The sequence below is a fragment of the Staphylococcus sp. 2S1 genome (assembly GCF_046721335.1).
GTDB classification, from domain to species: Bacteria; Bacillota; Bacilli; order Staphylococcales; family Staphylococcaceae; genus Staphylococcus; species Staphylococcus equorum_A.
In genome coordinates, this window is the sequence record NZ_JBEUUJ010000003.1 from 1787816 (window position 1) to 1843537 (window position 55722).

The 55722-nt window shown below is 33.4% G+C and carries 74 protein-coding genes, 1 tRNA gene and 8 pseudogenes (1 of these 83 running past the window's edge); 71 read left to right on the forward strand and 12 right to left on the reverse strand.

Annotated elements, in window-relative coordinates; all coding sequences use genetic code 11:
• The 10 genes and pseudogenes from uvrC to ABLV90_RS09495 form a co-directional block, all read left to right on the forward strand.
• Positions 1 to 1075: pseudogene (uvrC, locus tag ABLV90_RS09450) on the forward strand (excinuclease ABC subunit UvrC) (it extends 714 nt beyond the left edge of the window).
• 338 nt (positions 1076 to 1413) lie between these two features.
• Positions 1414 to 2025, forward strand: a complete 612-nt coding sequence (locus ABLV90_RS09455) for a succinate dehydrogenase cytochrome b558 subunit (protein ID WP_065337764.1) — start codon at positions 1414 to 1416, stop codon at positions 2023 to 2025.
• 46 nt (positions 2026 to 2071) lie between these two features.
• Positions 2072 to 2395, forward strand: a complete 324-nt coding sequence (locus ABLV90_RS09460; RefSeq protein WP_460872540.1) for an FAD-binding protein — start codon at positions 2072 to 2074, stop codon at positions 2393 to 2395.
• 26 nt (positions 2396 to 2421) lie between these two features.
• Complete coding sequence (locus ABLV90_RS09465; protein WP_460872541.1) at positions 2422 to 2766, forward strand: FAD-binding protein; 345 nt, start codon at positions 2422 to 2424, stop codon at positions 2764 to 2766.
• A complete protein-coding gene (gene sdhA, locus ABLV90_RS09470) occupies positions 2750 to 3838 on the forward strand; it encodes a succinate dehydrogenase (quinone) flavoprotein subunit (protein ID WP_460872542.1) in 1089 nt (362 codons plus the stop codon). Before ABLV90_RS09465 ends, sdhA begins: the two co-directional genes overlap by 17 nt.
• 2 nt (positions 3839 to 3840) lie before the next feature.
• On the forward strand, positions 3841 to 4662 hold the full coding sequence (gene sdhB, locus ABLV90_RS09475) for a succinate dehydrogenase iron-sulfur subunit (RefSeq protein WP_460872543.1): 822 nt from the start codon (positions 3841 to 3843) through the stop codon (positions 4660 to 4662).
• Positions 4663 to 4938: 276 nt separating this feature from the next.
• Complete coding sequence (gene racE / locus ABLV90_RS09480) at positions 4939 to 5733, forward strand: glutamate racemase (protein WP_460872544.1); 795 nt, start codon at positions 4939 to 4941, stop codon at positions 5731 to 5733.
• A 17-nt stretch (positions 5734 to 5750) separates the two neighbouring features.
• Positions 5751 to 6333, forward strand: a pseudogene (locus ABLV90_RS09485) (XTP/dITP diphosphatase).
• A complete protein-coding gene (locus ABLV90_RS09490) occupies positions 6333 to 6842 on the forward strand; it encodes a YfcE family phosphodiesterase (protein WP_069816314.1) in 510 nt (169 codons plus the stop codon). The pseudogene ABLV90_RS09485 and the gene ABLV90_RS09490 overlap by 1 nt, the downstream one beginning before the upstream one ends.
• Positions 6843 to 7074: 232 nt before the next feature.
• Positions 7075 to 7148 (forward strand) — tRNA-Arg (locus ABLV90_RS09495).
• Between the two features lie 52 nt (positions 7149 to 7200).
• Here ABLV90_RS09495 and ABLV90_RS09500 read toward each other — a convergent pair.
• The 6 genes from ABLV90_RS09500 to ABLV90_RS09525 form a co-directional block, all read right to left on the reverse strand.
• Positions 7201 to 8247 carry a tyrosine-type recombinase/integrase gene (locus ABLV90_RS09500; protein ID WP_460872545.1) on the reverse strand — a complete coding sequence of 349 codons (1047 nt, stop codon included), beginning with the start codon at positions 8245 to 8247 and terminating at the stop codon, positions 7201 to 7203.
• Between the two features lie 454 nt (positions 8248 to 8701).
• Positions 8702 to 8911: a hypothetical protein gene (locus ABLV90_RS09505; protein ID WP_460872546.1), complete on the reverse strand. Its 210-nt coding sequence runs from the start codon at positions 8909 to 8911 to the stop codon at positions 8702 to 8704.
• A 39-nt stretch (positions 8912 to 8950) separates the two neighbouring features.
• Complete coding sequence (locus ABLV90_RS09510) at positions 8951 to 9109, reverse strand: hypothetical protein (RefSeq protein WP_427707668.1); 159 nt, start codon at positions 9107 to 9109, stop codon at positions 8951 to 8953.
• A gap of 145 nt (positions 9110 to 9254) precedes the next feature.
• Entirely contained in the window at positions 9255 to 9665 is a 411-nt protein-coding gene (locus ABLV90_RS09515) for a hypothetical protein (RefSeq protein ID WP_460872547.1), read from the reverse strand.
• A gap of 29 nt (positions 9666 to 9694) precedes the next feature.
• Positions 9695 to 10159, reverse strand: a complete 465-nt coding sequence (locus tag ABLV90_RS09520; RefSeq protein ID WP_427707672.1) for an ImmA/IrrE family metallo-endopeptidase — start codon at positions 10157 to 10159, stop codon at positions 9695 to 9697.
• 82 nt (positions 10160 to 10241) lie between these two features.
• Positions 10242 to 10508: a helix-turn-helix transcriptional regulator gene (locus tag ABLV90_RS09525; protein WP_460872548.1), complete on the reverse strand. Its 267-nt coding sequence runs from the start codon at positions 10506 to 10508 to the stop codon at positions 10242 to 10244.
• Positions 10509 to 10672: 164 nt separating this feature from the next.
• On the opposite strand from ABLV90_RS09525, the gene ABLV90_RS09530 reads away from it, so the two are divergent.
• Genes ABLV90_RS09530 through ABLV90_RS09540 form a run of 3 tightly spaced genes read left to right on the forward strand, consistent with a single transcriptional unit; the run spans position 10673 to position 11915 of the window.
• Complete coding sequence (locus ABLV90_RS09530; RefSeq protein ID WP_427707676.1) at positions 10673 to 10903, forward strand: helix-turn-helix transcriptional regulator; 231 nt, start codon at positions 10673 to 10675, stop codon at positions 10901 to 10903.
• A gap of 17 nt (positions 10904 to 10920) precedes the next feature.
• Complete coding sequence (locus ABLV90_RS09535; protein WP_427707678.1) at positions 10921 to 11676, forward strand: phage antirepressor KilAC domain-containing protein; 756 nt, start codon at positions 10921 to 10923, stop codon at positions 11674 to 11676.
• A gap of 11 nt (positions 11677 to 11687) precedes the next feature.
• Positions 11688 to 11915 carry a transcriptional regulator gene (locus tag ABLV90_RS09540; protein WP_427707680.1) on the forward strand — a complete coding sequence of 76 codons (228 nt, stop codon included), beginning with the start codon at positions 11688 to 11690 and terminating at the stop codon, positions 11913 to 11915.
• 10 nt (positions 11916 to 11925) lie between these two features.
• Here the strand turns inward: ABLV90_RS09540 and ABLV90_RS09545 are convergent, their stop codons facing one another.
• Positions 11926 to 12216, reverse strand: coding sequence for a hypothetical protein (locus tag ABLV90_RS09545; RefSeq protein WP_427707682.1), 291 nt, complete (start codon positions 12214 to 12216; stop codon positions 11926 to 11928).
• 58 nt (positions 12217 to 12274) lie between these two features.
• On the opposite strand from ABLV90_RS09545, the gene ABLV90_RS09550 reads away from it, so the two are divergent.
• From ABLV90_RS09550 to ABLV90_RS09625, 16 genes are all read left to right on the forward strand, one after another.
• Entirely contained in the window at positions 12275 to 12484 is a 210-nt protein-coding gene (locus ABLV90_RS09550) for a hypothetical protein (protein WP_460872549.1), read from the forward strand.
• Positions 12485 to 12749: 265 nt separating this feature from the next.
• The gene (locus tag ABLV90_RS09555) at positions 12750 to 13034 is read left to right on the forward strand and encodes a hypothetical protein (protein WP_427707684.1); all 285 of its coding nucleotides are present in this window, start codon (positions 12750 to 12752) and stop codon (positions 13032 to 13034) included.
• On the forward strand, positions 13000 to 13224 hold the full coding sequence (locus ABLV90_RS09560; RefSeq protein ID WP_460872550.1) for a DUF2483 family protein: 225 nt from the start codon (positions 13000 to 13002) through the stop codon (positions 13222 to 13224). Before ABLV90_RS09555 ends, ABLV90_RS09560 begins: the two co-directional genes overlap by 35 nt.
• Positions 13217 to 13879 carry an ERF family protein gene (locus ABLV90_RS09565; protein WP_427707689.1) on the forward strand — a complete coding sequence of 221 codons (663 nt, stop codon included), beginning with the start codon at positions 13217 to 13219 and terminating at the stop codon, positions 13877 to 13879. Before ABLV90_RS09560 ends, ABLV90_RS09565 begins: the two co-directional genes overlap by 8 nt.
• The gene (locus tag ABLV90_RS09570) at positions 13876 to 14289 is read left to right on the forward strand and encodes a single-stranded DNA-binding protein (RefSeq protein WP_427708349.1); all 414 of its coding nucleotides are present in this window, start codon (positions 13876 to 13878) and stop codon (positions 14287 to 14289) included. Before ABLV90_RS09565 ends, ABLV90_RS09570 begins: the two co-directional genes overlap by 4 nt.
• A 10-nt stretch (positions 14290 to 14299) precedes the next feature.
• The gene (locus tag ABLV90_RS09575; RefSeq protein WP_460872551.1) at positions 14300 to 14968 is read left to right on the forward strand and encodes a putative HNHc nuclease; all 669 of its coding nucleotides are present in this window, start codon (positions 14300 to 14302) and stop codon (positions 14966 to 14968) included.
• Positions 14965 to 15234, forward strand: coding sequence for a helix-turn-helix domain-containing protein (locus ABLV90_RS09580; RefSeq protein WP_427707693.1), 270 nt, complete (start codon positions 14965 to 14967; stop codon positions 15232 to 15234). The genes ABLV90_RS09575 and ABLV90_RS09580 overlap by 4 nt, the downstream gene beginning before the upstream one ends.
• Positions 15206 to 15991 (forward strand): phage replisome organizer N-terminal domain-containing protein, encoded by a 786-nt coding sequence (locus tag ABLV90_RS09585; RefSeq protein WP_427707696.1) that lies wholly within the window; start codon positions 15206 to 15208, stop codon positions 15989 to 15991. The genes ABLV90_RS09580 and ABLV90_RS09585 overlap by 29 nt, the downstream gene beginning before the upstream one ends.
• A gap of 11 nt (positions 15992 to 16002) precedes the next feature.
• A complete protein-coding gene (locus ABLV90_RS09590; protein WP_460872552.1) occupies positions 16003 to 16794 on the forward strand; it encodes an ATP-binding protein in 792 nt (263 codons plus the stop codon).
• Positions 16784 to 16945, forward strand: coding sequence for a hypothetical protein (locus ABLV90_RS09595; RefSeq protein ID WP_427707700.1), 162 nt, complete (start codon positions 16784 to 16786; stop codon positions 16943 to 16945). Before ABLV90_RS09590 ends, ABLV90_RS09595 begins: the two co-directional genes overlap by 11 nt.
• Positions 16946 to 17164 carry a hypothetical protein gene (locus tag ABLV90_RS09600; RefSeq protein WP_251469797.1) on the forward strand — a complete coding sequence of 73 codons (219 nt, stop codon included), beginning with the start codon at positions 16946 to 16948 and terminating at the stop codon, positions 17162 to 17164.
• 4 nt (positions 17165 to 17168) lie between these two features.
• Complete coding sequence (locus tag ABLV90_RS09605; protein WP_460872553.1) at positions 17169 to 17600, forward strand: RusA family crossover junction endodeoxyribonuclease; 432 nt, start codon at positions 17169 to 17171, stop codon at positions 17598 to 17600.
• The gene (locus ABLV90_RS09610) at positions 17572 to 17775 is read left to right on the forward strand and encodes a hypothetical protein (RefSeq protein WP_427707704.1); all 204 of its coding nucleotides are present in this window, start codon (positions 17572 to 17574) and stop codon (positions 17773 to 17775) included. Before ABLV90_RS09605 ends, ABLV90_RS09610 begins: the two co-directional genes overlap by 29 nt.
• 11 nt (positions 17776 to 17786) lie before the next feature.
• Positions 17787 to 18137, forward strand: coding sequence for an SA1788 family PVL leukocidin-associated protein (locus ABLV90_RS09615; protein ID WP_427707706.1), 351 nt, complete (start codon positions 17787 to 17789; stop codon positions 18135 to 18137).
• Complete coding sequence (locus ABLV90_RS09620; protein WP_427707708.1) at positions 18138 to 18347, forward strand: hypothetical protein; 210 nt, start codon at positions 18138 to 18140, stop codon at positions 18345 to 18347.
• Positions 18348 to 18364: 17 nt separating this feature from the next.
• The gene (locus ABLV90_RS09625; protein WP_460872554.1) at positions 18365 to 18556 is read left to right on the forward strand and encodes a hypothetical protein; all 192 of its coding nucleotides are present in this window, start codon (positions 18365 to 18367) and stop codon (positions 18554 to 18556) included.
• A gap of 211 nt (positions 18557 to 18767) precedes the next feature.
• On the opposite strand, the gene ABLV90_RS09630 is transcribed toward ABLV90_RS09625, so the two are convergent.
• Positions 18768 to 19241: a hypothetical protein gene (locus tag ABLV90_RS09630; protein WP_427707712.1), complete on the reverse strand. Its 474-nt coding sequence runs from the start codon at positions 19239 to 19241 to the stop codon at positions 18768 to 18770.
• Positions 19242 to 19510: 269 nt separating this feature from the next.
• On the opposite strand from ABLV90_RS09630, the gene ABLV90_RS09635 reads away from it, so the two are divergent.
• From ABLV90_RS09635 to rinB, 5 genes are all read left to right on the forward strand, one after another.
• Entirely contained in the window at positions 19511 to 19801 is a 291-nt protein-coding gene (locus ABLV90_RS09635) for a hypothetical protein (RefSeq protein ID WP_460872555.1), read from the forward strand.
• A gap of 50 nt (positions 19802 to 19851) precedes the next feature.
• The gene (locus ABLV90_RS09640) at positions 19852 to 20049 is read left to right on the forward strand and encodes a hypothetical protein (protein ID WP_427707716.1); all 198 of its coding nucleotides are present in this window, start codon (positions 19852 to 19854) and stop codon (positions 20047 to 20049) included.
• 240 nt (positions 20050 to 20289) lie between these two features.
• Entirely contained in the window at positions 20290 to 20763 is a 474-nt protein-coding gene (locus tag ABLV90_RS09645; RefSeq protein WP_460872556.1) for a dUTP diphosphatase, read from the forward strand.
• Positions 20764 to 20891: 128 nt separating this feature from the next.
• Positions 20892 to 21020: a hypothetical protein gene (locus tag ABLV90_RS09650; protein WP_460872557.1), complete on the forward strand. Its 129-nt coding sequence runs from the start codon at positions 20892 to 20894 to the stop codon at positions 21018 to 21020.
• Between the two features lie 366 nt (positions 21021 to 21386).
• Positions 21387 to 21728, forward strand: a complete 342-nt coding sequence (rinB, locus tag ABLV90_RS09655; RefSeq protein ID WP_460872558.1) for a transcriptional activator RinB — start codon at positions 21387 to 21389, stop codon at positions 21726 to 21728.
• A 31-nt stretch (positions 21729 to 21759) separates the two neighbouring features.
• On the opposite strand, the gene ABLV90_RS09660 is transcribed toward rinB, so the two are convergent.
• Positions 21760 to 21984, reverse strand: a complete 225-nt coding sequence (locus ABLV90_RS09660; RefSeq protein WP_427707722.1) for a hypothetical protein — start codon at positions 21982 to 21984, stop codon at positions 21760 to 21762.
• 232 nt (positions 21985 to 22216) lie between these two features.
• Here ABLV90_RS09660 and ABLV90_RS09665 point away from each other — a divergent pair, with 232 nt between their 5' ends.
• The 34 genes and pseudogenes from ABLV90_RS09665 (at position 22217) to ABLV90_RS09830 (ending at position 50626) form a co-directional block, all read left to right on the forward strand.
• The gene (locus ABLV90_RS09665; RefSeq protein WP_427707724.1) at positions 22217 to 22630 is read left to right on the forward strand and encodes a transcriptional regulator; all 414 of its coding nucleotides are present in this window, start codon (positions 22217 to 22219) and stop codon (positions 22628 to 22630) included.
• 324 nt (positions 22631 to 22954) lie between these two features.
• Positions 22955 to 23293, forward strand: a complete 339-nt coding sequence (locus tag ABLV90_RS09670) for an HNH endonuclease (RefSeq protein ID WP_427707726.1) — start codon at positions 22955 to 22957, stop codon at positions 23291 to 23293.
• Positions 23294 to 23444: 151 nt separating this feature from the next.
• A complete protein-coding gene (locus tag ABLV90_RS09675) occupies positions 23445 to 23567 on the forward strand; it encodes a hypothetical protein (RefSeq protein WP_460872559.1) in 123 nt (40 codons plus the stop codon).
• A 10-nt stretch (positions 23568 to 23577) separates the two neighbouring features.
• Positions 23578 to 23748 carry a hypothetical protein gene (locus ABLV90_RS09680; protein WP_460872560.1) on the forward strand — a complete coding sequence of 57 codons (171 nt, stop codon included), beginning with the start codon at positions 23578 to 23580 and terminating at the stop codon, positions 23746 to 23748.
• Positions 23745 to 25430: pseudogene (locus tag ABLV90_RS09685) on the forward strand (terminase TerL endonuclease subunit). Before ABLV90_RS09680 ends, ABLV90_RS09685 begins: the two are co-directional and overlap by 4 nt.
• Positions 25431 to 25447: 17 nt before the next feature.
• Positions 25448 to 26614, forward strand: a complete 1167-nt coding sequence (locus tag ABLV90_RS09690) for a phage portal protein (RefSeq protein ID WP_427707731.1) — start codon at positions 25448 to 25450, stop codon at positions 26612 to 26614.
• A pseudogene (locus tag ABLV90_RS09695) lies at positions 26614 to 27352 on the forward strand (head maturation protease, ClpP-related). Before ABLV90_RS09690 ends, ABLV90_RS09695 begins: the two are co-directional and overlap by 1 nt.
• Positions 27353 to 27378: 26 nt before the next feature.
• A complete protein-coding gene (locus ABLV90_RS09700; RefSeq protein WP_460872561.1) occupies positions 27379 to 28503 on the forward strand; it encodes a phage major capsid protein in 1125 nt (374 codons plus the stop codon).
• Between the two features lie 73 nt (positions 28504 to 28576).
• Positions 28577 to 28873, forward strand: a complete 297-nt coding sequence (locus ABLV90_RS09705; RefSeq protein WP_427707735.1) for a head-tail connector protein — start codon at positions 28577 to 28579, stop codon at positions 28871 to 28873.
• Positions 28857 to 29210 carry a hypothetical protein gene (locus tag ABLV90_RS09710; RefSeq protein ID WP_427707737.1) on the forward strand — a complete coding sequence of 118 codons (354 nt, stop codon included), beginning with the start codon at positions 28857 to 28859 and terminating at the stop codon, positions 29208 to 29210. Before ABLV90_RS09705 ends, ABLV90_RS09710 begins: the two co-directional genes overlap by 17 nt.
• Positions 29210 to 29617 carry a hypothetical protein gene (locus ABLV90_RS09715; RefSeq protein ID WP_427707740.1) on the forward strand — a complete coding sequence of 136 codons (408 nt, stop codon included), beginning with the start codon at positions 29210 to 29212 and terminating at the stop codon, positions 29615 to 29617. Before ABLV90_RS09710 ends, ABLV90_RS09715 begins: the two co-directional genes overlap by 1 nt.
• The gene (locus ABLV90_RS09720; RefSeq protein ID WP_427707742.1) at positions 29614 to 30009 is read left to right on the forward strand and encodes a hypothetical protein; all 396 of its coding nucleotides are present in this window, start codon (positions 29614 to 29616) and stop codon (positions 30007 to 30009) included. The genes ABLV90_RS09715 and ABLV90_RS09720 overlap by 4 nt, the downstream gene beginning before the upstream one ends.
• A gap of 106 nt (positions 30010 to 30115) precedes the next feature.
• Positions 30116 to 30637, forward strand: a complete 522-nt coding sequence (locus ABLV90_RS09725; RefSeq protein ID WP_460872874.1) for a major tail protein — start codon at positions 30116 to 30118, stop codon at positions 30635 to 30637.
• A 94-nt stretch (positions 30638 to 30731) separates the two neighbouring features.
• Positions 30732 to 30935 (forward strand): fibronectin type III domain-containing protein, encoded by a 204-nt coding sequence (locus ABLV90_RS09730; protein ID WP_460872562.1) that lies wholly within the window; start codon positions 30732 to 30734, stop codon positions 30933 to 30935.
• A 56-nt stretch (positions 30936 to 30991) separates the two neighbouring features.
• Positions 30992 to 31093: pseudogene (locus ABLV90_RS09735) on the forward strand (Ig-like domain-containing protein); the annotation flags it as partial.
• 177 nt (positions 31094 to 31270) lie between these two features.
• Positions 31271 to 31600 carry a phage tail assembly chaperone G gene (gene gpG / locus ABLV90_RS09740; protein ID WP_427707750.1) on the forward strand — a complete coding sequence of 110 codons (330 nt, stop codon included), beginning with the start codon at positions 31271 to 31273 and terminating at the stop codon, positions 31598 to 31600.
• A gap of 38 nt (positions 31601 to 31638) precedes the next feature.
• Complete coding sequence (locus ABLV90_RS09745; RefSeq protein WP_176721750.1) at positions 31639 to 31803, forward strand: hypothetical protein; 165 nt, start codon at positions 31639 to 31641, stop codon at positions 31801 to 31803.
• A 14-nt stretch (positions 31804 to 31817) separates the two neighbouring features.
• Positions 31818 to 32990 (forward strand): hypothetical protein, encoded by a 1173-nt coding sequence (locus ABLV90_RS09750; protein WP_460872563.1) that lies wholly within the window; start codon positions 31818 to 31820, stop codon positions 32988 to 32990.
• On the forward strand, positions 32935 to 33114 hold the full coding sequence (locus ABLV90_RS09755) for a phage tail tape measure protein (protein WP_460872564.1): 180 nt from the start codon (positions 32935 to 32937) through the stop codon (positions 33112 to 33114). Before ABLV90_RS09750 ends, ABLV90_RS09755 begins: the two co-directional genes overlap by 56 nt.
• Positions 33092 to 37849 (forward strand): phage tail tape measure protein, encoded by a 4758-nt coding sequence (locus ABLV90_RS09760; protein ID WP_460872565.1) that lies wholly within the window; start codon positions 33092 to 33094, stop codon positions 37847 to 37849. Before ABLV90_RS09755 ends, ABLV90_RS09760 begins: the two co-directional genes overlap by 23 nt.
• A gap of 2 nt (positions 37850 to 37851) precedes the next feature.
• Positions 37852 to 38688, forward strand: a complete 837-nt coding sequence (locus ABLV90_RS09765) for a phage tail domain-containing protein (protein WP_427707756.1) — start codon at positions 37852 to 37854, stop codon at positions 38686 to 38688.
• 9 nt (positions 38689 to 38697) lie between these two features.
• Positions 38698 to 40284: a prophage endopeptidase tail family protein gene (locus tag ABLV90_RS09770; RefSeq protein ID WP_427707758.1), complete on the forward strand. Its 1587-nt coding sequence runs from the start codon at positions 38698 to 38700 to the stop codon at positions 40282 to 40284.
• A complete protein-coding gene (locus ABLV90_RS09775) occupies positions 40277 to 40879 on the forward strand; it encodes a hypothetical protein (RefSeq protein ID WP_427707761.1) in 603 nt (200 codons plus the stop codon). Before ABLV90_RS09770 ends, ABLV90_RS09775 begins: the two co-directional genes overlap by 8 nt.
• Positions 40880 to 40898: 19 nt before the next feature.
• Positions 40899 to 41405, forward strand: coding sequence for a hypothetical protein (locus ABLV90_RS09780; RefSeq protein ID WP_460872566.1), 507 nt, complete (start codon positions 40899 to 40901; stop codon positions 41403 to 41405).
• Positions 41386 to 43515 (forward strand): peptidase G2 autoproteolytic cleavage domain-containing protein, encoded by a 2130-nt coding sequence (locus ABLV90_RS09785; RefSeq protein ID WP_460872567.1) that lies wholly within the window; start codon positions 41386 to 41388, stop codon positions 43513 to 43515. The genes ABLV90_RS09780 and ABLV90_RS09785 overlap by 20 nt, the downstream gene beginning before the upstream one ends.
• A gap of 11 nt (positions 43516 to 43526) precedes the next feature.
• Positions 43527 to 44126 carry a BppU family phage baseplate upper protein gene (locus tag ABLV90_RS09790; RefSeq protein WP_460872568.1) on the forward strand — a complete coding sequence of 200 codons (600 nt, stop codon included), beginning with the start codon at positions 43527 to 43529 and terminating at the stop codon, positions 44124 to 44126.
• Positions 44113 to 45054 carry a hypothetical protein gene (locus tag ABLV90_RS09795; protein ID WP_460872569.1) on the forward strand — a complete coding sequence of 314 codons (942 nt, stop codon included), beginning with the start codon at positions 44113 to 44115 and terminating at the stop codon, positions 45052 to 45054. The genes ABLV90_RS09790 and ABLV90_RS09795 overlap by 14 nt, the downstream gene beginning before the upstream one ends.
• Before the next feature lie 10 nt (positions 45055 to 45064).
• The gene (locus ABLV90_RS09800; protein WP_460872570.1) at positions 45065 to 45622 is read left to right on the forward strand and encodes an XkdX family protein; all 558 of its coding nucleotides are present in this window, start codon (positions 45065 to 45067) and stop codon (positions 45620 to 45622) included.
• Between the two features lie 36 nt (positions 45623 to 45658).
• A complete protein-coding gene (locus ABLV90_RS09805) occupies positions 45659 to 46114 on the forward strand; it encodes a phage holin family protein (RefSeq protein ID WP_427707773.1) in 456 nt (151 codons plus the stop codon).
• A gap of 137 nt (positions 46115 to 46251) precedes the next feature.
• Positions 46252 to 46656, forward strand: a pseudogene (locus ABLV90_RS09810) (N-acetylmuramoyl-L-alanine amidase family protein); the annotation flags it as partial.
• Positions 46657 to 46758: 102 nt separating this feature from the next.
• A pseudogene (locus tag ABLV90_RS09815) lies at positions 46759 to 47061 on the forward strand (SH3 domain-containing protein); the annotation flags it as partial.
• Positions 47062 to 47136: 75 nt separating this feature from the next.
• Positions 47137 to 47880, forward strand: a pseudogene (locus ABLV90_RS09820) (CHAP domain-containing protein); the annotation flags it as partial.
• Between the two features lie 516 nt (positions 47881 to 48396).
• The gene (locus ABLV90_RS09825) at positions 48397 to 48645 is read left to right on the forward strand and encodes a GlsB/YeaQ/YmgE family stress response membrane protein (RefSeq protein ID WP_427707776.1); all 249 of its coding nucleotides are present in this window, start codon (positions 48397 to 48399) and stop codon (positions 48643 to 48645) included.
• Between the two features lie 1420 nt (positions 48646 to 50065).
• Complete coding sequence (locus ABLV90_RS09830) at positions 50066 to 50626, forward strand: PepSY domain-containing protein (RefSeq protein ID WP_427707779.1); 561 nt, start codon at positions 50066 to 50068, stop codon at positions 50624 to 50626.
• Between the two features lie 110 nt (positions 50627 to 50736).
• Here ABLV90_RS09830 and ABLV90_RS09835 read toward each other — a convergent pair whose 3' ends face one another.
• The 3 genes from ABLV90_RS09835 to ABLV90_RS09845 all read right to left on the reverse strand — a co-directional run bounded on the left by ABLV90_RS09835 (position 50737) and on the right by ABLV90_RS09845 (position 53418).
• Entirely contained in the window at positions 50737 to 51171 is a 435-nt protein-coding gene (locus ABLV90_RS09835; protein ID WP_460872571.1) for a hypothetical protein, read from the reverse strand.
• 145 nt (positions 51172 to 51316) lie between these two features.
• Positions 51317 to 51805, reverse strand: a complete 489-nt coding sequence (locus ABLV90_RS09840) for an AAA family ATPase (RefSeq protein ID WP_460872572.1) — start codon at positions 51803 to 51805, stop codon at positions 51317 to 51319.
• A 575-nt stretch (positions 51806 to 52380) separates the two neighbouring features.
• Positions 52381 to 53418 (reverse strand): DUF4352 domain-containing protein, encoded by a 1038-nt coding sequence (locus ABLV90_RS09845; RefSeq protein WP_427704862.1) that lies wholly within the window; start codon positions 53416 to 53418, stop codon positions 52381 to 52383.
• A 578-nt stretch (positions 53419 to 53996) separates the two neighbouring features.
• Between ABLV90_RS09845 and ABLV90_RS09850 the strand changes: the two genes are divergently transcribed.
• From ABLV90_RS09850 to ABLV90_RS09860, 3 genes are all read left to right on the forward strand, one after another.
• Positions 53997 to 54104: a putative holin-like toxin gene (locus ABLV90_RS09850; RefSeq protein ID WP_460872573.1), complete on the forward strand. Its 108-nt coding sequence runs from the start codon at positions 53997 to 53999 to the stop codon at positions 54102 to 54104.
• A gap of 303 nt (positions 54105 to 54407) precedes the next feature.
• Positions 54408 to 54596: a hypothetical protein gene (locus tag ABLV90_RS09855; protein ID WP_427704860.1), complete on the forward strand. Its 189-nt coding sequence runs from the start codon at positions 54408 to 54410 to the stop codon at positions 54594 to 54596.
• A 379-nt stretch (positions 54597 to 54975) separates the two neighbouring features.
• Complete coding sequence (locus ABLV90_RS09860) at positions 54976 to 55716, forward strand: SDR family NAD(P)-dependent oxidoreductase (RefSeq protein WP_427704858.1); 741 nt, start codon at positions 54976 to 54978, stop codon at positions 55714 to 55716.
• Positions 55717 to 55722: the final 6 nt, after the last annotated feature.

The window sequence follows — 55722 nt, forward strand, 5'->3', positions numbered from 1 at the left end:
AAAATCACAACATCAGATTATACAATTAGAGATGTATTTGGCTATAGCGTATCTAAAGGTTGGATGTGTATACAAGTGTTTTTCGTACGCCAAGGTAATATGATTAAACGTGATGCGACGATGATACCAATACAACAAACAGAAGAAGAAGAATTCTATACTTTTATCGGGCAATTTTATGATTTGAATCAACATTTGTTACCTAAAGAAGTGCACATTCCCCAACATCTAGATAAAGCTATGGTTGGTTCGGTGGTAGATACAAAAATTGTGCAACCTATAAAAGGTAAAAAGAAAGAATTGGTAGATTTAGCAAATCATAATGCTCGAAGTGACGCTTGAAAATAAATTCGAGTTAATCGCAAAAGACGAGTCCCGAACAGTTAAAGCAATTGAAGAGCTTGGTGACCGTATGGGTATTCAAACACCAATTAGAATTGAAGCGTTCGATAATTCTAATATACAGGGTGTGAATCCAGTTTCTGCTATGGTCTCGTTTATTGATGGTAAACCAAATAAAAAAGGCTATCGGAAATATAAAATTCAAACAGTAGATGGGCCAGATGATTATAAATCGATGCGTGAAGTGGTACGTAGACGTTATACGCGTGTCCTAAATGAAGGCACACCATTGCCAGATTTAATTATTGTAGATGGTGGTAAAGGCCATATGAGTGGTGTAATAGATGTACTCGAGAATGAATTAGGATTAGATATCCCTGTTTCAGGTCTTCGTAAAAATGATAAGCACCAAACGTCAGAAATATTATATGGAGAAAGTGCTGAAATCGTTCCGCTCAAAAAAAATAGCCAAGCATTTTATCTGTTACAAAGGATACAAGATGAAGTGCATAGATTTGCTATTACATTCCATAGACAAACACGCCAAAAAACAGGTTTGCAATCAGTATTAGATACAGTAGATGGTATTGGTGCCAAGCGTAAAACGAAATTGTTGCGAACGTTTGGTTCAATAAAGAAAATGAAAGAAGCAAGTATTGATGATTTGAAAGCATCAGGCTTACCACAAAATGTAGCCCAAAATTTACATCAAGCCTTACACAATAAAAAATAAAATGTTTATGGCATGAGAATCATTCTCATGCCCAAATTGTTTTTAATTAGTGTTACAATAGCAAATAAGAGGAATTCTTTTTTTAAAATTATGTGGAAGCGTTTTCTAATTGAGAAAAATTATCATTTGAAATCAAACCTTTTAAACAATGAGTAATATTCAATTAAGGATTCACTTAAATGTTTAGAATTATACGGCATAATATTATATTGCAACAAACATATAATATTATAATTTAGTGTTGTACGTTTGTTTTCGAAAGAAATTATGTAATCGCTTTATATATTTCTAAGAAAGAATTTCAAAAAAATCAACTGTTTCACAGGGGGAACTTCCTTTTGGCATACTCGAAAAATCAATTCTATTTAAGACGTTTACATTCTTTACTTGGTGTCATACCTATAGGTGGATTTTTAATATTCCATTTACTCGTAAACCACCAAGCGACGAAAGGTGCAGATGCATTTAACCAAGCGGCTGGATTCATTGAATCCTTACCTTTCTTAATTGTATTGGAATTTGTATTGATCTACATTCCAATTCTGTATCACGCAGTTTATGGTGTACATATTGCCTTTACGGCAAAAGAGAACGTAGGACATTATTCAGCTTTTAGAAACTGGATGTTCCTACTACAACGTATAACAGGTGTTATCACTTTTGTGTTTGTTGCTATTCATGTATGGCAAACACGTATTCAACGTGCGTTAGGCCATGAGGTCAACTTTGACATGGTACATGACATCGTTACTAACCCATTTTGGTTAGTTTTCTATATTGTCTGTTTATTAGCTGTTACATTCCACTTTGCGAATGGTTTATGGTCATTCTTAGTAACATGGGGTGTATTACAATCACAAAAATCGCAACAAATTTTCACATGGGTTTCTTTAGTGGTATTTATCGTAGTTTCATACATTGGTATAAGTGCTATTCTTGCGTTTTTATAAGATAAAAAAATAAGTTTCAGATTTATATTTAGGGGAGTGACTATTTATGGCAGAGAAAAAAGTAATTGTTGTCGGTGGAGGACTTGCCGGTCTAATGTCAACAATTAAAGCAGCAGAACAAGGCGCACATGTCGACTTGTTCTCACTTGTTCCTGTTAAACGTTCACACTCTGTGTGCGCACAAGGTGGAATCAACGGAGCAGTAAATACAAAAGGTGAAGGCGATTCACCAACAGTCCACTTAGACGATACAGTATATGGTGGAGATTTCTTAGCAAATCAACCGCCAGTTAAAGCGATGACAGATGCAAGCACCTCAAATTATTCATTTATTAGATCGTATGGGTGTAATGTTCAACAGAACGAATGAAGGTTTATTAGATTTCAGACGTTTTGGTGGAACAATGCATCACAGAACAGCATATGTCTGGTGCAACGACTGGTCAACAGCTACTATACGCTTTAGATGAGCAGGTTCGTAGTTTTGAAGTAGATGGTTTGGTTACTAAGTACGAAGGCTGGGAATTCTTAGGCATAGTTAAAGATGATGACAACATGGCTAGAGGTATTGTTGCTCAAAACGTAACGACTTCTGATATTGAATCATTTGGTTCTGATGCAGTTATCATGGCTACAGGTGGACCAGGTATTATCTTTGGTAAAACTACAAATTCAATGATTAATACTGGTTCAGCAAGCATCAATTGTTTATCAACAAGGTGCAATGTATGCAAACGGTGAATTTATTCAAATCCATCCAACAGCAATTCCAGGTGATGATAAACTCAGATTAATGAGTGAGTCAGCACGTGGTGAAGGTGGACGTATTTGGACTTATAAAGATGGTAAACCTTGGTACTTCTTAGAAGAGAAATATCCGGATTATGGTAACCTTGTTCCGCGTGATATTGCTACACGTGAAATCTTTGATGTCTGTGTTAACCAAAAATTAGGTATCAACGGTGAAAACATGGTATACCTTGATTTATCACATAAAGATCCACATGAATTAGATGTAAAATTAGGTGGTATCATTGAGATTTACGAGAAATTCACAGGTGATGATCCTCGTAAAGTTCCAATGAAAATCTTCCCAGCGGTACATTACTCAATGGGAGGACTTTATGTAGATTACGACCAAATGACAAACATCAAAGGCTTGTTCGCAGCTGGTGAATGTGATTATTCACAACATGGTGGTAACCGTTTAGGTGCCAACTCATTATTGTCAGCAATTTATGGTGGCACAGTTGCAGGTCCAAATGCTATCGAATATATTTCTAATATCGAATCTTCTTACACTGATTTAGATGATAGTATCTTTGAAAAACGCGTGAAAGAAGAACAAGAGAAATTTGATAAATTACTCAATATGCAAGGTTCAGAAAATGCGTACAAATTGCATAGAGAGCTCGGAGAAGTTATGACAGCCAACGTAACCGTTGTTCGTGAAAATAAAACTTTATTAGAAACTGATAAAAAGATTTTAGAATTAATGGAGCGTTATAACAATATTGATATCGAAGATACTCAAACTTGGAGTAACCAAGCAGTATTCTTCACTCGTCAATTATGGAACATGCTTGTACTTGCCCGTGTAATTACAATCGGTGCATACAACCGAAATGAATCTCGTGGTGCACATTACAAACCAGAATTCCCTGATAGAAATGATGAAGAATGGTTAAAAACTACTTTAGCAACATATCAAGGAAAAACAGAAGCGCCTAAATTCACTTACGAAGATGTTGATATAAGCTTAATTCCACCTCGTAAACGAGACTACTCTACGACGTCTAAAGGAGGTAAATAATTATGGCAGATACAAAAGAAGTAAATGAAACAGCAACGCAAGAAGAACAAAACCAACAACCAAGCCAAAAATCAATCAAATTAATTATCAAACGTCAAGATACAGAAGAATCAAAACCTTATGAGGAAGAGTTTGAAATTCCTTATAGAGAAAACTTAAACGTTATAGCATGTTTAATGGAAATCAGACGTAACCCAATTAACAGTAAAGGTGAAAAAACAACACCGGTTATCTGGGATATGAACTGTTTGGAAGAAGTATGTGGTGCTTGTTCAATGGTGATTAACGGACAAGCAAGACAATCATGTTCTGCAATTGTTGATCAATTAGAACAACCTATTAAATTAGAACCAATGAGTACTTTCCCAGTTGTTCGTGACTTACAAGTTGACCGTACTAGAATGTTCGATAACTTGAAACGTATGAAAGCTTGGGTTCCAATTGATGGCACTTACGATTTAGGTCCTGGACCTCGTATGCCTGAGAAAAAACGTCAAACAGCTTATGAATTATCAAAATGTATGACATGTGGTGTATGTTTAGAAGTTTGTCCTAACGTTACAAGTAGTAATGATTTCGTTGGCGCACAAGCAATTTCACAAGTTAGATTATTTAATTTACATCCAACAGGCTCAATGACAAAAGATGAACGTCTTGAAGCCTTAATGGGTGGCGGTGGCTTACAAGCATGTGGTAACTCTCAAAACTGTGTAAATGCATGTCCTAAAGGTATTCCTTTAACAACATCGATTGCGGCATTAAATAGAGAAACATCATTCCATATGTTTAAATCATTCTTTGGTTCAGATCACCAAGTCAATTAATAACATATAATATAAACAAGAGACTTAGCATCTATTTAAAACAGATGTTAAGTCTTTTTTATTTTAAGAATCTTCGGATTTTGAAAAAACATGGAATATGGCTAGAGTCTTTTATCTCTCGTTCATATTATTCTACGAGTGGTCAGATCATTACTAATCTTATAATTATATCTGTATAACAAAAAATAATATTGTATTTCAGTCTTGATAAATGATTTTGAAATCAAGGCTATGCTACAATAAAGGACAAGCAAATGAATAAGGATGTAATTGAATATGGAGAAACCAATTGGTGTAATAGACTCGGGTGTCGGTGGATTAACAGTAGCAAAAGAAATCATGCGCCAACTACCACACGAAACAATTTATTATTTGGGTGATATTAAACGTTGCCCTTATGGCCCAAGAGAAGGCGCAGAAGTTAGGAAATTCACAACAGAATTAGCTGAAAAGCTGATGGAATTTGATATAAAAATGCTTGTTATTGCTTGTAATACTGCTACTGCAGTTGCTTTAAAACATTTACAAAAATTATTAGCTATTCCAGTCATTGGTGTCATTGAGCCTGGTGCGAGAACGGCAATTATGACAACGAAAAATAATGATGTTTTAATCTTAGGTACAGAAGGTACAATTAAATCTGAGGCTTATAGATATCATATTAAAAATATTAATCCTAATGTAGAGGTTTCTGGTATCGCATGTCCTGGCTTTGTTCCTTTAGTTGAAGAAATGCGTTATAAAGATCCTACAATAACAAGTATTATCGTGCATCAAACATTGAAACATTGGAGAAATAGTAATGCAGATACTGTTATATTAGGTTGTACGCATTATCCGTTACTCTATCAGCCAATAAACGATTATTTTGGTGGCGAAAAAGTGGTAATTTCTTCTGGTTTAGAGACAGCACGTGAAGTAAGTGCACTATTAACGTTTAGTAATGAACATGTCGCTTATACAGCCCACCCAGAGCATAGATTTTTTGCTACTGGTGAAACAGAGCATATCGAGCGTATAATTGAAGAATGGTTAAATATGGAAACGAAAGTAGAAAAAATAGAAGTATAGAAAGAGGGAACATCATAGTGGAAGATATTGTAATTGCATCAAATAATAAAGGTAAGATAAATGATTTTAAAGTTATTTTCCCAGATTTTAATGTCATAGGTATTTCTGAAATTATTGAAGATTTTGATGTAGAAGAAACTGGCGATACTTTTGAAGCCAATGCAAAATTAAAATCAGAAGCAGCGGCAAAAGCATTAAACAAACGTGTGATTGCAGACGACAGTGGACTTGAAGTATTTAGTTTAAATGGAGAGCCAGGTGTATATTCGGCTCGATATGCTCGGCACAGCTAAAGATGATGATGCTAATATAGAGAAAGTGCTTTCCAAATTAGGCGGGGAAACAGATCGTAGTGCACAGTTCGTATGTGTAATTAGCATGAGTACGCCGAATGAAGAAACAGTTCAATTTAAAGGCACAGTACAAGGAGAAATCACATTAAATAAAATTGGAGAAAATGGATTTGGTTACGATCCGATATTTTATATAGATGACAAGAATAAAACAATGGCTCAACTCACTGTTGAGGAAAAAAGTGAAATAAGTCATAGAGGTAGAGCAATAGAGAAGTTACGACACTATTTAGAAGGTGATGCTTAATGACAAAATGGATTATAGTCAGTGACAATCACACTGAACAAGGCGTGCTTTTTGATGTCATCAATCATCATGAAGATGCAGATGTTGCATTGCATTTAGGCGATTCTGAATTTGCTTATGATGATAGTGAACTAAGTCATTTTCATAGAGTGAAAGGAAACACAGATTTTTCTCCAGAATTTCCAAATGAAGAAAAAATAGAAAAAAATGGCATTCATGCTTTCTCCACGCATGGTCATCTATATAGCGTTAATCGTACAAGAATGAAATTAGCTGAAAAGGCTACGGCGCTAGGTTGTAAATTTGCTTTTTATGGTCATACACATGTAGCAAAATATGAAAATATTGGCGGCGTTCATGTTATCAATCCTGGTAGTATTTCACAATCACGAAGCCGAGTTGAAGAAACTTATGCAGAGCTATTGATCAATGAAGAAGAACAAAGCGCAAAATTAAATTTCCGTAATCGAAATCACGATATAATTGATAGTGAAACATTTAGTATATAATATGATTAGCGCATATTCGAGTCATTATGGATATGCGCTCCTATATATTATTAAAAAGAATAAATAATTAATATGGCAGTTTCAGCGGTTGTTTTAATTTAAATTTCAAAAAAAGTATGAAAATGAGATAAAAGGTTTATTATAGTGAAAAATCATATTTATTTTTAATGCTTGGAGTATTGCTTTATTAGGCTAAGTTAGATATAATTATTCTTGTGTTCAAAAAGATTATGTCCTGGTAGCTCAGTTGGATAGAGCAATGGCCTTCTAAGCCATCGGTCGGGGGTTCGAATCCCTCCCAGGACACTATAACCCGTTGTTGTGACAACGTTTCAAGAGAGTGAGTGTCAAATATGTGTCAAGAGAATAATTCTCTGACACGTTGACCTTGCTCTTTTTTATGTTCATCAAGTAAATGTGTATAAACATCTAATGTAATGGCTATGCTTGCGTGTCCTAATCTTTTGCTAATATATTCAATTGATATGCCTTTACTAATAAGATAACTAGCATGTGTATGTCTTAATGAATAAGGTGTTATTTCATCTTTAATATTAAATTCGGTTTTTGCTTTTTTAAACACTTTAGATATAGCGACTTGAGATAAGCCAAATAATTCACCGTTAATTTTCTGTGGGTGTTTCGATATCGCTTTTTTAATGTAACTTAAATCAGTATCTGATATTTCAATTTCTCTATCTGCGTTTTCTGTTTTAGTACCAGGTAAATGAATTAAACCAGGTTTATAATATAAGTCTTTATAAGTCATTCTATTCACTTCTGAAAACCTTGCACCAGTTATTAAAAGGATATATAACACAAGCGTGCTTTTATCATCTTTTCGTTTGAAGTATTTTCTTAACTGCTCGTACTCTAATATTGTAAGAAACTTCACGCTTTCTTTTTTAGGTAATTTAGTACCTTTATAACTCACTTTATAAGTAGGATCCTTTTTTAAATAGCCATCATATATAGCATCTTTAATACAACTAGATATATACAAATGAACTTTTCTAACTGTTTCTGATGTTCTACCATTTGAATAATTAGAAATAAACTTTTGATATTCATTTCTTGTAATGTTTTTAATTAATATATCTTCGCCAAAGTGTTTCAAAAATAAGTTTAATGCATGATCATACCAATATTGTTGTTTCTCACCAAGTTTATCTTTCCCGTTCGCTATCAACCAATCTCTATAATATTCTTCAAACCTTTTGTTATCTTCTATATTGTTCCCGTCTTCAATATCTCTAATCAATTGTTGCGCCGCATAAGTAGCTTCTGCTTTAGTCTTAAATCCTGACTTACGCTTTTTACCAGATTTGAAACTTGTATCTTTTACATCGTATTGCCATGAGGTCGATGTTTTATTTTTTCGTTTCGTTACCGTAAATGTTGCCATTTTACTCATTCCTCCTAGAAAAGATAAAAATATATAGGACAGCGAAGTGTTCATATTTATTATATAAATTTAGTGGTATATATTAATTAGCTATAAGTAATTCATAGTAATACTCTATTCCTAGCGCCCTCTAGGGTTCTTTTTAATTAAACAATAATTGTAAAGCTTACTAATAATATAATGGCAACTATAAGTGATATGATTCTCAAACCTATTAAAAAATGTTGAAAACTAAATACGTTAGATTCAGAAACAATAAAGCTTAAGAATAATAAGAGCAAACCAAAGACAATTGATATAATTGATAAAAATACTAATTTACACATTTTCTTTTCTTCAGATAAAATTAATGTTTATTTGCTGAATTATAAGGGTATGAAATAATAGCTTGCTAATAGATTATTAGAAAAGCTCCTTACAATGATTGCACCCTTTGGGGTGCTTTTTATTTAACCTACTCATCTTCGCGATTAAAAAACGAATCTACTGTTTCTTGTTCTTCATCTGTTTCAATAAAATCTTTAGCGTTTTTCTTTAAATCTTCAGCATTTAAGTCTAATTCTTCTTCGTCCAATTCCAAATTATCTCCGGCTAAACTGTTAATTCTATTTACTGTTTGTTCTTCATTCCAACCCATCTTTTCCATTTCTTTTTTATAATTCATATAGTAGCCTCCTTGATATATAGAGCACTGTAAAGTTCATTATTTTTTATCTACTTTGTTTGAAGCGTTTTTTAAACGTTTCCTAGCTTCATTTGCGGTTACTTTTTTTGGTAATGATTTATTAAAAATTTTTCCTTTATCTGATTCAACTTCGTAAATGATATTACTTCTTTTAATTCTACAACTTATAACTCTCATATATGTGCCTCCTTTAAATTAGACGAAAATATATAGGGCATAGTTACATGCTCTGAGTTTTTATTTAATCATGTTTATGCATCGGTCACGCCATCGTCGCCCATATCTAACCCGACTTTTAATTTTTCTTAATCGTCTTCTTTAACTATCTTTCAATATTTTTAGTTCTAAACCCAATAATTTTATTTAAAAAACTTCTGTTTGTATTTTCAATAACATTTCCATTTTTTTCTAAAATTTCTTCGAATTTATGTTTGCTTTCTTTGCTAGCAATATCAATAATTTTTCCGTTCGAATTATATTTGCTAGATAAGGCAAAATCATCTTTTACAACTTTCTCATTAGGAACTAATATAAATTCATCAATGATTTCGTGTGTTTCAATGTATTTTTGTTTTGTTTTATCTTTTTTTATGAATAAATTAACGATTTTACATGCTTTATCTTCAGTAATTAATACAGTTTCTTTTCCATTTTGCATAGATACTTCAATGAACTCATCTGCCTCAGAAAAATGTTCTTTTAAATATAACATTTCATTTTTTTCATCATACATTCTCCTTAATAATTTTAATTTAGGTTGTATTAATCCCAATTGTGATGTTCAAATACTTGTAGTGGCTCAAACTTAATTACATAGCCATTGTAGTATACATCTAATCCATATTTCATTTTATAATGCTCAATTGCTTTTAATACATAATTATTCGACACTTCAAAATGACATGCCATTTCATGTAAGTTACATATACCAGTATGAAAAGCATCAATAATACCGTCAAGGGTAATAACCATTTCACACCCTAAACGTCTTGCTTTTAATTCAAACTTTCTATTTAACATTTTAGATTGATCGCGTATATCACCATATGTAATTTTATGATGTGCCAATTCCTCTGCTAATATTTCTACCTTATGAACATGTTTGTTATTCGTATTAAGCAATATGATTTTATCCAAATTGATTCCGCCAAGTCCGTTAGGTAATACGTTCGTTTCTTTAATTTTTATGTTGTCGTAATCGATTAACATTTGTTCGAAACTCCCCATATATACAACTCCTTACTTATCGTCGTTATCCTGAATAAAACGAGCATATTCAATTACTTTCTTCCATTGTTCTTCTGTTAATTCACCGTCTAAGTGAGCAAGCAATAGTTTCAAAAGAATTTGTTTGTTGCTTTTCTTCTTTTTGAGATGACAAATCTTCGTCCATTAAATCATCTATACTAACTTTGAATATCGACGCGATTTCTGAAAGTGTTTTTAATTTAGGAGTGTATTTTCCTTTTTCCCATTCACTTATACTAGATGCACTTTTCTTACCAAGTTTATTTGCAAGGTCTATTTGTTCCATATCGTGTTTGTTTCTTAAGTATTTTAAGTTTTGGCTAAACATTGTTCATTACCTCCTAAATAGTTTCTACCTATAGTATACACGAAAATCGGAAATATACAACAGAAAAACCGAAATATTTTTTCGGAATAAATGTAATAAAAATCTTGATTTCGGAAATACCGAAATGATACACTGTGTTTAGTTAATAGAGGGGAGGTGCAGAAATGGACGACAATACGGTATTAACTTTACAGCAGTGGCGAGGGCTTCGTGGTTATTCTAAAGTTGATTTAGCTCGAAAGTCTGGTGTTACAGAAAGAACAATTTATAGTTTTGAAAAGGACATCGAGAACTTACACAATGCTAATTATCGTACTATAAAGAAAGTTGCCAATGCATTAGATATAAAGGTGGAAAATATTTTTTTGGATTACACTTCGGAAAAACTGAAGTAAAGTTAGGAGGAAAACAAATGCAAGAAATACAAACAATCAAAATTGAAAGTAACACAGAATTAGGGCTAGTTGTTTCAAGTAGAACTGTAGCAGAGGAGTTAGGAAAGAGACACGGTCATGTAATTGAAAGCTTAGAAGATATTATTTCAGAAAACCGAAATGTCGGTTCTCTAATTATACCGAGCACTTACAAAGTTAAGCGACAAAAAAGAAATTACAAAGAATACCTTTTAACCAAAGATGGTTTCACATTGTACATGTTCAACATTCAAGGTCATAACAATTTCAAAATGGCTTACATTAATATGTTCAATGAAATGGAACAACAAATTCAGAATAAATTACCTGGATCGTATAAAGAAGCATTAACTGAATTACTAGTAAAAGTTGAAGAAAACGAAAAGTTACAACTTGAAAACAATATGAGTAAACAGAAAATTGCTGAATACGAACCTAAAGCATCATATCTTGATTCAATTTTACAAAACAAAAGTTTAGTAACAGTGGGTCAAATCGCAAAAGATTATGGCATGTCCGCACAAGGACTAAACAAACTGCTTCACGATTTAAAAGTACAGTACAAACAATCTGGACAGTGGTTACTTTACTCAAAATTACACGATAAAGGTTATACACATTCGTCTACTACAGAAATTGAACATAAAGATGGAAGAACATCGGTGCGAATGAATACGAAATGGACGCAAAAAGGTCGTTTGTTCATATACAACTTACTAAAAGAAAATGACGTACTACCAACAATCGAACAATAGGAGGAAACGGAATGAAAGAATTACAAAAGAAGCAATTATTAAAAATTAATATGCAAGTTCATGAAGTTTTAGAAGAAGTAATTGATAAAAGCGGGACTTATGTAGACGCTAAAGATAATTTGAAAGAATTAAAAATCTCAGCAAAGTCTCATTTCAAAACTGAACATTTAGCAATTGTATACGAGAAAGCTCTAAAGGAATTAGAAGAAAAGATAAACGCCACTCTGATAAAAAAGTGACGTCCAAAAACTAGAATTGAATTGATTTAATTGAAGAAGTTTTAAAGGCTTTATAGCTATACTCATCACTTTGAATAAAGAACATGTCTACAGAAGAGTAAAATCCCATTATCCCAACGTGGATATCGTAAGTACCCAATGATTTAGGAGAATTATAATCACCATTCCAATTGTCTTCATACACTATCTTAGAATAAAAACCGTCTTCATCATCGTAGTTGACAATGCCAGTGATTACAGTTTCGTCAAAGACATCTATTGCTGAATCATCTAAAAATTCTAATGTATAAATTTTTTTCACATTAAACACCCCCTTTGCACACAGATAAGTAAATTATACCAGAAAGGAGTAGATTTAAATGGAATATATCGGATTTGCAGACGCAAAAGAGTTTATAAATATCAGTGGTATTTCTAGGGACGACCTTGAAGATAAAGTATATCCAAACGAAGAATTTCAAGAAGCGTGTATGTATCGATTTGGAAAAGGAAACAAACGTTACATCAAAGTAAGACCAAGAATCGATTTTATAGAACAGAAAATATTCATTAAAGAAACTAATTTATAAGGAGGGATTAAATGAGAGGTTTACTAGCATTATCAACAGCGGTAGTCATAATCTTCATAGCCTTGATGTTCACAAAGGACTTTATCCACTTGTTTCTAATCTACTGGATAGCCGTTTGCTTTAGCTACATGGCTTGGGACAGTTGGATTAACTATTTAAAGACAGAAAAAAGACTGAAAGCAAGGGTAGTTGCTAACAGTCAAGGCTTATCTATATAAAAAAGGAATCTATATAGATTATACCCCAAAACATAGGAGGTAATCAAATGCATAAACACAGACTATTAAATATAGCATCTGATTTGAATGAAAAACTAATCCATTCAGATATTGAAGGTAGCGTGACACTTCAACAATTTGAAGATGGTGAGTTCGGTGTTAGTCTCACATATTTTGAAAACACTTGTATCAAAAGTCATGAAACTCTATTCATCTTTGAACATTACACAACAGATGAAGGCATGAAAACGTTCGGACAGATGAAATATATATTGACTGGCGAAAGGTTGGTTACAGATGAAAGAAACAGTGACGTATCTAATCAAAGTTAAAGATGGGCCTTTCGACTTATACCTATCTAACAAGCCAATGACACCAGAAGATGCAAGTTACACACGCAATCGTAGTAGAGCAAGAGATTTCAACGGATTAGAAGATGCCAACATTGATATGACTGAACACACTGCTATTAAAAAAATTGTAACTGAACAAACGAAATATAAGGAGATTGAATATGACTGAAGAATTAAATTTATATCAAAAAATAGCTGATGTTAAAGCTAATATAGATGGATTTACTAAAGATACTAAAGGATACAATTTTACCTATGTATCTGGATCGCAAATATTACACAGAATTAGAACCAAAATGATTGAACATAATTTATTGCTTGTTCCTAGTACATCAAATGAAAAGTGGACTACACACACTTACAAAAATAAAAAAGGAAATGAAGTAATTGATTTCGTTGTAGAAATGGATTTGATTTATAAATGGATAAACGCAGACAAACCAGAAGAACAATTAGAAATTAACTATCACGCGTACGGTCAACAAAGTGATATTTCACAAGCGCATGGTACAGCGTTAACTTATGCAGAACGCTACTTCTTAATGAAATTCTTCAACATACCTACAGATGAAGATGATGCAGATGCTAAGCAAAAACAAGATAAGTATTCGAAGGTAGACCCTAAGAATATTGCTGAACTAGAAAACGAGATTACTATGTTTAGTGAGTTAATGAAATCTCTAGGTAAAGACGTATCTACAGATCAAGTAAAGCAACAACTAAAAATATCAGATATTAATCAACTTTCAAATAATCAAATAGCCGCAATGATATCGACATTAGATAAATGGAGTAAGCAATCAAAACCAAAGGAGAATGAATAATGAATATCGTAGCAATCACAGGAAGAATTACTAAAGACTTAGAGCTTAAACCAGCAGGAAAAACGCAAGTGATTAATTTTTCAATGGCAGTAGAAAATCCATATAAAAAGGATGATGCATCTTTCTTCGATATTGTTGCATTCGGTAAAACTGCAGAGTTACTCAATGAATATTGTGTTAAGGGTTCAAAAATTGGTGTGGATGGAACACTCAAACAAGACAGATTCACTGATAAAGAAGGTAACAATCGTTCTGTAGTACGTATCACTGCTAATCGAATTGAGTTCCTAGATGCCAAAGGGCAATCAAACGGACAAAATAAACAACAACAGCAAACACAACAACCTATAACACAAGATAATCCATTCGCAAATAGCAACGTAGACATTCAAGACGACGTTCCTTTCTAGGAGTGATTGAATGCCAATAATAAAAAATTACATCCAACAAGATGACGGCACAATAACTGCTGTCATCGAGGGTGTGACATTAGATAACAAAGAATTTCTACTACTAGATAATAGTTTAGACGTTGAATGTGAAGTGGTTGTTAACGATCCATATAAAATTACTGGTAAACAGCGACGAAAGATATTCGCGATGGTTAGAGATATTTATGAATACTATGGTCAACCTATGGATTACTTAAGATATATGTTCCAAAAGCAATTAGAGTTTCTGAATGGTTACGAACCCATATCTTTAAGTAACTGTAAGAGAAGACAAGCAAGTGAATTAATTCAGTTAATTTTAGATTTCATATTCGATAACAATATACCTATGAGGATAGCCACAAGCACCCTCATGACGAACGATAAGTATTTTCTATATAAATCTACGATTAACCGTAAATGCGTTATATGCGGTGCTCCAAATAGCGATTTAGCACATTATCAAGCAGTAGGTAGAGGGCGAAATAGAAATAAGATAAATCATTACGGAAACAAAGTATTAGCACTATGTAGAAAACATCACAACCAACAAGACGACATGGGAATGAATAGTTTTAATAATCTACATCATTTAGAAAATTCGTGGGTGGATGTAGATGACAAATTAAACAGTATGTTACGAGGTGAGAAACAATGATGATGCCTAGAATGATTAAATCAATAGACAGAAAAGCTATTGGATATAGAGTCGCATCACTTAGAGCAAGTGATGATTGGTCCCAAGAAAAATTTGCAAATATATTCAAAGCAAATAAAAGTATTGTAAGCAAATGGGAAAGAGGTATTCATTTACCTAGTATGGATAGATTAAGAAAAATGGAACGAATATTCAACGTAACTCTTGAATGGTTGTTATACGGAGAAGGTGAAGAAGATGGGCGAAGTATCTTGGATAAAACTTAAAGTTGGAATGTTTGATGATAGTAAGATTAAGTACATTGAAGCATTACCCGAAAGAGACACAATCATTACGCTTTGGGTTAAGTTGCTAACACTAGCTGGTAAATACAATGAACAAGGTTACATCATGTTATCAGAGAACTTACCTTACAACGAAGAAATGTTAGCAAATGAGTTTAATAGACCACTCAATTCAGTGAGATTAGCGCTACAAACTTTCCAAATATTAGGAATGATTGAAAGTAGCAGTGGTGTATTGAAAATATCTAACTGGGATAAACACCAAAATATTGAAGGTCTAGAAAAAATAAGAGAACAAAATAGGTTGCGTAAACAAAAACAAAGAGAAAAACAAAAGACATTACCCGATAGTCACGTGAAGTCACGTGACGGTCACGCAACAGAAGAAGAACTAGAACTAGAAGAAGAACTAGAAGTAGAAAAGAGAAATACATTGTCGAGCAACTCGACTGTGTATCCATATCAATCAGTTATTGAATATCTAAATAATAAAACTGGTAAGCATTACAAACCTACAACTAACAAAACACAAACTGTTATTAAAGCTAGATGCAACGAAGGATTTACAGAAGATGATTTTAAGAAGGTAATTGATAACAAAGCAACTGAATGGAAAGGAACAGACATGGAGAAGTTTCTAAGACCAGAAACACTATTCGGTAATAAGTTTGAAGGCTACCTTAACCAACAAGTAAGCAATAAGGAATCAGATGATAACCCTTATGCAAATCTATTTTAGGGAGTGAGTAAATGAATCCCTTTGAGAATATCGCAAGTAAAGTAGGATTTAAAAACAAAATAGTTAAACAAGAGAACAACTTGAAATGTGAAAAGTGTGGGCGTACTTATGATTACTACGAATTTGATAACGGTCAAATAGTAAAAGATGGTTGTGACTGCGAAATGATAGCACTAGCTAAACAACAGAAAGCAGAGTTTGAGAAGCGTAACAAATCAGCTAAAGCAAATAGCATATTCAAGAAATCAATTATTAATGATGATCTATCACAATGTACCTTTGATAACTATAAAGCTACTAATGAAGAATTAGTACGAGCTAAAGCATTATGTGAAAGATATGTGGAAAACTTCACGCTTGATAATAAACAGTCTCTATTGCCGCAAGGTTCATTTGGTACAGGTAAATCACACTTATCAATGTCAGTTGTAAAAGGTATTAGAGAAAAAGGTTACTCAGTCCTTTACATGAATGTTCCACAATTAATATCAACTATCAAAGGAACTTATAACAAAAATACTAATCTAACCGAGCAAGACTTTAACAGAATTATTAGTGAAGTAGATTTAATGGTGTTCGATGATTTCGGGATTAACATGAATGAATTTGCAACAGGTAAGATGTTTGAACTTATTGAATCAAGAGTTGGCAAACATAACATATACACTACTAATTTAAATGCACAGGAACTAAGCAAGAATAAAGACGCACAACGTATATTTAGCCGAATGATGTCTAACACAACATTAATCAAAATGAACGGTGCAGATTATCGAATGAGAGGTATTAATTTTGATAACTAAGAATTTTATTAAACAAAAACTTGAGTGTTCCGATATATATGCTCAGAAACTCATAGAAGTGTCGCAGGGAGACGACAACACATTGTACAACCTATTTATCCAAAAGTTAAATGAACGCCAAAGACGAATGGCTATTGTGGAGGTAAGGTAATTGGGATTAAGCACTGAATATGATTTGAAAGATAGTACAGGTAAAGTGGTTGGTTCTGTTATACCACTTAATAATAATACGAATAGGTTATTCGGATTATATAAACGATATGGATTAGATGAATTCATCGTTACAGATAACAGATTAGAAAAAATAAAGAAACATTTCAATTTAACTAGAGTAGATCAAACAAGCATATTTGATTTCATACAGGAGTGAAGACATGGAAACAATTGAATTGAAAGTTGATGCACCTATGTCATCACCTAGACCACGATTTAGGAACGCTGGCAAGTTTGTACAGACTTACATTCCTAAGAAGGATACAGACCATAAGAAAGACTTACAGTGGCAAATGCCAATGTTGATGATAGATGAACCAATCAAATTAACAATAGAGTTCCATTTCCCTTTGTTGAAGTCATGGAGCAAGAAGAAACATGTTGCGATGCTTGGACAATATAAGCGAACTAAACCTGATATAGATAACTTAATCAAAACAGTGTTAGATGTTGCGAATGGTCACTTATGGAATGACGACAATCAAATAGTAGAGATTACAAGTTTTAAGAAGTATGCAGAGGAACCAAAGATAATCATGCATATAGATATAGAAGGTGATACACATGGAAGAAACAATCACACTGAAAATTAAAGTTGAAGTTGAACAAGAGGTAACTGTATCTGTGGCAGACAATTATGATTTAGAAGGTATAAAAGAACGTGAAGCAGATAAATTGGCTGAGAAATATAAATGTAATCCAGAGTTATTAGGATTTGAAGATATTAAATTTAAGGACGTATCAGACGTTCAAGTTAAGGATTATTAGGAGGACGAACAATGATAACAATACATGCGTTTGGTAAAAATTATGACATTTTAGGTGAGAATTTAAAATGTGTAGAGCGGTACGGATTGAATCACACTACTTTGAGAAATAGATTAACTAAAGGTTGGACATTACATGAGGCATGTCAGGTTCCTAAGAGTGGAAGGCGAGAAGAATTTAGAGCTGAACAGAAGTTAAAAGCAATTGATTACGATCCTGAAGTTGCTAAAGAAAGATATATAGAAAATAAACATAAGATTGAAAGGCCGTGGTTATATGATGGCACACCACAAGTGCATACACGTGGTAGATACGTTCAAGGTTTAATGGAAAAAGACATATTTCCGAAAGTGGTGAAGTAGATGAAGATTAAAGATTTAGATATCGGCTACACTGTTTGGTTTATTAAACCAGGTAAAACTTTATCGGAATATGGATTAGTTAAAGAATTGATATACAACGATGGTGAACCACAAGCAGTTGTTGAAATGGGAGAATATACGAAAGTCATTGATGATACTTATGATATAGCGATAGGAAGTGGATACGATGGGACAGAAACAACTTTATGAATACGTGATATACAAAGGTGATGAAATTATATGTGCTTGGTACACGTAAGGAATGTGCAGAGAAGTTAGAGGTTAGCGAACAGACTATTGGATTCTTATCTTCTGGTGTGAATAAGAGACGTGCGGCGAATAGTAACAGACCGAATAGCATTAGGTTAATTGCAGAGAAAGTATTGATATCTGAAATAGAGAAAGAATTAGCGCTATGATCCTATCAGATCCTATAAAAATTAAGTGTAAATTAAATACATGTGGGTTACAGACACATGAAGTTGCACAGTTACTACGTGATAAAGGTGTTAAAGGATTCGTAATATCCTCGAATGATAGAAATGTAATCGTAGCAGTACCACGTGAGGATATAAAAATGAACAGGAAGATAATGGAGGGGATAAGAGAATTAAGAGAGAAGTTTCTCTCTTAATTAGTAAGTATCTCAGATAGATGTTTTAATAATCCATCTCGATATTCAATATGCTCATTAATAACAGCTCTTGAAGTTCTTAACTCAATGTCTAGACCATCGGCAAAAGTGAATCGGTTTTTCCTTAAAAAGTATAAATAAAACTCAGTAGCACCGTATGATTCTAAATATATAGGTAGTTGAGTAGTTTTGATTGGTTGATTCATTTTAGTGCCACCTGTAATAAATAATTCTCTATTATCACAATATTCCTCATTGATGCTTAGGCCAGAAATTGCAATTGGTTCTGAGGAGTTATTAATGATACGTATTTGAGTATAGTACCCGGAGTTTGGAACATGATAAATATTTAAAAATTCATAATAGATATTAAACTTTTGTCGTTCCCAAGTTCTTAAGTAATTAAAAGCAGTTAAAAACATCATTGCGAATGAAATGAATAACGAAAGTAAACTAATAAAAAGCGTCATAGAAATCCTCCTTAATAATAAAAATATACCGGAGTTGATATATAAATGGAAGAACATTCAATGAATTATATAAAAAGAAAACTACCTTTTATACAGCACAATGATAATAAACAATGTAAAACCTGTTTTCAGTGCCCTAATTGCTTAAGTTATGAAACTGACAAAGAACATATATTTGATGAATCAACAATATTTTATATAAAACGTATTTGTTATGACTGTGGTTACTCAACCGTATACAAAGCATTTACTAAAAGGAGTGATGGCGAGTGACACATTTAACCTTACATGAAGAAATTTACAAAACTAGAATAGAATACCAAAAAATGAAAGCAGAACGCGACACACTTATCGATGATTTGTCTTGGTATAAAGCAAAGGTTAGTAGGTTGGAACGTGAGATTAAAGACTTCGAGAAAGATTATGAAATGGTCACTACTAACTGTATCTACTGGGAAGATAAAGCGCACTGGTTGGAAGATGAAAGTTCTAAATATATTAACCTTCTATCCGAAATCTCCCAACACATCGGCAACAAACCATCGAGCAGACAAGTATAAGTATTTTAGAGCGAAGTTGGATGGGTTAGGGATTAAGGAGGGGGCAGATAATGATTGAAGGTAAAATAATCACTTATTATTTAAGAGAATATGAATTTATGTTGAACGAGTTAAGAGATTTTGCAGAATGGCGAAGAGAAAATTTCGATAAACGCGAATGGGAATATAAAGGGAAGTTGCCCACTAAAGCGAAACTAAAAAGAACGAGAATGATTTTGAATGAATTGATGATGAAAGTAGAAAGTTAAGGAGGACAAGTAGATGGCACACGCTAAAGGTTTAATAACACATTTAAATTCTGTTTTCTACGATGAATATAAAAAAAGTCAAGCATAGAAGATATAGCAAAATTTTATGGGTTGCCAAAGTTAACTATACGCAAAGGAATACAAAAAGAGAAAATCAGATTAAGTGAGGACAAACAAAAATGACTAACACACTACAAATAAAACTACTAAGCGACAACGCAACGAAACCTAAACGAGCAGATGATGAATCAGCTGGTTACGACATATACGCAAGCAGAAACAGTGATACTTGAACCACAACAAAAAGCATTAGTTGCTACTGATCTAGCAGTGAACATTCCTAAAGGGTATGTGGGGTTACTGACAAGTAGAAGTGGTGTGAGTAGTAAGACACACCTTGTAGTTGAGACGGGTAAGATTGATGCAGGATTTCAAGGTCATATGAGGATTAATGTTAAGAATGATATGGATATCTCAAATGTGGCAACAACTAAAGCAGTTTTAAATGGTGAAAGATCATATTCATTATTAGATGTATCAGGAGAACGTATCGGTTTTTCAACAAATATGAATTGCTACAAAATCAACAAAGGCGACCGATTAGCACAGTTAGTTATCGTACCTATATGGACACCAGAGTTAGTACCAGTTAAGGAGTTTAGCAATGAAACAGCAAGAGGAGAAAAAGGGTTTGGTTCAAGTGGAACAAGATAAAGACATACTAGATAAAGTTAAGGAAGTGTTACAGCGTGACTAATTATCTTATAAGACACATAACCGACTCTACCAACCACACCTTCACTGAAGTCATCAAGCCACGAGAGAATGAGCGTTACGAGATTGTGAGTGCAGAGAGTAAGGCAGAGGCAAAAGAATTATATAGACAAGCTCAATTAAGAAACGGGATTATTAGTTTAAGTAAAGGTATGAGAAATATGCGTAAAGCTATGCAAGGGAAGGACAGTGAGTGATGTTAATTAATAGCATATTGTTAATGGCGATTCTTATAGCTTGGATGATAGTAAATGATTTATTCGGTAGCAGACTTAGAACAGAAACTAAAGTGTTGGGACGTATGATGATAACGGTGGGTATGATAGTTCAATTGTATGTACAGGTAAGAATATTATTTTTCTAGGAGGACGAATAAATGATTATAAAAATAAGAAGTCAATCTGGGAAGAATTACTATGCTACCTATGAAACTGACGACTTTAAAAAATAGTGGAAATGATTTTAAAAAGTGGAATGATTCATATAAAAGTATTAGATAAACAAAATCGTAAAGGGTTATTAAAGGTTACTGAAATAGAAAGTTTTATTGAGGAGGACGATGAATGACAAGGTACATGTTAAAACCACCATTTAATGTGAGTATTGGAGATAGAGTCGATGGGCCAGGTAAGGTGTATGATATTAAAAAATTAAAACATCCAGTTGTTATAGGGGACAAGAAACATAAGTATATTGAAATGAATACACAACACTTTATGACCAAGAAATTTATTGAAGATAACTTCACCAAAGGAACATACAAATCTGAAACACCCAAACGCATACTCAAAACATTACTAATCATAGCAGTATACGAGTTAAGTAAATACGTTACGAACGCAATCATTATTAAGTTACAGGCTAACGATACGGTGGATAAATTTCCAATGGATTATGTGGATTGAAGATAGGGGCGATTACTCGCCCTTTTGATTACTAAATCCAAGGATAGTGTGGTTTTTTGTCGCTTGAATTAATATAACCTATTGAGTTATATGAAACAACTACTCTACTACGATCAGATAATATTAGTTCGACTGAGTCGCCATCGAAGGGGTTAAAATTGATAACATTATAAGTTCTTCCCGCAGTAGTTACAGAAGCAAATAAATTTTGGTTTCTTGTGTAGCTTAAGTGATTATGAACTACGTATTTATCCATACTCTATTTCACCGCCATTCTAATAAAATCATTGTAAGTATACCAAAGTATAAATTCAATAGAAAGGATGGATTAAAAGTGGGGGTAGTATCTATTATTTTAGCTCTTTTAACTATATTTAGTTTCTTATCTAATATACGTAAAGATAATGATATAGCAAAATCAAATTATGAATTAGCACATTTAAAAAATTATATAACAACATACATTAATAAATAATTGGAGGTATACAATGCGTAAATCAACAATCAATTATTTAGAGTCAGAACTCATACAATATAATAGTACCCAGAAACGTATGGCTGACCTTAAAGAAGAGATACAATATCCTTGGCAAGAACAAGATACTAATATAGGTGGAGGTAAGAGTAATACCATCAGTAGTACAACAGAGAAACAAGCAACAAGACTTATAACTGATAAAAGGTTGGCACATATGCATAGAGTATCAGCCGCAATTACTACAGTGTATGAGCACGCACAACCAGTAGAGCGTGACCTAATGAACTTACTATACTTTGATAAGCCTAGAAGATATACAGTAGAGGGTATCATAGATAAGCTACCAATCAGTAGAAGAACATTCTTCAGACTAAAGAAGAGAATTCTATGCAATCTAGCAGATGAGTTAGGTATTATGCATTAAGTAAGGTTGGCACTAACTTGGCACTTTTGACACGTGTCAAGGTGTTATTATGTTAGTATAAGCAATTGTATCGTAACAGTTGTGCTTGGTACTTCAGTGCTCATTAACAATACTATATTATATTGAGGCACATCACATTGAGTGGTGTGTCTTCTTTGTGCTTATTGATATGAGTATCATCACATGAATCATTATAACTATCTATTAAACAACAGTCATGATGATGTACTCATATGAGTTAGCATACATAACTCATACGTCACAACCATTGGTGATCTAAATGTATCTAGATTAATAAGCTTAACTCATAAGGAGAATAGCGAGATGGCACTAACAAAGGAGCAACGTCGTTCGTTCTATAATGATAAACGATGGAGAGACAAGAGAGAGTGTATTAAAGAGCGAGACCATTATGAATGCCAAGAATGTAAGAGGCAAGGTAAAGTATCACTTGATATATACGAGCCTAATAAGAATGGTCGTAAGAAGATAAAGCTTGTAGTACATCACATTAAAGAGCTCGAATTCAATCCTGAGTTAGCATTAGACGATGATAATTTAGAAACGCTTTGTGTCGATTGTCATAATAAAATTCATGACAGACACTATACAAATTGGAGAACGCCAAAGAAGAATAAATGGGCTGAAGATGAAATGTGGTAATAGAATATTTATTAATTTATATAAAAATAAAATTTAATTTTAAAATACCCCCGGGTCAAAAACTTTTTAAATAAAAATGGCTCGGGGAACCGGTGTAGGGGAATGACATCTAGCAGATTTGGTATTAAAATTTATACGTTAGGGGGTATGTATGAAAAATAAAAAAGTAATAGAGCAGTATCTATTAGAAAAAATTGAAAAAGATAATCCTGTACAAGTTGAAAAAGTACAGCGATACCTAAACTTATTAAACATTTATTATATGCTCGGATGAAGATATTGAAATGCATGGCACGTTAGTTGAAACTAAAAATGCCTCTCAAACGTTTCTAAAACCAAATCCTGCAGTTGCTGAAAAGAATAAAATTAATTCTTCCTTACTTTCAATAGAAAAGTCATTTGGTTTTGAAAAAATAGAAATTGAAGAAGAACCGTCAAGTAGTGGTTTGCTATGATAAAAAACAAACATGTTGAAACTTATATCAATCAATATAAGCAAGGAAAGATAACACTTAACAAAGAGAGAATTGATTTAATTAAGCATTTGGAAAAAAACATACTAACAAGAAGTGATGTGTTCTTTGATGAAATTAAAATCGAAAATTGTATTAAATTCTCTGAAAAATGGTATTTTCCATTACAACCATTTCAAAAATTTATAATAGCCTTCGTGTTTCTATTTAAGCGACAAAAAGATGAAATGACAGATGAAGAAATTATATCCCCTTACTTTAAACAATTCTTTATCACACTTGGTCGAGGTGGTGGTAAAAATGGTTTGATTAGTGCTTTAACTAATTTTTTCTTAACACCTTATCATGGCATCAAAAAATATGATGTCTCTGTAGTTGCTAACAGTGAAGATCAAGCTAAAGTATCATTCAAAGAAGTTTATGACATGATTACTGATAATGATTTATTTATAAAAAAAGGGAGAAAGAGTGCACCGTTTAGACGTACTCGAACTGAAATTGAAGGGTTGGAAACTCAATCTATCTTCAGGTTTAACACATCCAATGCTGAAACCAAAGATGGTGGGCGTGAAGGGTGTGTTATTTTTGATGAAGTTCATCAATATGAAGATGCTCGGAATTGTTAACGTAAAACGCGGAGGACTTGGAAAAGTTGAACACGGTCGAACAATATATATCGGTACAGATGGAGATATCAGAGAAGGGTTTATGGACGGATTAAAAGAGCGCAGTCAAGAATTACTCAGTGGAGCTGATGTGGAGGATAGGTTGTTCCCTTTTTATTGTAAGCTAGACGAAAAGGAAGAAGTAGATGACCCTTCAGCTTGGGAAAAAGCTAACCCTATGTTCCATAAGCCTTTATCTAAATATGCTAGAAACTTATATGAGGAAGTTCATTCGGAGTATAAAGATTTAATAAGAAACCCAGGTAACAGGGGTGAGTTCATGACTAAGCGTATGAACATACCAGAAACAGACCCGGAAAAAGTTGTAGCGTCTTGGGAAGATATACTTGCAACTAATCAGGAGATACCTGAACTTAAAAACAAACAGTGCACAGGCGGGCTTGATTATGCTAGGATTACTGACTTTGCGACCGTAGGGCTTTTATTCAGAGATGGTGACAAATATATTTGGAAATCCCACTCTTTTGTCCGTAAAGGTTTCTTAGACTCAGTAAAATTAAAGCCACCCATTCATGAATGGGAAAAAAAGGGTTACTCACGATTGTAGATGGCCCAGTGATAGATGAAGAATATATCGCTAGATGGTTTGATGAAATGCGACAAATATATGGTTTGGAAAAAGTAATCGTAGATAACTATCGAATGGATTTAATAAGAAAAGTATTTGAAGAGTACGGCATAGAATATGAAGTTATCAAAAACCCACGATCCATACACGGGTTGCTTGCACCAAGAATTGAAAGTATGTTTGCAAATAAAGATTTAATATTTGGTGACGACCCATTAATGCGTTGGTATACAAATAACGTTTTAGTTAAAACAAGGCCAGATGGTAATAGAGAATTTGACAAAAAAGATAGAACTAGAAGAAAAACAGACGGTTTCCAAGCACTGGTGCATGCTTTATATCGTGCGGATGAATTGCTAGAAGCGGATATTGGCGACAGTTTAGATTTCTTAAATGCAATCAACTTTTAGTTGAAAGGAGGAAAACGATGGTTAGTTTTTTTGACAGGATTTTTAACAGACATGAAGAAGCAAGTTGGATGTATGACCTTGAGTTATTTCAAGATACATCGCAAAAAGCTTATTTAAAACAAATGGCATTAAATACATGTATTGAATTTCTTGCTAGAACCATTTCACAATCAGAGTTTAGATTGACAGATGAAAATAATAAAGTAATTAAAGACAGTGTTTGGTACAAATTAAACACACGACCTAATACGGATTTGTCATCTACTGATTTTTGGCAATCTGTTATTTATAAACTCATTTATGACAATGAAGTATTAATTATAGTTACAGATTCGAAAGATTTAGTGATTGCAGATGATTTTCACCGTAAGCGTTTTGCCTTATACCCCGATGTTTTTGAGGGGGTAACTGTTGGAGAATATGAGTTTGAGCGCTCATTTAAAATGGTTGATGTGCTTTATCTGACATATAACAATGAAAAACTCAATAAATTCACTGAAGGGTTATTTGCTGATTATGGAGAAATATTTGGCAGAATGATAAATGCCCAATTGCGTAATTATCAAATTCGCGGAATCATAAATGTTGATTCGCAAAATGTAAACAATGAAAAAGAAATTACCAAAATGCAAAATTATGTAAATAAAGTTACTGAATCATTTAGTAAAAACGGTGTCGCGATTGCCCCCTTGAATAAACAGTATGCATACCAGGATGTCTCATCAGCTAGTAAGGGTAATAACGCCCCGTTTGATGAATTAACGAAACTACAAAAAGCTATGGTCGATTCAGTAGCGAAAGCGATTGGCATACCACCTTCTTTAATACATGGTGAACTCTCTGACTTGAAAAATGCTTTAGAATCTTTCAGTAAATTTTGTACTAAACCATTAAACAAAAAGATTGAAGATGAATTAAAAGCAAAGCTATTAACTCAAAAAGAAGTTATTAAAGGTAAGAACTTGAAAGTTATAGGTATTGACAAGAAAGACCCACTCGAAATGGCAGAAGCTATTGATAAGCTAGTTGCTTCAAGCACATTCACACCTAATCAGGTGCTTGTCTTACTAGGTGAAGAGCCTTCTGATGATCCTAAGATGGATGAATACTTTGTTACAAAAAACTACACAAAAGCAAATAAAAAAGAAGTGAATGAAGAACCATTAGAAGGGGGTGATAAATGATGAAAATAAACGTTAAAGGCGCAATTGTGCCGAACAATGACAAATGGATATACGACATGTTAGAAATGGACGCCACATCGCCTAAAGACGTGTTTGATGCGCTATCATCTACTGATGAAGATGTAGAAGTTATCATCAATTCAGGTGGTGGGGATGTATTTAGCGGAAGTGAAATCTATACATCTTTGAAAGAACATCAAGGTAATGTAAACGTCAAAGTTGTTGGTGTTGCCGCAAGTGCAAGCATCTGTAATTGCAATGGCAGGCTCAAAAACAGAAATGAGTCCTACAGCACAAATGATGATTCACAATGCTAGTTCTATAGCTGTTGGGGATAATAGAGAAATGCAAACTGCATATAACATGTTAACTTCAGCTAATAAAGCAGTTGCTAATGCCTATATTGCTAAAACAGGAAAATCAGAACAAGAAATTACTGATCTAATGAATGAAGAAACATGGTTTAGCGCAGATACAGCAGTTGAGCAAGGATTTGCAGATAGCAAGATGTTTGATGAAAGCGCACCGAGATTGGTTGCTAATTCAGGACAAATGCTATCTAACGATGCAGTAAGTCGTATTGCAACATTAATGAGTAAAACACCAGAGGTAAATATTGATGTTGAGGAAATTGCAAATAAAGTTATAGAAAAACTAGAAGATAAAAAAGAACCAGTTATTGATAGTTCTACTAAAGGAAAAACAGTAGAAAACAATAAGTCTAGGTTCTTTTTTTAATACAAAAAACAAGGAGGGTCATTTAAATGACTATACAATTATCAGATGATTTTAAAACAGCGCGTCAGGAATTCTTAAATGCAATTCAAAATGGCGAAGACGAAAAAGCACAAGCCGAATTATATGGCAAAATGATTAATGAACTATTCGAGGAATCAAAAGCACAAGCACAGGCTGAAGCAGAAAGAGTTTCTAGCCTACCTACAGCAGAAAGCAAGTTAACTGCTGAACAACGTAAATTCTTTAATGAAATCAACACAGAAGTTGGATATAAAGAAGAAAAATTAATACCAGAAGAAACAATTGATCGTATCTTTGAAAATCTTACTACAGAGCACCCATTACTTGCAGACTTAGGTATTAAGAATGCCGGCTTACGTCTTAAATTCTTAAAATCTGAAACAAGTGGCGTAGCAGTATGGGGTAAAATCTTTGGAGAAATCAAAGGGCAATTAGATGTAGCGTTCAGTGAAGAAACTGCAATTCAAAACAAATTGACAGCATTCGTAGTTTTACCAAAAGATTTAAAAGACTTTGGTCCTGCATGGGTAGAACGCTTTGTTCGTTTACAAATTGAAGAGGCATTTGCAGTTGCGCTTGAAGCAGCTTTCTTAAACGGTACTGGTAAAGAACAACCAATTGGCTTAAGTCGTCAAGTTCAAGAGGGCGTGTCAGTAACAGGTGGCGTTTATCCAGAAAAAGAATCATTAGGAACGCTAACATTCAAGGATCCGCGTACTACTGTACTTGAGTTAACAAAAGTATTTAAAAATCACTCAACAGATGAAAAAGGAAAATCAGTAGCAGTTAAAGGTAACGTGACTATGGTGGTTAATCCATCTGATGCGTTTGATATTCAAGCACAATATACACATTTAAATGCTAATGGTGTGTATGTAACAGCATTACCATTCAACTTGAATGTAATTGAATCTGTGGCGCAATCTGCAGGTAAAGTATTAACTTATGTTAAAGGTCGTTACGATGGTTACTTAGTCGGTGGTATTAACTTACAAAAATTCGACCAAACTTTAGCAATTGAGGATATGGATTTATATACTGCTAAGCAATTTGCTTATGGTAAAGCTAAAGATGATAAAGTAGCAACTGTTTACGACTTAAACATCAATTCAGAGGAAGGTTCGCCCTAATGAACCCCAAAACGTTGAAGTTGTAGCTAATGCAAAATCAGCCTCAATTACAGCGGATTAGGGGTGTGTGGAAATGGATGAATTACTAAAAGAGTTCAAGCAACGCATGCATATATTTCACAGTTCTGAAGATGAATCGTTAAAGCAGTTTTTAAACAAATCCTATATAGCGATTCAATCAATCTGTGGAAGCTTTGATATTGAAGATAGTCCAATAGGTCAAGAGTTAGTAATGGAACGTTCGCGATATGTTTATAACGAGCAGTTGCAGTTTTTCCATAAAAACTTTTCTACATTATTACTTGATTTTGGACTTAATAATAAAGTGTTTGGTGGTGATGAGTTTGGCATCGATGAGATACAAGAGTAAGAAAGTACAGTCAGGCGACTTACGTACACCCGTAATATTTTATCAGTATAAGAATGAAGGACCTTACCCAGACGATGTAAAAGAAGTTGAAGTGCATCGATGTTATGCCGAAACTTATAATCCATCTATGAAAGATAGAGAAATTCTAGGTGTGAATGAGTCTATGCAAGGTCTAAGTATGGTAATAAGAGACGCTTATCAGTCATTTACACCCAACAACAAACACATCGTTTTTGTAGAAGATTTTAGGATAGAGCAACCCTTATTCAATATATATGAAGTAAGACTCGATACACCTGAACGAGGCTTTATAACTGTGATTTTAGGGGAGAAATAATGGGTGTTGAGATTATGGGGATTAAAGAGCTAGAAAATCAATTAGAACAACGATTCGGTGCTAGCGTTATGAGAGCTATAAGTGATAGAGCCTTAACAGAAGCTTCTGACTATATGCTTGGGGAAATGAAAACACATTTTAAAGCTTTTAAAGATACAGGTGCTTCAATAGAAGAGATGACTCGAACAAGACCTTTTACTGATGCCAAAGACAGACAAAGAACTGTAGTCATTGAATGGGTAGGTCCTAGAGATAGGTATAATCTAGTACATTTAAACGAACATGGTTATGATCGTAATGGTAAAAAGTTTATACCTAGAGGGTTTGGAGTCATTGCTAAAACGCTACAAGCAAATCAAGCAAGATACAGGAAAATTGTAATTGATGAATTGGGGAAAGGCTTATGAATATACTTGCATATATAAGAGAAATAATAATAAACGATGAGCTGATTAAAAATCATGTTTCAAATAGAATCTATTTTTATGAAGTGAGTGAAAATGCCGATACAACAAAGCCTTTCATTATTCTTTCGCCAGTTGTAGACAGTCCAAGTTCATTTGCTTCAGATAAGTATCTATCAGAAACTTTTACAATACAAGTCGATGTGGAAAGTTATAAAGATCAATCTACTATTGATATAACAAAGAGAGTTCGCTATTTGCTTAAAGAATACGGCTTTTTTCAAGCGTCAAGTGTGATAGATGCATATTTTAAACAGACAAAACGGTATGTCAAATCAAAAAGATATGAGGGTATACCGAAAAGTAAATATTACAAGGGTGAACGTGTCGAATAGATGCGTTCTTTTTTGTACCAAAAATTAGGAGGAATTCAAATGGGTTCAAGCAACAGTAGGATTTAAAAAGTTACACGTAGGTGTTTTCGACGATAAAGCAGAAAAAATTATTAAAAAGATGACTTGGCAAGATGACAAAGGTGGTACTGTCAACATGAATATCACTGGTTTAGCACCAGAAATGGTTGATATGTGGGCGTCAAATAAACGTGTTTGGATGAAGAAACAAGGAACTAATGAAGTTAAATCGGATACAGATTTATTCAATATCCCTACAGAAGATTTAGATTCTGTTCTAGGGCGTGAAAAAGATGAAAACGGCACTTCATGGATTGGCGACGATACTCGCGCACCGTACGTTGCAGCAGTTGGAGAATCAGAAGATGCAGATGGTAATCCGATTTATTGTGCATTAGTTAAAGGTACTTTCAGTTTGGATCAAGTTGAATTTAAAACAGCTGCAGAAAAAGCTGAAGCACCAGAAGCAACGAAACTAACAGGCGATTGGATGAACCGCAATATTGACGGCAAATCTCGTGCGGTTGGTTACCACGAAGGAGAAGAAGGTGCAGAAGCTTTCCTTGCATTAGTTTTCCCGGAGTCTACTGAAGAATCAGTAACACCCTAAGGTTCCCCAAAAAGTTGAAGTAAGTGCAAACAGTAAGTCGGCATCTATTTCAGCAGAATAGGGGTTTTCAAATTATAAATAGGAAGGTGAAAACATGGCTGATACATTAAACTTATATAAAGGAGAATCACTTGTAAGCAGTTCTGCATATGCAGAAGGTAAAGCTACAGTGACTATCAATGAATTAGAAGCAAATACTGATTATCCAGTAGGTACTTATAAAGTTGCGAGACAAAATGAACATGGAGAGTCGTCAAAAGTAGATGTACCGCTTTCAAAACAAAACCTATCACGGTAACAGGTGTAACTATTTCACCTAAAACAGCAAGTGTAGACGTAGGTAGTACAACTAAACTGTCAAGTACAGTAGCGCCATCAACTGCAACTAATAAGAAAGTAACTTATAGTTCTTCTGCTGATAATATTGCTACAGTAACCGCCGATGGCACTGTAGAAGGTGTGGCAGAAGGTGAAGCTACAATTACAGTTACAGCACAAGACGGAAGTAAAACAGATACGTCTGTTATCACTGTTATCACTGTTAGCGCAGTAGTTGAACCAGAAGTATAAGAAGTTATTGAGGGCTTATAGCCCTCTTTTTTATTTATAAAATTATCAAAGGAGATTACAAAAATGACTAAAAAAGTAGAAATTAGATTAATTAATCCAGAAACAAACAAGGTAGAAGTTCACACAAGAGAGAGTGAATTAACAGTTCAAGACAAATTAGATTTCGCACAAATGCAAGATAACTTTACTAATGAGCTTAGAGAAGAAACGATGACACAAGTTAAAGCTATTAAAATCAGAACTGAATTTTTATCATCGTTATTTGATATTCCAGAAGAACAAATTTTAAAAGGTGTTAAATCAGCTGAATTCGATGACGTTTGTAAAGATATCTTTTCTCAAATTTCTCCAGAAGAGTTTCCAGATGAAGAGGATGAAGAATCGGGAAAGTAGTCTCTTTTGATGAGTTTAGAAAAAATGTAGATTCGATCATGCAATTTTGTATGCGTGAGTATGGGTGGACGATAGACGAAGTAAAACGCCAACCCTATGAAACTTTATGCCGAATGATAATTGATAAAGGTGAAGAAAAAGAAAATCAGAAACAATCAGAAGTGATAACGGGTTCTGCACTTAAACAATTATTTGGAAGCTAGAAAGGAGGAAGAAAATGAGTGAAAATATAAAAGGTGTAACGATACGTAACACCATGGATAACTCTCAAGTAGAAGAAGGGTTTAAGGGTTTAAAACGTCAGTTAGGTTTAGCAAACAGTGAATTGAAATCTAATTTATCGGCATTTGATAAGTCTGAAAAATCTATGAAGCAGTACCAAACAAGAATAGATGGCCTTAACAATAAAATGAAAATCCAAAAGCAAATGTTTAAGCAAGCAGAACAGGAGCTTAAAGACTTAAATGCAAATTATACAAAGGCCAAACAGACAGTTTCAAGTGTCGAAAAGGCCTATAAATCATTAGCCGATGCAACGAAAAAAGAAAAAGCCGCACTAGATAAATCTAATGACGCAATTAAATCCTCTAATGCTGAATTAAAGAAATCACAAACTCAGTATAAGCGTACTACGGAGCAAAAAGATAAGGCTTATCAAAAGTTAAAGCAACTTAGACAAGCTGAAAAAGAATTGAAAAATTCAAATCAAGCTACTACTGCACAGCTTAAAAGAGTCGCTGATGCTACACAGAAACAATCCCAAAAACATAAAGAGTTAGTTCAAAAGTATAAAGAAGAAGATGCTCAAGTTAAGAAATTAAGAAACCAAAACAACTCTTTAGTATCCACTAACAAAAAAGTCAAAGACACGTATGATAAAACTAATACTGAGTTGAAACAGACTGAAAAAGAATACAAGAACCTTAATACAACAATTAAGAATCATGGTCAAAACTTGTCGAATGCTCAGAAAAAAGTGAATAACGAACGTACTTCAATGAATAACCTGCAAAAATCTATTGATAGAACTTCTAAGGAAATGAAAGCTTTCAATAAAGAGCAACTTATTGCTAACAGTCAATTCACAAAAACTGCGGATCATCTTGATAAAATGTCGGATAAATTTGGCAGAATGGGACACGGTATGAGTTCCATAGGTCGTTCCCTGTCTATGTATGTAACGACACCTATAGTTGCTGGATTTGGTGCTTCTGTTAAGGCGGCAGTAGATTATGAACAATCATTAGCAGGCGTAGCCAAAACAACAAACTTATCAGGCTCAGAGTTAAACAAAATGAGCAATGAGATAATGGGAATGTCTAAGAAATTACCTTTTGCAAGCAACAGAAATAGCGGGAGTTGCAGAAGCTGCAGGGCAATTAGGTGTTAAGAAATCAGAGATTACAGATTTCACAAAAACAATGCTAGATATGTCAGTGGCGACTAACCTTACATCAGAAGAAGCGGCAACAGAATTCGCAAGATTTGCCAATGTCTGCTGGTATGCCTATTGATAAAGTAGATAGATTGGGAGCAAGTGTAGTTGCACTTGGTAATACAACAGCAACAACAGAAAAAGAAATTGTTGAAATGGGTCAAAGATTAGCTGGTGCTGGTTCACAAGCAGGATTCAGTGCAGACCAAATTATGAGTATTTCAGCAACAATGTCATCAGTTGGGATAGAAGCTGAAAGTGGCGGTACATCTATGACTCAAATTTTTAACAAGATGACCAAAGCGACTGCTGAAGGCGGAGACGCACTAGAAAGCTTTGCAAAAACTTCAGGTATGTCAGGTGAAGAGTTCGCAGAAACATGGGAAAACAACCCAACTAAAGCCTTATCTGCGTTTGTTAAAGGTTTGAGTAATACAGAAGGCGGCGCTAAAGGTGTGCTTAAAGCCCTAGATAATGTTGGTATTAAGGGTATTCGTGAAGCTGATACAATTCGTAGATTATCTAATAATCATAAAATTCTAGATAAAGCTTTAAAAACTGGATCTAAAGGTTGGAAAGAAAATAACGCTTTAACTAATGAAGCAAAGACACGTTATAAAACAATGGGTTCTCAGCTTCAAATTTTTAAAAACCAACTCTTTGCATTAGGAAAAGACATAGGTAATGTTATTGCACCTGCTGTTGTAGGAATAACTAAAAAATTCGGACAATGGGCAGAGTCATTTACTAAGATGCCGAAACCGATTAAAGGCATTGCTATTGCTTTAGGTTTAGTAGCAGCAGCTACAGGGCCTGTTCTGTTAGGTACGGGATTATTATTAAGAGCTATTGGCAGTGCGGCAAAAGGATATGCAGTGCTAAATAGACAAATGGCAGTTAACAGCGCAGAAGCAGTTGTTAATGCAAGCGCTAATAAAGCTGCAGCTGGAACCTTGGCTACAACAGGAAAAGCAACTAAAGCACAACAAGGCCTATTTGGTAAACTAGGAAATGTGCTAACTGTAACTACTGGTAAATACAGTAAATTAGGTAATGCAGTAAAAATCGGCGGAAAATTATTAGGAAAAGTGACGATTCCATTAACAATACTTACAACAATATTTGGTGTTGCTTATGAAAAGATGGATTGGTTCAAACAAGGCTTTAAAGATATGGGTAAATTTGTTAACCAAATTGGCGCCAACATCGATTTCTCATGGATTGGAAAATTAGGCAAAGAATGGGATAAATTCAAAGATGATATGGCTAAAGGCTTACAAGACGGTGCTTTATTTAAAGGTATAAAAAAAGGTTTTGATGGGCTACATTATGCAGTGTCAAAAGCTACTGATACAAATAATGTATTCGGAAAAAGTGTTTCAAAAGGAACTAAGAAAGCTTTGAGTGCATATAATAATTTATCCGAAAAAGCGAAAGTAAAGCTTGAAACAATTCAAGTTACTCATGAAAAAATTGGAGATAAACAGTTTCAACAAATCACCACATTATATGGAAATATCAATGAAGAAATAACAAAACAACTTAATAAGCGACATGATAGTGAAGTTAAAGGCTTAGAAAAGATATTTAAGGATACGAGTGGTCTTTCTAAATCAGAAGAAGCTAAAATTTTAGAAAACACTAAACTTAATAATGAAAAAGAATCTAAAGAAACTCAGAGAATCAGTGATGAGATTTTAAGTATTTACGATATCGCACACAAAGAAAAACGATCATTGACTACTAAAGAGAATGAAAAACTAGTGAAACTTCAAGAAGAACTAGATAGAAATACAGTTAAATCGTTGTCTAAGGGTGAAGTAGAACAAAAAGCTATCCTTGAACGTATGAAACAAAACAAAGGTGAGCTCTCAATGCAAGCTGCAGCAAATGTTATTAAAGAAAGTGCAAAAGAGCGTGATACCACAGTTAAGGATGCTAAAAGTAAATATAAAGATACAGTCGCAGAAGCAATAAAACAAAGAGACGAAACAGGTACTTTGTCAAAAGACCAAGCAGATAAAGTTATAAAAGATGCAAAAGATCAGTACGATGAATCAAAAGGGAAAGCAGAAAAGCAACATCAAAACGTAGTAGATCAAGCACAATTGCAAAATAAAGGTGTAAAAAAACATATAGATGACCAAACAGGACATGTCAAATCTAAATGGGAAATCATGAAGGACGATTCTATTGGTGGCGCGAGAAAAATAGCTAAGAAAGTTGGCGGTTGGTTCTTAGATACCAAAAAAAGTGCTGATAAATTCTGGGGCAAAATAGGTAGTAAAATAGGTGGGTCTGCCAAATCAGGATACAATGGTGCAAAAAAATGGTTCAGTCAGTTACCAGGAAAAACAGCAGGATGGTTCAAGAGCACTAAGAAAAGCACCGACAAGTTTTGGGATAAAATTGGAGGCAAGATTGGAAGTTCAGCTAAATCTGGTTACAACGGTGCTAAGAAATGGTTTAGCCAATTACCCGGTAAAACTACAAGTTGGTTTAAATCAACAAAGAAAACTACAGATGGCTTTTGGAATAAAATAGGTAGTAAAATAGGATCTTCTGCACTTAACGGCTATAAGGGTGCAAAAAAATGGTTTGGTGAAACTACTAAAAACGCAAAAAACAACTTCAAAGATTCGTGGGGTTCAGCCAAAGATAAGTTTGGAAAAATAGCCGATAAAGTCGAGACGAAATCACACAGTGTTGCAAAATCGGCAGGTAAATGGTTTGGCGAAACCTATAAAAGTACAAAAGGCAACTTTTCTAACATGTGGGGCAAAGCTAAAGATATTTTTGGCAAAATTGCCGGTGAAGGCGAAGACAAATCTAAAAAAACTCATGGAAGTTGGAAGAGTTGGTTAGGTAAAACGCTAGATTGGATTAAAAACATCAGTAAAGATTTTGGGAAAGCTGCCTCTGATTTAGGTAAAAATGTAGCTAATAAAGCAGTCGACGGTCTTAATGGCATGATAGGCGGTATTAATAAAATATCTAAAGCCATTACAGATAAAAACCTAATAAAAGAAATTCCTCATCTATCTACAGGTACCTATGATGGGTCTAATGTAGCAACAGATTCAAATGGTGGATTAAGACAATCAACTTTAGCTGTTGTAAATGATAAAGGCGCAGGTAATGCACCAGGTGGTGGCGTTCAAGAAGTAATTGAAAAAGCTGATGGCTCATTACATGCACCACAAGGCAGAAACGTAGTAGTTCCTTTAGATCCTGGGGATAAAGTTCACAACGCAAGAGACACAAAACGTTATAAAGATATGGGTCTATTACCTAGGTTTGCTAGTGGAACTAAGAAAAAGAAAAAGAATCAATTAGATTATCTTAAAGAAGCAGCAGGCGGAGTAGTTAAAGAAACAGGTAAGAATATATCTGATGGTTATCATAGTAAAAAAGAAGCATCTAAAGATGCCCTTGACACTATAAAAAAAGGCGGAAGTAAAGTATTAGATAAAGGTAAAGATGCAACAGGCTGGTTAGGTGATAAAATTGGCGATGTTTGGGACTATGTTAAAGAACCTGGCAAATTAGTAGAGAAGATGATTGGTCATATAAGTTTTGGGAAAGAAAACAAAACTATGGAAATGGTCGGACTAGCATTTAGTAGCCTTAAAAAATCTTTAGTAGACAAAGTTAAGTCTTGGTTTGAAGAAGCTGAAGGCGGAGACGGAGATGCAACTTGGTTATTAAAACATCAAATACTACAAACATTTGGTCACTATACTGGAGGTTTAATGTTCAATGGTGGACGACACTATGGAATGGACTTTGCAATGCCTACAGGAACAAGTATTAAAGCATTAACGGCAGGCAAGATTATTCAGTCGAGTGCTGTAGCAGGTGGTGGCGGTAACCAAATAACTTTAGAAGAACCAGGTGGTAAATGGTTCCAATGGTATATGCACATGAGTAAACTAATAGCCAAAAAAGGGGATAAAGTTAGTCCTGGAGATGTTATTGGTTTATCAGGAAACACTGGTAATTCTACAACACCTCATCTACACATCCAACGAATGAAAGGTTATCCATCAAACGATACAGCTGTAGACCCTAAGAAATGGTTAGAGTCGCTAAAAGGTGGAGGACAAAGTAAAGCAGCTAGTAAATGGGCACCAGAGATTAAGAAAGCTGCTAATCGTATGAATGTATCTCTTAAAGGAAACGATTTGAAAAATATCATCTCACTTATTAATGCTGAGTCTAGCGGTAATGCTGGTGTTACTCAGTCAACAGGAGTTAACGATATTAACGCTCAAACAGGAAATCTAGCACAAGGTTTACTGCAATATGTACCTCAAACCTTTAAATCATATGCTATGAAGGGTCATGGCAATATTAAATCGGGGTATGACCAATTACTCGCTTTCTTCAATAATAAATATTGGAGAAGTCAGTTCAATCCTAATGGTGGTCGGTCACCGAATGGTCCAAGAAGATACGCAAACGGTGGTATGGTTACTAAGCATCAAATTGCTGAAATAGGAGAAGGAAATAAAGCTGAAATGGTTATTCCTTTAACTAAACGTAATAGAGCTGTTCAACTTATAGAGCAAGCAATGCAATATGTTGGTATGGATACAGGAAAAACTAATGTAACAGTGAATAATGACAACTCAACTATTGAAAAGTTATTGAAACAACTTGTTAGAGTGAACGATCAAAATAATAAACTTACTCAAACAATCATTAGTTTGTTAAGCAATCAAAAGCAAGGTAATCCTAAAGATGTAGCAAACGTTATTTCACAAATCTTAGGAGAGAATATGCGCATGGCTAGTTATAGTCAAGGAGGTTAGAAATGGCGGAAGATAGATGGTTGAAAATCATAGATGAAAATGGAACGACAAATATTAATGAACATATTAGTAAATTTATTTTTCTAGATGCGAAGTCAACATATCCTACTTCAGTGGAAGACAGTATAACAATAAAGGGCGTAGATGGTGAGTTACCTAGTGTAGCTTCTTTCTCACCTTTTAATTTAGTTGTTAAATTTGGTCTTGATGGGATAGATGAAAAAGACATTAGCTTAATGGAACAAATATTAAGGAATTTGTTTTATAGAAGAAAACCTTATTATGTTGTTAGTTCAAACAATCCAGGTAGAAAGTATTTAGTTAATAATCCAGATATGAATCCAGATTATACAGACTTTTCAGCAACTCGTTTTGAAATGACTTTCAGCGTCAAAAAAGGATATTCCGAATCACTTAAAGATACAGATGAATTTAGTTTATCTAGTGGTGATTGGCAATTTGAAGGCGGTTTGTTATCTGACGACGAAATTAAATACAAGCACGATACGACTAGTTATAAAATATACAATGGGTCATCAGACACAATAAATCCTTTGCTAAGACACAGATTCAAGTTAATCGTTAACATAGACGCACCTAAAGGTTTTAAGATAACTAACAAAACTACTAATGACACATTCGAGTACAAGAAAGCTATTAAGAGTAATCAAACGCTAACCATAAATGGCGTACATCCTTTTATTAATAACAATCGTGTAGGTATTGACACTAATTGGCAATGGTTAACATTAAATGAAGGTTTTAACAATATAGAAATTACAGGCGAGAATATAAGCAAAGTATCAACTCAATGGATATTCCCGTTCATATATAGGTAGGTGAATGAATTGAAAGACATGATACTAAAGAATAGAAAAGGTACTTTCGGAGAGATACTCACCGATTATGACTTTGGTTCTTGGAAACTTAGTTATGAACGGAACAATGAAAGATCTATTGATTTCACTATATATAAAACCTCTATGAATTGGGATTTATTCGAATCATTACTTAACGAAATGTTACTTGAATGGAAAGGGCAAAACTATGTTGTGAAGTCGACGGCAATTAAATATGACGGTATGAATGTGATAAATGAAGTCACTGCGAAACATATATTTATGGAGTTCCAAAATCACTATATACAAAAAGATTTGGAAAACGAAGAACTTAACAATGAAGAAACAGAAGAAAATAGTAAGCCTACAATGACATTAGAACAGTATTTAGATTTTGGTTTTAAGGGCAATAAGATTGGTTATACTTACAAAATTATAGGTAAGTTTGACCAACGAGTAGCAGTAGATGAACTAGGTAATAAAAACGGAATGGAATACTTAACCGAAGGGGCAGAATTATTTAATTATATTTACTTTGCAGATAACAAAAAGATTTATATCTATGATGAAGAAAGTTTTTATAAAGCCGCAGACATACCTTTAATATACAAGTATAACTCTAGTGAAGTACAAGCTACTACAACGACTACAGACCTATTTAACTATATACAGGGTTTTGGTAAGAAGAAAACGAAAGCTGAAACAAAAAACTATAATCCTATGAAACCTAAAGACTTAAACTATTCTGGTGCATTCATCAAAGATGGCACTTGGCGTACTGAAAGTGTTGGCGCTAGTTACACTAAAACATTTAATTGTAAATGGGGTAATGAAACACTTGAATGGACATTAAAGAAAATGTCTAAAGGCGGTGTGTTAGATATCTATTTAGATGATGAACATGTGGGCAGATATGAATGTTATAGCAAAACTGCAACGACTGAAAAGATTATCATTGCTCAACGCTTATCAAAAGGTAACCATACTTTTAAAGCAGTGTTCAGAGGTGCTAAGAGTGGTGTTGATTATAAGAAATCTAAACCATGTATGTATGTAGGGACAGAGAAATCAACAGTGTTGAATTTAACTGCCGCATTGAAAGGCACTGATGTTTATCATGTTACAGATGAATATTATTCTCCACATTATGATAACGACGACCCTAAAGTGGCACCAACATTATATGACGATAACGTGCTTGATAAAACAGAATTAAGGAAAAAACTTATTCAAGAATTAAACGATGAACCCACAGTGGAAGTATCAACTAACTATTTAGGATCTATGGAGGATAAGCATTACTTAAAGAATGATGATATTCATGAAAATAGTGAGATTCGATTTATTCATCAACCACTTGGTTACAACTTAGATTTGAAAGTGGTTAAGTTAACATATTCACATCCAATCGTGAACGAACCAGTGGAAGTTGATTTCAGTAACTCACCAACTGATATTATAAAAATTCAACAAGGTATAAGTAGAAATATAAAAAGAATGAATAATTTAGTTAAAGGCGGTTCACTTGGTGGGTCGTCTTTTACTATGCCAGAAAACTATTCAGACATTGTGGGGGTGACGTTAATAGATGGATAGAGAAATACCACATAGATATTTAAAAGATAACGATGGGGAAACTTACTACCCTAGAACGGATATGGAAGCTGTTACAGGGCTTTCAAGTGATAGCACTATAGTTGATATCAATACTAAGATAGATGAATTAAACACAACTATAGACAAGGTTAACAAGACTGTAGAAACAGCTAATAAGACTTTAGCAGAACAACAGAAACTACTAAATGTTTTTGATGTAGCTCTTGGAGACATGGTAGGAGATACCGGTTGGATAGATATAGATGTACCACCAACTATGAAAAATAATGCTGTAGGAACTGGATTTAAATGCGGTATTAGAGAGGTTAGAGCAGGTAATAGCTTAATCCCTCATATGTTTGTTGTACGTTCTATTAGATTGAATGTGTCTAATATTACCGGTTCAAATATGCAAATAGCTCAACTACCAACGGGGTTTGTTACAAATAATCAGTCATTCATTTCTAGAGGTCAAGGCTATAGACATGCCGTAACTATTGAATGTACAAAGGATGGAAAAGTAATGGCTTTTATTCATCCTGATGACCAAAAAACCACTAATTGGGTGTATCAAGAGTTTACTTGGTTAGAATAATGATAAGGAGAAAAAATAGATGAGGCTATATACAGACTTTCCTATTGAGTTAGGACAAGACTACAGATATAAAACAGTAGCAAACTTTAAAAAAATATTAGATGCTTTTAAAGATTCAGATAAAAGATTTGAACTTCATAAAACTGAAGACAAACACGCACATAATGCTAATCAAATTGATTACAAGCTCTCAAATGTTCATGATGAATTACAATATCAGGATGGACGTATTGAGGGCTTAATTATTGGACATAATGGGAACGGAATAGAAGAGCTAAAAGATTCTCGAACAGCTTTAGATGGTACTAACCAACCAATATTATCCAAACGATTAAAGTATGATTTTGAAATCATTAAAAACAAAATGGAAGAAAACTTTAATTATCTTAATAAGAAGATTGAACGTATTGTAAACGTTGATGACTTCGGAGCAGACCCTACAGGTGTAGAAGATTCTACAGAAGCCTTTAAGGAAGTCTGTAAGAGGTGGAGATGTTCACGTTCATATGACAGCAGGAACTTATAAAGTTACTGGAATTAAATTACCAAACAACACTGTGTTATCAGGTGAAGGTAAAGATATTACTTTTATTAAATTAGCAGATGAAACACCTGCTGAGAACATTGTAATTACTAATGATGATATGTCAGGTAATGCTCATAACATTGGTATTAAAGACTTTACAGTTAACGGTAACAAGTGGAGACAAGATAAGAAATTTGCTCCTGCCGGTGGTTCATTATCTTCAAACGTTAGATTTGCCGGTGTTAAACATGGTTTTGCAAGTAACATTAAATCAATTGATTCATTACTTCATGGATTCGATATAACTTTTGCTAGTGATGATTATTTCTATGAAGGCGATGGTGTAAGAGTTAATGAAGAATTGGAAAGTAAATACATTCACATTAGTGATTGTGAAGCAAGTGGTTTTGGTGATGATGGTATCACTACCCACCACTCAAGATACTTGTTAATCACTAATAGTTATCTACATCACGCAACTGGTGGAGGAAATAATAACGGTATTGAAATAGATGATGGTTCACAACATGTAATGTTAGATAATAACACTACTGAAATGAACTATGGCGGTATAGAGGTTAAAGCCCATGCTCCTACATCTGCTCCTAATAACGTAATGATTAGTAATCATATGAGTATTCACGATTCACGTGCTTATAACTTCCGACACATTGGGCATCACAGAGCAGGAGACGTTAAGTCTAAAACAGCTCACAGTATTGTAATGACTAACTGTACAGCAGTAGAACCTTACGACAATAAAGTTTATCCAAATACAACTCCTCGTGCTTTGATTATCTCAGCATATAGAAACGTACAAGTTAATAATTTTAGTGCAGTTGGTGATGGTAAGTTCACAGCAGGACAACCTGCTATAGCTGTTCAATTCATGAGTGAGAATATCATGTTAAACAACATTAACGTTACAGGATTCAAGAACTCACAAGCCGATATTAAAATATTCGGTGGAGGTAACAGAGGTAAGAAAATTACTTTAAGTAACATTAATATTTTGAGCTCTTCTCAGAATATCGGTATTGCAGGCGGTGGAGGTATTTACGATTTCCGTATTATCAACGCTAACTTACAAGGTCAAGGAACTGGTAACGGATTAGAGCTATACAACAACACAGCAGAAATTGTTGGAGTAAATGCTGAAAACTATAAGAACTCAGCATTCATTACAAATAAAGCCTATAAAGTAGTTCCTACTGTAGTTAAAGGTGGATTCAGTGGTGGCTCTACTGGTTCGGGTGCAGTTGCAGAACGTTCAGCAGTTATTGCTTCTACAGGTAACTCCTTTGCATATAGTGACCGTTCTTGGATTGCAGGAGTCGGTAGTGGTTCTAAAGCATACGGTTCACGTAGTTCAGTAATGAACTCATTAGAATCAGAAACTTCTACAGGTAGATATGCTCAAACAATAGTTAACTCTCGTGGTGTTAAAACTGAAGATAATTATATGTTTGCTATGGGCTATGGTACCGATGGAGCCAAGTATGAAAATACTACATTCCAAGTTAAAGGTACTTCAGGTAGTGTTAAATCAAAAGGTACTATCACAGCAGGGCAGAACTTTGGTGACTATGCGGAGTACTTTGAATCTCAATCAGGACAAGAAATCCCTAATGGTTACATGGTTACACTTGATGGAAGATATATCCGTAAAGCTAACTCAAACGATACGCCAATTGGAATTATTTCAGGCACAGTCGGAGTTGTACTCGGTGACCAAATGTTCCACCATAAAGATAAATTCTTAAAAGATGAATTCGGTGTAACTTTAACTGAATGGGTAACTAAAGAATGGCAAGATGACGAAGGAAACACTTATTCAGAAGAAGTTGAAGTAGAAATTCCTAATCCTGATTACACTGAGAAAGATGAAGAATATATTTCTCGTGCTAATCGTCCTGAGTGGAATGTTGTGGGACTTATGGGGCAAGTCTTTACTAGAATTGATTCTACAGTACAAGCTAACGACTATATCAAACCTAATAAAGGTATTGGTACGAAAGATAATAACAACGGCAATTACAGAGTGTTAGAAATAACAACACCTTACGATAATGAAAAAGGGTACGGTGTAGGAGTCGTATTAGTAAAATAAGGAGTGATTATGTGACTAACGGAATAGATAAGAAAGCGCTATTTAAATTAAAATCTGAACCTTATTTAAAACCAATCTCTGATTTAGGGGTTGGTTTTTATAATTTAGATGAAAACACAGCAATACTAAGATTTCAGTTAAGTAATACAAAAGGTCCACTATTAATTCACAATAATAACCTCACGGCATATGCTTATTTCGAATCAGATAATGGAAGTGCTTCGGATGTAATTGAGTTAGATATAGAAGATTCTAATAATGGGATAGTAACGATCACTTTAGATAAAGAGTTTTTACAAGCTAGCACTTCAACCAAAGTTAAAGGGCAAGTCTATATTGCCGTGAACAATGTGAGTGGTAAACCTGAATATAATGAGGTAGCAGTATTTAGAAAATTTACTTTTGAAGTTGCGGACGCACTTATTAATAAAATTTCTTCATTCACGAAGATTGAATACATTCGTATGTTTGACCAACTTAAAATGCGTATCGAGCAAAAAGTTAAAAACATTGAAGAAGCTATAGCTAATGGTGCAGATTATGTAGCAGAAATGAAATCAGTATTACAACAAGGTGTAGAAACACTTAACGCTATTGTTGCTCGATGGTAAAACAGATATTCAAACGTATATTACTCAAGGTAAAACTGAATTGAATAAAGTTAAAACAGACGCAGTAGGAGATATAAATACTACAGCTAATAATGCTAAAACAAGCGTTCAAGATACAGCATCAACAAGCATAAATGCTATTAATGCAACAACAACTGAAGCTACTGAACACGTAGATTCAAAGATTACTGAGTTTAATCAAACAGTTGAAGATAACGGATTCCTATCACCTCAAATCTTAGATGAAGAATTAGGAAAGTTGAGTTGGCAAAAGTATAAATTAACTAATGATGACGGTTCAAGAATTTATCTAGCAAAAGGTAGTTTTACAGATGTAACAGCATTACCACCTGGATTCTATGAAACAGTTACTAGTGATAATGCTAGTGCTCAAGGATTCCCATCAGGAATTAATAATTCATCATTTGTAGAGATTGATGTTACTAGAGCGGGTTCAGGAAGAGCTCAAATAAAAGTTGTTATGAACTATAATATGAAAACATTCTATAAAACTATCCATACTAACGGGGCAGATAATTACGATTGGAAAGAAATGTTTATTGAGCAATCCGACACTGGTTGGATTCCTTATAACGCTATGAATGGCGCAAAAAAAGATAGTGCTTTTAAAGCAGAACAAGACAACGGTTTTGATTGTGCTTATCGCATCATAGAGCATGGTAATAGAAAAGAAAAACGTGTCCGTATTAATGTTTCTAATGTTACACATCAAACAGTTGTGGCTAATTTACCTGCTAATTTTGCTAAAAACGTACAATTCCATCATGTTCGAGTTCCAATAAATAAAGGTTATGGCTTAGTAGGAATATTTCCTAGTGGGTCGGTTTATGTTTATATAGAAACTGATAAGCGAGAAATATGGAATGAAACTGATTACTTTTACGGCGAATTTAGCTGGGTAGAATAGGAGGTAAAACATGAACTTTAAACAAGTATATTTATATGACGGAACACCTTATCTAGCGTTTGAAAATGAGGAAGGAGAATATCAATATCCAGAGGAATCATGGACTGAAAACCCACCACCAAGTGGTATTTACAGTCCATTTTATTTTAATGGTAATGAGTGGATTGGTACTACTAAAGAGGAATATGAAGAAAGTTTACCTGAAAAGAAACCTCATATTCCAAAAGTTAGTGAAATAATGTTAGCCCAAGCACAAATGCAAGTTACTAAAACAGCTAACCAGTTAATTAAAACGCAACAGAAACAAGCAGATACATTAACAGAATTAACTAAGAAGGAACAAAGATTAAAAGAAATTGAACAGCGACAAGCAAACACATTAGTAGAGATTGCCAAATTGAAAGGGAAATTTAATATGTATCCAGGATTTGATTCTATCAAATATTTTTACGACATTAATTGTTACACAAACGAGGACATTCAAACGTATGTTGAGTTAGGTGTAACAACCAAAGAACAATACAAAGAAATCACTGGTGAAGATTACCCAGAACAACCACAGGCTTAGGATTGTGGTTTTATTTTATAGAAAGCAGGTGAAAAAATGGAGGAAGTTACAGTGAGGTTTACAGAGACAGAAGCATTTAATACCTTTATTTATGCAGGAGATTTAAAATTATTATACTTTTTAATGATATTAATGGCATTAGATATAGGTACTGGGATTGGTAAAGCAATTAAAAATAAAAATTTATGGAGTAGGAAATCATTGTTTGGTTTTTCTAGGAAAATATTTATATTCTTTATTGTCATTCTCGCAAATATAATTGATCAGGTACTTGGGTTAAGCGGTGGACTTGTAGTATTAACTATATTCTTCTATATGGCCAATGAAGGATTAAGTATTGTAGAAAACTGTGCTGAAATGGGTGTACTTGTCCCTAAAGAGATATCAGAAAAACTAAACGTCATTAAATCAACTAAAAATGACAACAAAGATAGCTTAAAAAATGATTTTATAAATGAAAACAAAAAAGAAAATGATGAGTCGTTACGTTAGTAACGGCTTTTTTATGTGGTCATGACAGAGTAGTCTTGGCCATAAATTATATTAGGAGGTCATTTAATATGGCAGAAACATGGAATGGTGTATCAGTTAGATACCAATTATTAACAATCGGAACGAGACGTCCAGGTATGAAATTAAGAAAAGGTAAACCAGAATTTCTAGTAGCACATGATACAGGTAACCCAAATTCAACAGCACAGAATAACGTAGATTATTATGAAAATACGCATAACATTCAACAAGGTATTGCGTCAGCACATATTTTTGTGGACGAAAAAGAAGCAATTATTTGTATCCCTGTAGATGAAGTAGCTTATCATGTATTACCAAGTACACCGACTGACAATGCATGGTATGGCGTAAATGCAAATGATGGCGCAACAGGGGTTGAAATTTGTTACTTTAGCGATAAGGCAAGAACACAAAAATCATTAGATAATGGTGCACGTGTTTTAGCGTACTTAGCTGAATATTGGGATATTGATTATAAAACTGAAATGCCGGGTCACCAAGATATCCAAGCAGATAAACAAGACCCTGGTAACGTTTTACAAGCAGCTGGATATAGTAGAGCTACAGCTAATTTAGATAACATCGTAGCAAATTATTATAAAAAAGTTGAATTACCAAACGAAAAAACGAAGTGGAATTGGGCAGGTACTTATTACCCACAACCTACAAATGATAAAGGCATTAAAGTACGTAAATCACCTAGTACAAGTGGAACATTAGTCGATAAAAACTCATGGTTATATGATAAAAACGATTATGTTCCATTTGACCAAATTATTAAAGCTGATGGTTACTGGTGGATTCGTTTTAAATATGTAGCTCCAGGTTCAAGCGATGATTATTTCTATTGTGCAGTATGTCGAATTACTGATCCGCAAGAAAAAATCAAGAATGAAAACTACTGGGGAACTATTACTTGGAAGTAAATATGAATTGAGTCGGCACATTGTGTCGGCTTTTTAATTTTAATTGGAGGTAATATAATGGCAAATGCAGAAATGACAAAAAATGAATTTTTAGTTTGGCTAAATAATACAATAGGTAAGCAATATGATTTTGATCGTTGGTATGGTTATCAATGCTATGACTATGCAAACGTAGGGTGGGTTAAACTATTTCCTGGTACATCTTTACAGGGTGATTACGCCAAAGATATACACATAGATAATAAAGAAATGTTGAAAGACAAAGCTACAGTTTATAAAAATACGCTAGACTTTTTGGCTCAACCTGGTGACATGGTTATCTTCCCATATACATTTGGAGATGGTGCGGGTCATGTAGGTTATGTAATTTCAGCTACTTTAAATCAACTAACTATCTTAGAACAGAATTGGTTAGGTGGCGGTTGGACAGAAGGTCCAGAACAAGGGGGCACAGGTTGGGAAACTGTAACTAAACGTACACATCCTTATGATCCAAATATGTATTTTATTCGCCCTAACTTTAAAGTTCCTCAAAAAACAACTTGGAACTGGAAAGGTCGTTTCACTGCAAACACTACAATCAAAGTAAGACGTGCTCCTAGTTTAAGTGGAGAGATTGTTGATACTGGGTCATGGATTTACGCGAATGAATGGGTAGACTTTGTGAGTGTTACTAAAAAGGATGGATATTGGTGGGTTAAGTTTAAATATCCTACTAATCCAAGTGCGGGTTATTTCTACTTAGCCGTATGTAAGATTACAGATAAACAAGAGCGAATTAAGTATGAAAAGTATTGGGGTACCATTGAGTGGAAATAGATGATATGGTTAATTTAGATATTTTGTGCGAAAAATATCAACAGACGTTCTAACCATTTTGTATAAGCTTACTCACTTTCAGTAGCTATATTCAAGTTATCGATGAGCGAGACACATTTGTCCAGTGTTTGCTCTTTTTCATTATCTATTGAAATATATAGAATATTCAGATAATATATGTGTATATCCTTTCCTTAAATGAACTAATCTTTACAATTAGTTTTGGACGCTTCGGCGTCTTTTTTATTTGTATTTTATAGTTTGAATATAAAGTAAAGGGGTAAACATATTAATGTAGTGTACTATTCCAATGCTTCCTCTTATTTCACTGAAACACTACTCTGTCCAAGTAGCGTTTTGTGGTAAGCTAGAAATAGATGGTTAATAACTATCAAATTTATTTCTAATTACAACCACCTTTCGGGGTGGTTATTAAATTCAGCTTTTTTCTTTGTTTATGAAAATTAAGAATGATAATATAAAGTTTGTATAAAGATTCAAAAAAGGAGAGATACTATGGGATTTATAATAATGATTATAGTAGGTGGCTTAATTGGTTGGCTAGCCGGAGCTATTTTAGGTAAAGATGTGCCTGGCGGGATTATCGGTAATATTATTGCCGGTTTAATCGGTTCAGCTATTGGTAGTAGATTATTAGGTATGTGGGGGCCGGTTTTAGGTGGAGTTCCAATCTTGCCCGCGTTAATCGGAGCTATAATATTGATTTTAGTTGTTTCATTTATTATGAAAGCTATTAGAAAATAATGAGATTATCAACACTCACCAACTGGTGGGTGTTTTTGTTTTGTGGTAAAATACTATTACATGTAGCATTGATCCAACCCTATATATAATATGTGTAAAGACACCTTTTTATCACCCAAGCATGTCACTGGGTGTTTATTTATGTTAAAATAAATTTATCCGTTCAGACGGACTCCAATGTATTAATTAAGTTTGTGCTCCTTTAATTAGGAGCTTTTTTTATGTCTAAGTGGAACAAAGTAGCTTTTTTACCACATAGGTTATTGAATACATATAGTTAAATTACCAAAAAGAGAATTTTGTCGATTTACAATTTTTCATTTACATATACGAACAAGTGTTTTATTGTGTTCATGAGTTCATTAAAATAATTGTTAACACTTACTACTGGATATTCTTTTATAAGAGCAGAAACATTTGTCCAGTATTTGTTCTTTTTTATTTTAAGTATGAGTGTATTTATTTATAACTAACAACATATATAATTATTAACTTGTATTAACTTGTATTAGTGTTAAGCTTTAATAAGGAATAGGTAACTAAACTATTCCTTCTATAGTACACCCTTTAGTATTTAATTTCCTAACCGATAATAGGAAATTAAAGTATTCTCCATGATTAAGATCGATATGTTTGACAAGTTTATCAAACGTACGCGTTATTACTATACAAGAAGACATTCCTTTAGAAAAAGGGGTGTCTTTTTTATGTTTTAAAAGTATTATAGTGGGGGATATAAATTATGGACGCAATTAAACGTCCTCAAAATTATACTCAGGCACCTTTTGGGGTGGCTAATCTTATGTTTAATAAATAAAATAAGATGGTAATGTATAGTTACAATTGTTTTTAGACATATTGTCGCTACGTTTAAATATTTGAAGAGTAGGCACTGTCATGTGCTTGCTCTATTTTTTACGTTAGCCTAATAATAGGCGATTCATATCGCCTCCTCTTAACAATGCCACCCTTCTGGGTGGTTATTTTTTTGTTTAATGTGGTAAAGTATTATTACATGCATCGACTCCTGCGGATTATCCGTAAGCCAATTTACATCCCTAACTACCTACGCATGTCACTGGGTGGTTTTTATTTTATAGTATACATACTTCTTTATTTCCTAACAATTTAGAAGTCCTCTTAAGTATCTAGGCAGCCTACCATAATAGGTTGCCTATTTTTATGCTTATGTTAAAATAGATTTATCCGTTTACACGGACTCCTTTAGTAGTATTTTATACTTTGCCCCTTCTATAATTAGAGGGGGTTTTTTATTTGATTAATGAATACTCTATTTATATGAAGGAACTGGTTTAATTAAGATAAATTTAAAGGATATTGTGGAAATAGGATAAAATTTTGTTTTGTTAATTAGTTTAAGGGGAAAATAGAATTGAATTGATTCTAGGAGGTAATATTTATGAAATTTAAAAGTTTAGCAACTTTAACGATGTCCGCAGTATTATTAACTGCATGTGGAAATGGATCATCAGATAGTGATACTAAGTCTGAGAACTCAAGTAATAAAGATGCAGATAAACAAGTTATTGCATTAGATAAAATCAAAACAAGTCCTAAAGACGCTGTAAAGAAAGCGCAAGATGTATATAGCGGACAAAACCTAAAAGGTATTTCTTATGAAAAGAGTAACGGCGAATGGGCTTATAAAATTGAACAACAAAAATCAGGTGAAGAATCTGAAGTGATAGTATCTGATAAAAATAAAAAAGTATTGAATAAAGAGACTGAAAAAGAAGATTCAATAGATAAAAAAGAAGAATTTAAATATAAAGACGCCATTGATTATAAAGATGCAATCAAAAAAGGCCAAAAAGAATTTGATGGTGATATCAAAGAATGGTCGCTATCAGAAGATAACGGTAAACTTGTATATGATATGGACTTGAAAAAAGGAAAGACCAAACATGAAATTAGCGTTGATGCTAAAAATGGCAAAATACTAACTAATGAGCAAGATTAATAAATTATTTACACCCACCTAAATGAGTAGGTGGGTGTTTTAAAATTCAAATAATGAATAGAAATGAAATGTTTAAAGTAATTATAAAAGGGAATTAGTTTTTTGGAAGATTACAACCTTCCCTTTACCCCCACTTTAATTAGTGGGGTTTTTTTATGCTGAGAAATGCATTGTGTTGCATCGAGAGGTGAGTAGGGTGGTGATTGCCGTTCGTTAAGAAAGCCACCAAAATAATATGATGGCTTAGAAATCGAAGAAAAAGAACGTTTAGCCCCTGGCTTAAAGAACTCACTTATCTTAGGTGATACGTTTTTATCTACATTACCATTCGGCGATTCATCTAAAGTGAAAATAAGATAATACTCATCCTCATCCAGTATAGATTCAATTTTCTGAGTGAATTCTAGCTTATCAAGTTCGCTTTTTACTATCCAAAGGGATTTTTGCACGCGAATAGGTTCTGTTAATAAATTAAGGAACTTACTTAATTCATTATAGTTTTTTTCGTCATTATTTAAATCGTAAGCAATAGCATATCTATTCATGAATTACACCTTCCTTCATTAGAATTATAATCATCATAACAAAAATAATCTGATAATTTAAGTGTGAGTGTTTTGATGATTTCATTATGTATAGAACGTACCTAAGAACATAAGAAACCCCACCTAAATGAATAGATGGGTTTAACTATTTGATTTCGATAATATTTAAACCTTCTGAAAATTCAGGGGGCTCGAAGAAACTAGAAACATATTCGAAAGTTTCTGTAGTATCAAATTGTTCTCTTTCTGGTTCTTCGTTACGTCTTTTATTAATTCGTATCAAACATTTTTCATTGCTTATATTAAGAAAGATTAATTGATGATTTGCATTAATTTCTGAAGCTACACTTAATAGCCATTTTCTTTGAGTTTTAGTGTTACCTGGGAAATCTAATACTACATTACTACCGACTTTTAAAATTCTCTGGATGTGCTCTTTCAATAATGGTTTTATCAACTTTGAGTAACTTAAGTAATCATCAAAATTATTTATTTGATTTGGATATAATTTTTCTAACCATTCATCTTCAGACAATAACACTGCATTTTCAGTTTGTTCTATTTCTTTAGATCTAGTTGATTTTCCTCGCTCCCATTTTCCCCGAGAAAAAAATAAAGTTCCCAAATTATTCAAATTTATTTACCCCCGAATTTCTTTTTTGAAAAGTGTGTAAACGAGTTCTTCTTGTGTTGATACTAATTATATGAAAAATTATATTAACAAACAACCCACGCACTCATTTATATGAATAGATGGGTGTGTCACGTGTCAAATACGTGTCAAAATGGTTCGGATTCTTTCTATTTGCTCCGAATGTAAAAGTAGTGAAATGCTTTAGTTATGCTCTTTTCAGCTATCCTCTAAAGTTTGGCATTGGTCTCCCAGGACACTAAGAGAATAAATTACATATTATTCAAAAAAGAACTCCGTTGCGACGAGGTTCTTTTTTAGGTTCTTTTTCAAAGAGCTAAAAAGATAATATATATATAGGGATACGATAAATGACCAAAAAAATACCAGATGAATTAACATCTGGTATAGTGGGATTTAATTTGAAATGAGTTACTTTATAGAGTGAGAAGTGGAATGGTTATTACGAATTGTTACTTATAATATATCAAATATTTCAAGCATATTTAATTTTATATTTAAATCACTAGGTGCTTTTTAATAAAAATATATAGGGATTTAAGAACTTCCCTTAAATATTATTCTAATTCATTTGATTGCATATCTGTTTTTTCATAATTCGACTGAGGAAAATCATCATAAAAATTAGTATCTTCGTCAATCCATGATGTGTTAATTTCATCTAGTTCTTGATTATAAAAATTATCTGTGCGTTCATCTACTTCAGTCTTATTTTTATCTTGTTCTGATTGTGAGTTAAGTTCTGAGTTAAGTTCTGAGTTAAAACTATTGTTTTCTTTTTTGGTAGGACTTTCGACTTGACTACGTGAGTTATTATCAGAGGTTATATCAGAATCTAAGGTTCTATTGTTGGTAGTTTGGACTAGTGAATTTCTTTCATTAGATATATTCATAACTGAATTATTTAATTCCTGTTCATTTTGATTATTCATTGCGATTTCTTTAATATTACCCAAATCAAAAATTACGCTTTTAATACTGAAGAAACTAGAAGAGACTTCTAATTTATTGTTTTTAGCTTTAATAATTTCAGAAGAAACATCAAAAACTACTTTTCCTTCTGTGATACTATCTGGATTTACCTGTTCAAGGAAGAAAGAATTTTGTATAGATCCATCTTCGCTTTGATTGGCAGAGATAGAAGCTTGAGAATCTGCTTCTAATGATTTTTTACCTGATTTTAACTTAAACATATTACTATCAATAGTTAAAGCAGTATTCCCTTTATTCTTAATTTTCACATCTACAATGATAAAAGTATCTTTAGGTGTTGTAGGTAAAATAGAAGGACCGACCTGTTTAGCAGTTTCAACATTATTAACTGTTACTTCTAAGTTTCCATTTTTAACAGTTTCTCCTAATTTATATATTTGTTTTTTATCGCTATCGCTATTATCACTAGATGTTGTTTTTTCATCATTATTTACAAAAATGGCTGTACATGCTGAAATTCCAATAATAATTAAAACAATTAAAATTAGAGATCCTCCACAACCAATAAGCCAATTTTTTCTTTTTTTACTAGCTGTGTACTTCTGAAATGCTTGGTATTTTTCCCATTCTGATTGAGATATTTTTTCTTGATGTTGTTTCATTCTAAGTTGCTCCTTTGCTTCTAAAATATATACTAAAGCATAAAATATGCTGAGTATTAAAGAACAATTCTCCCAATAACTCTAAAGTTGTTATTATCTTTTACATAGATGTACTCATAATAAGGATTAAAAGATACCAATTTCTAGTGTTATTATTAAATACGACTTTGTTAATTAATGCCGCATTATTTAACAGGACTAAAGCAATGGTATTGTTAATAACTTGATTTTGCTTATTAATGAAAAGAGTAGCTATCTTTATCCAACATTAAGTCCTTCATTAACTAACATACGACCAGCTATTTAATTCAACTTATATTCCTTAATTATTTTAATGTATTTTATACTTTTATTGTATATTTTAATTTTAAATAATGCAACGAGATAATGAAATAAAGGCTGGAATTATAAATTTTATCTAAATCAAATTCTATAGGTCGACAAAAGTAATAGTCTATAGATTAAAAATATAGTAAAATTAGAGCGAGCAAGTTGGATAGATGGTGGCTAATCTCAGTATAAAGTGAGGTGGTGCTTATGAAAGTGCCATTTAAATCTTTAGAAAGGAGACGCCTTGTGTGGTTTCAATTGTAGAAGCGCCGCACTTAATGTTAGGTTTCGGTACTTTCATCGTTACCTTATTAGGTTTAGTTATTACAATTGTTAAATTAAGCCATAAAAAATAACCTTCTATTCGCTTTGGTCGGCAGTAGAAGGTTATACTATAACTAGATACAGAGGCCACCGTCTTTTTAACGGGCTCAGTTGGGCGATACACGTATGGTGTGTTGTCCTTTTTCTATCTATAAATTACCACAATACAAAAATATTATCAATTGTTTAAGTCGGCATAGTCATGTCGGCTTTTTATTTTAAGGAGGAAAAAGTACGAATGCAAAAGTAATAGTAATCGTAAGAGTATTAAGTTTAATTTTTGTTTACACAATAAAACATAAGCTCTATTGTGTTCATAAGGTGCTTATATGATTATGAACCAAAACACACTTGGTGAATATAAATATGAATCTAACTACTGTAATCTATCTAGAGAATATCTCAAACCACGTATACCCAAAGGACAAGACATGGTTAAGTGGGCACCATTCGTTACAATGCCTGAACAATATGAAATGTTAAATCACTTTAAACAAGATCAAAACAAAATAGATATATACTAAATGATGAGCAGTGGAACGATTTAAACGATACTTTAATATTTAAAATGTATCATGATCCATCTATAGAATTACCATATTTTGTTGATGGCTATATTTAAACTAAAGAAGGTTATATGCACAGAGTAGATGCATACACACAAATATTACATTTTTATGAAGATATAGTATTAAGTAAGGTTAATTTGAAAGATATTGTGGAAATAAAATATCAGAAAAGATAAATTCATTGAAATTGAGAACTATAAGAATACACAAATCTAAACAAAATAAGTTGGTAGTTTTTAGTCTGAAAGCCAATAAATCGATAATGTTTGTATTTAGTTCAAAAGGGAAATTATTAAATGTTTGTAACGTTAATATGAAAAGGGGATTTTAAAGTATGGATAACTCAAAGAAAGTACTAGTAACAGGTGCTACTAGAGGAATGGGAAAAGAAATTTCAAAAGTATTAGCGGAGAAAGGGTATCATGTTATCATAGGTGCTAGAAGTTTACAAGATGGTCAATCTATTGTGAAAGAATTAAAGTTAAAAGGCTTGTCCGTGACTACAGTTCAACTAGATGTTACTGATATTAACTCTGTACAGAATGCGGCTCGAGAAATAAACTCTTTAGATGTTTTAATTAATAATGCGGGTATAGCTTTAGAAGCGTCAAGTCCATCTAAACTTGATGTCACTAAAGTGAAAAATGAGTTTGATGTTAATGTTTTTGGAGTTATGAATGTAACTTCAGCAATATTGCCGTTACTCAAAAAAGTGAAAGAAGCAAAAATCATTAATATGTCTAGTATGATGGGGTCTCTTAATTCAGCTTTAGATAAGGAATCAATCGTATATGGTGCAAGTGTCGCTGGTTATCAATCATCAAAAGCAGCTTTAAATATGTATTCTATTCAATTATCAAAAGAATTAGAAAAAGAAGGCTATGATATCACTGTAGATTTAGTTGATCCTGGAATGGTAGCCACGGAATTTGGAGGTCTAGACCCAGAAACTGCTAAACAAATGGGAGCAAACTCAATTGATGTAGGTATAAAAAGAGTTATTGATTTAGTAGAAAAAGGTAAAAATATTAAAAATATAACTTTTACAAATAATAATGGCGTTGTTCCTTGGTGATTTTGT

Bases quoted from the DNA above. Each gene is read 5' to 3' on its own strand.
- ABLV90_RS09780 (WP_460872566.1), top strand. From the start codon at position 40,899: ATGAGGCTATATACAGACTTTCCTATTGAGTTAGGACAAGACTACAGA.
- ABLV90_RS09690 (WP_427707731.1), top strand. From the start codon at position 25,448: ATGGTTAGTTTTTTTGACAGGATTTTTAACAGACATGAAGAAGCAAGT.
- ABLV90_RS09830 (WP_427707779.1), top strand. From the start codon at position 50,066: ATGAAATTTAAAAGTTTAGCAACTTTAACGATGTCCGCAGTATTATTA.
- sdhB (WP_460872543.1), top strand. From the start codon at position 3,841: ATGGCAGATACAAAAGAAGTAAATGAAACAGCAACGCAAGAAGAACAA.
- ABLV90_RS09805 (WP_427707773.1), top strand. From the start codon at position 45,659: ATGGAGGAAGTTACAGTGAGGTTTACAGAGACAGAAGCATTTAATACC.
- ABLV90_RS09555 (WP_427707684.1), top strand. From the start codon at position 12,750: ATGCATAAACACAGACTATTAAATATAGCATCTGATTTGAATGAAAAA.
- ABLV90_RS09515 (WP_460872547.1), bottom strand. From the start codon at position 9,665: ATGTATGATGAAAAAAATGAAATGTTATATTTAAAAGAACATTTTTCT.
- ABLV90_RS09505 (WP_460872546.1), bottom strand. From the start codon at position 8,911: ATGAATTATAAAAAAGAAATGGAAAAGATGGGTTGGAATGAAGAACAA.
- gpG (WP_427707750.1), top strand. From the start codon at position 31,271: ATGACTAAAAAAGTAGAAATTAGATTAATTAATCCAGAAACAAACAAG.
- ABLV90_RS09730 (WP_460872562.1), top strand. From the start codon at position 30,732: ATGGCTGATACATTAAACTTATATAAAGGAGAATCACTTGTAAGCAGT.
- ABLV90_RS09585 (WP_427707696.1), top strand. From the start codon at position 15,206: ATGGGCGAAGTATCTTGGATAAAACTTAAAGTTGGAATGTTTGATGAT.
- ABLV90_RS09565 (WP_427707689.1), top strand. From the start codon at position 13,217: ATGACTGAAGAATTAAATTTATATCAAAAAATAGCTGATGTTAAAGCT.
- ABLV90_RS09825 (WP_427707776.1), top strand. From the start codon at position 48,397: ATGGGATTTATAATAATGATTATAGTAGGTGGCTTAATTGGTTGGCTA.
- ABLV90_RS09605 (WP_460872553.1), top strand. From the start codon at position 17,169: ATGGAAACAATTGAATTGAAAGTTGATGCACCTATGTCATCACCTAGA.
- ABLV90_RS09525 (WP_460872548.1), bottom strand. From the start codon at position 10,508: ATGTTTAGCCAAAACTTAAAATACTTAAGAAACAAACACGATATGGAA.
- ABLV90_RS09785 (WP_460872567.1), top strand. From the start codon at position 41,386: ATGACAGCAGGAACTTATAAAGTTACTGGAATTAAATTACCAAACAAC.
- ABLV90_RS09575 (WP_460872551.1), top strand. From the start codon at position 14,300: ATGCCAATAATAAAAAATTACATCCAACAAGATGACGGCACAATAACT.
- rinB (WP_460872558.1), top strand. From the start codon at position 21,387: ATGACAAGGTACATGTTAAAACCACCATTTAATGTGAGTATTGGAGAT.
- ABLV90_RS09705 (WP_427707735.1), top strand. From the start codon at position 28,577: ATGGATGAATTACTAAAAGAGTTCAAGCAACGCATGCATATATTTCAC.
- ABLV90_RS09620 (WP_427707708.1), top strand. From the start codon at position 18,138: ATGAAGATTAAAGATTTAGATATCGGCTACACTGTTTGGTTTATTAAA.
- ABLV90_RS09765 (WP_427707756.1), top strand. From the start codon at position 37,852: ATGGCGGAAGATAGATGGTTGAAAATCATAGATGAAAATGGAACGACA.
- ABLV90_RS09675 (WP_460872559.1), top strand. From the start codon at position 23,445: ATGAAAAATAAAAAAGTAATAGAGCAGTATCTATTAGAAAAAATTGAA.
- ABLV90_RS09845 (WP_427704862.1), bottom strand. From the start codon at position 53,418: ATGAAACAACATCAAGAAAAAATATCTCAATCAGAATGGGAAAAATAC.
- ABLV90_RS09630 (WP_427707712.1), bottom strand. From the start codon at position 19,241: ATGACGCTTTTTATTAGTTTACTTTCGTTATTCATTTCATTCGCAATG.
- ABLV90_RS09510 (WP_427707668.1), bottom strand. From the start codon at position 9,109: ATGAGAGTTATAAGTTGTAGAATTAAAAGAAGTAATATCATTTACGAA.
- ABLV90_RS09835 (WP_460872571.1), bottom strand. From the start codon at position 51,171: ATGAATAGATATGCTATTGCTTACGATTTAAATAATGACGAAAAAAAC.
- ABLV90_RS09750 (WP_460872563.1), top strand. From the start codon at position 31,818: ATGAGTGAAAATATAAAAGGTGTAACGATACGTAACACCATGGATAAC.
- ABLV90_RS09500 (WP_460872545.1), bottom strand. From the start codon at position 8,247: ATGGCAACATTTACGGTAACGAAACGAAAAAATAAAACATCGACCTCA.
- ABLV90_RS09540 (WP_427707680.1), top strand. From the start codon at position 11,688: ATGAAAGAATTACAAAAGAAGCAATTATTAAAAATTAATATGCAAGTT.
- ABLV90_RS09760 (WP_460872565.1), top strand. From the start codon at position 33,092: ATGTCTGCTGGTATGCCTATTGATAAAGTAGATAGATTGGGAGCAAGT.
- ABLV90_RS09590 (WP_460872552.1), top strand. From the start codon at position 16,003: ATGAATCCCTTTGAGAATATCGCAAGTAAAGTAGGATTTAAAAACAAA.
- ABLV90_RS09670 (WP_427707726.1), top strand. From the start codon at position 22,955: ATGGCACTAACAAAGGAGCAACGTCGTTCGTTCTATAATGATAAACGA.
- ABLV90_RS09745 (WP_176721750.1), top strand. From the start codon at position 31,639: ATGCAATTTTGTATGCGTGAGTATGGGTGGACGATAGACGAAGTAAAA.
- ABLV90_RS09720 (WP_427707742.1), top strand. From the start codon at position 29,614: ATGAATATACTTGCATATATAAGAGAAATAATAATAAACGATGAGCTG.
- ABLV90_RS09660 (WP_427707722.1), bottom strand. From the start codon at position 21,984: ATGGATAAATACGTAGTTCATAATCACTTAAGCTACACAAGAAACCAA.
- ABLV90_RS09490 (WP_069816314.1), top strand. From the start codon at position 6,333: ATGACAAAATGGATTATAGTCAGTGACAATCACACTGAACAAGGCGTG.
- ABLV90_RS09615 (WP_427707706.1), top strand. From the start codon at position 17,787: ATGATAACAATACATGCGTTTGGTAAAAATTATGACATTTTAGGTGAG.
- ABLV90_RS09715 (WP_427707740.1), top strand. From the start codon at position 29,210: ATGGGTGTTGAGATTATGGGGATTAAAGAGCTAGAAAATCAATTAGAA.
- ABLV90_RS09640 (WP_427707716.1), top strand. From the start codon at position 19,852: ATGATTGAAGGTAAAATAATCACTTATTATTTAAGAGAATATGAATTT.
- ABLV90_RS09710 (WP_427707737.1), top strand. From the start codon at position 28,857: ATGAGATACAAGAGTAAGAAAGTACAGTCAGGCGACTTACGTACACCC.
- sdhA (WP_460872542.1), top strand. From the start codon at position 2,750: ATGTATGCAAACGGTGAATTTATTCAAATCCATCCAACAGCAATTCCA.
- ABLV90_RS09645 (WP_460872556.1), top strand. From the start codon at position 20,290: ATGATGAATCAGCTGGTTACGACATATACGCAAGCAGAAACAGTGATA.
- ABLV90_RS09860 (WP_427704858.1), top strand. From the start codon at position 54,976: ATGGATAACTCAAAGAAAGTACTAGTAACAGGTGCTACTAGAGGAATG.
- racE (WP_460872544.1), top strand. From the start codon at position 4,939: ATGGAGAAACCAATTGGTGTAATAGACTCGGGTGTCGGTGGATTAACA.
- ABLV90_RS09460 (WP_460872540.1), top strand. From the start codon at position 2,072: ATGGCAGAGAAAAAAGTAATTGTTGTCGGTGGAGGACTTGCCGGTCTA.
- ABLV90_RS09560 (WP_460872550.1), top strand. From the start codon at position 13,000: ATGAAAGAAACAGTGACGTATCTAATCAAAGTTAAAGATGGGCCTTTC.
- ABLV90_RS09520 (WP_427707672.1), bottom strand. From the start codon at position 10,159: ATGGGGAGTTTCGAACAAATGTTAATCGATTACGACAACATAAAAATT.
- ABLV90_RS09665 (WP_427707724.1), top strand. From the start codon at position 22,217: ATGCGTAAATCAACAATCAATTATTTAGAGTCAGAACTCATACAATAT.
- ABLV90_RS09610 (WP_427707704.1), top strand. From the start codon at position 17,572: ATGGAAGAAACAATCACACTGAAAATTAAAGTTGAAGTTGAACAAGAG.
- ABLV90_RS09700 (WP_460872561.1), top strand. From the start codon at position 27,379: ATGACTATACAATTATCAGATGATTTTAAAACAGCGCGTCAGGAATTC.
- ABLV90_RS09580 (WP_427707693.1), top strand. From the start codon at position 14,965: ATGATGATGCCTAGAATGATTAAATCAATAGACAGAAAAGCTATTGGA.
- ABLV90_RS09680 (WP_460872560.1), top strand. From the start codon at position 23,578: ATGCATGGCACGTTAGTTGAAACTAAAAATGCCTCTCAAACGTTTCTA.
- ABLV90_RS09535 (WP_427707678.1), top strand. From the start codon at position 10,921: ATGCAAGAAATACAAACAATCAAAATTGAAAGTAACACAGAATTAGGG.
- ABLV90_RS09550 (WP_460872549.1), top strand. From the start codon at position 12,275: ATGGAATATATCGGATTTGCAGACGCAAAAGAGTTTATAAATATCAGT.
- ABLV90_RS09855 (WP_427704860.1), top strand. From the start codon at position 54,408: ATGAACCAAAACACACTTGGTGAATATAAATATGAATCTAACTACTGT.
- ABLV90_RS09530 (WP_427707676.1), top strand. From the start codon at position 10,673: ATGGACGACAATACGGTATTAACTTTACAGCAGTGGCGAGGGCTTCGT.
- ABLV90_RS09775 (WP_427707761.1), top strand. From the start codon at position 40,277: ATGGATAGAGAAATACCACATAGATATTTAAAAGATAACGATGGGGAA.
- ABLV90_RS09800 (WP_460872570.1), top strand. From the start codon at position 45,065: ATGAACTTTAAACAAGTATATTTATATGACGGAACACCTTATCTAGCG.